The sequence below is a fragment of the Streptomyces sp. NPDC043952 genome, assembly GCF_056435325.1.
Genome location: NZ_JBWKES010000007.1, coordinates 111,669 through 169,179 on the forward strand (window position 1 = coordinate 111,669; position 57,511 = coordinate 169,179).

The window sequence follows — 57,511 nt, forward strand, 5'->3', positions numbered from 1 at the left end:
GAGGTGCTGCACCGGGCGGTCGCGGTCAAGGAGTTGACCGCCGCGCTCTACGTCTCCGACAGCGACCAGGCCGTACTGCTCGCCCGCACCCGTGCGGAGGCGCGGGCCGCGGCGCGCATCAACCACTCCGCGGTCGTCACCGTGCACGACGTCCTCGACCACGACGGCCGCCCGTGGATCGTGATGGAGCTGGTCGAGGGCAACTCGCTGGCCGACGCGGTCAAGGAGCAGGGGCGCATCGAGCCGCGGGAGGCCGCGCGGATCGGGCTGTGGGTGCTGCGCGCGCTGCGCGCCGCGCACTCCGCCGGTGTGCTGCACCGCGATGTGAAGCCTGGCAACGTTCTCCTCGGCCGCGACGGGCGGGTGCTGCTCACCGACTTCGGCATCGCCCAGATCGAGGGCGACTCCACCATCACCCGCACCGGAGAGGTCGTCGGCTCGGTCGACTACCTCGCGCCCGAGCGGGTGCGCGGCCACGACCCCGGCCCCGCCTCCGACCTGTGGGCGCTCGGGGCGACGCTGTACACGGCGGTGGAGGGGCGCTCGCCGTTCCGCCGCACCTCGCCGCTGAGCACCATGCAGGCGGTCGTCGAGGAGGAGGCCGAACAGCCGCGCAACGCCGGGCCGCTCGGCCCGGTCATCTCCGCGCTGCTGCGCAAGGAGCCGGAGCGGCGGCCGGGCGCGGAGGAGGCCGAGCAGATGCTCGCCGAGGCCGCGGAGGGCCGCCGGCCGAGCGCCGCGCAGGCGTACGTGCCGACCCAGACCTCCGGCCTGCACGGTCCGGGGGACGGCGGCGGCTACGGCACGCAGGGTCAGGCGACGAACGGCCAGGCGACGAACGGCCAGGCCCTGAACGGCCACGCCCCGAACGTCTCGTCCACGGCGGGCCCGGCGGTGTCCGGCACGCAGCCGGGCGGCCCGCATCCGGCCGGTCCGTCGGCCGTCGGGCCCACGGCCGTGGGCCCCGTGCCGGACGGGCACGGCGGCGGGCGGCCGGTCCGCCCCCGGCGCAAGCTGCGCACCCTCGCGCTCGTCGTCGCCGTCGCGGCCGTGCTCGGCGGCGGTGCCGCGGTGGGCTTCCAGGAGTGGAACAGCTCGCGGCACGACACCGCGACGCACGGTACGACCCCCGGCCCGGCCTCTTCGGCGAGCCCCGGTGACCAGGACACCGGCACGGTGCCCGCCAGCTGGGAGACCCACCACGACCCGCTGGGCTTCAGCATCTCCCTGCCCAAGGGCTGGAAGCGCCAGGTCTACGGCATCAACGGCCCGCTGAAGCAGATCGACTACACCCCCGACGGCGGCAAGCACTTCGTCCGCATCTCCATCGACCGCTCGCCGGACTTCGTCGACGCCTACGAACACCAGAAGGACCTGGAACAGCAGCTCCAACGGCTGGTCGGCTACCAGCGGGTGGCCCTCAGGCAGAACATCTACCGCGACCGCAGCGGCTCGCTGTGGGAGTACACCTGGGACGCGCTGAAGAAGGACCCGCCGCACGTGGCGGGCCCGCGGCACGCGATCGAGGAGACGTACTTCTCGCGCGAGGGCACCGAGTACGCCATCTACATGTCCGGACCCGCCGCCGACTGGCCGAAGACCGGCAAGCAGTTCAAGTGGGTGCTCCAGAGCTGGCAGCAGCCGGGGCAGACGGGATGAACCGCGCTGCGCCGAACGGGTGCTCTTTGCGAGTGAAACGGCCGAAAACGAGTCACTGAACGGCGCGGCTTGGCCGATCGGAGCCCCGGAGCGGATGGGTCCGTTGCGGCATGATGGGCCCCATGGGGACCGAGGGCGCCGACTTCCGGGTGATCGCCGGCCGGTACCGCCTCCAGGCGCGTATCGGGCGCGGCGGCATGGGCGTCGTATGGCGGGCGAGCGACGAGCTGCTGGGCCGGCTCGTCGCGGTCAAGGAGATCCTCGCGGACGACGCGCTCCCGGAGGACGACGCACGGCGCCGCCGCGACCGTACGTTCCGGGAGGCGCGCGCGGTCGCGCAGCTGCGGCACCCGCACATCATCGTGGTGCACGACGTGGTGGAGCAGGACGAACGGCCGTACCTGGTCATGGAGCTGATCGACGGCTGCTCGCTCGCCGACCGGATCGCCCGGCACGGCCCGGTGACCCCGGCCGAGGCCGCGCGGATCGGGATCGCCCTGCTCAGCGCGCTGGACACCGCGCACGAGGCCGGGGTGCTGCACCGGGACATCAAGCCCGCGAACGTCCTGATCGAGTCGGGCACCGAGCGGGTCGTGCTCACCGACTTCGGCATCGCGCAGGTCGCGGGCGCCACCACGCTCACCGAGACCGGCTCCTTCGTCGGCTCGCCCGAGTACACCGCGCCCGAGCGGATGTCCGGGGTGCGCACCGGACCGGAGTCCGACCTGTGGTCGCTGGGCGCGCTGCTGTGCACGGTGCTCAGCGGCGAATCGCCGTTCCGGCGCGACTCGCTCGGCGGCATCCTGCACGCCGTGGTCGCGGCCGAGATCCGGCCGCCCGTCGAGGCCGAGCCGCTGGGGCCGGTCGTACGGGGGCTGCTGGAGCGCGATCCGGACCGGCGGCTCGGCGCGGCACAGGCCGAGCGGATGCTGCGCGTCTACCTGGAGACCGGGCGGACCCCCGAGACGCCACCGGAGCCGGCGGGCACCTCGCGCGGGCACCGGCTCGCGGTGGGACGCCCACCGCGGACCCTGCCCCCGCCGCCCGTCCTGCCGGGCGAGCCCGAGCCGCTGTCCGGCCCGGCGGCGGGCGCGGGCGCGGTCACGGCGGAGGCGCCGCCCGGCCGCTCCTCGACGCGCTCGGTGCTGCTGGCGGCGCTGCTGATCGCGGCGCTCGCGGCGGCGGGCGGCTCGGCCGCGACCCTGCTGATCAACCGGAACGAGGGCGGGGGCGGCGGGAGTCCGGGGGGCACCGCGACGACACCGGCGACCGGGGGCGCGAGCGGTACGAGCACCGGGCCCTCGCCCTCGCCCTCGGCCACGACCCCGGCCCCGACGCCGTCCCGGTCCGGCTCCCCGCCCCCGCCCCCGCCCCCGGTCCCGGTCCCTGGCACCGCGCCCTCCGGCTACCGCACCGCCCGCGACCCCGCCGGGTTCTCGCTCGCCGTGCCCGACGACTTCACCCGCAGCCCGCAGGGGGAGCGGGTGTTCTACCTGTCGCCGGAGGGCACGTACCGCCTCGGCGTCAGGATCTCCGCCCCCCAACCCGGCGGCCCGCAGGCCGTGATGAAGGGTCAGGCGGCCAACGGATCGGTGTCGAACCCCGGTTACCACGACGGCCGGGTCACCCGCACCACGCACGCCGGACACCCGGCCGCGCTCTGGGAGTTCACCTGGAACGGCTACAGCGCGGCGGAGGGACCACGGCACACGTACGACCTGTGCTGGGAGGAGTCCGGACGGCTGTACGACGTGTGGGTGTCGGCGCCGGTGGGGAAGGTGCGGGAGGCGCGGGAGTACTTCGACGTCGCGCTGGACACGTTCTCGGCGTCCTGAGCCGCACTCCGCCGGCTGCCGTCCGGCCGCCGCGGATACCGGGCCACCTTCCCGTACGGAAACGCGCACTGTGGGGGGTTCGGGGGTCGGGTGTCAGGGGGTCGTCGTGCGGTCCCGGTAGCGGCCCGGTGTGATCCCGAACTCCCGGCTGAAGGCGTGCGAGAGGGCGTACGGGCTGCCGTACCCCGTCTCGCGCGCCACCGTCGCGAGCGGCGCGTCGGACTCGCGCAGCCGGGCCGCCGCCAGCGTCAGCCGCCACCAGGTGAGGTACGCCATCGGCGAGCGGCCGACCAGGGCGGTGAAGCGGCGGGCGAGGGTGGCGCGGGAGACCCCCGCCTCGGCGGCCAGCCGCTCCGCCGTCCAGGGCGCCGCCGGTTCGGCGTGCAGCGCCCGCAACGCGGCCGTCGTCACGGGGTCGTTCAGCACCGCGGGCCACGCCCCGGTGCGCGCCCGGCTCATCCAGGCGCGCACCATGTAGACCAGCAGCAGGTCCAGCAGGCTCGGCAGCGCGAGACAGCCGCCCGGCCGCTGCTCCTCCAGCTCACGGGCCAACAGGTCCACGGCGGACCGCAGTTCGGCCTGCTCCCCGACCCGGTGCGGCAGCCGCACCACCTGCGGCAGCTCCGCCATCAGCGGATGGGTACGACTGCGGTCGAGCCGGTACTTGCCGCACAGCAGCTCGACCTCGCCGCCGTCCCCGGTGCTCGTCAGCGCGTGCCCCGCGCCGTGCGGCAGCAGCGCCACGTCCCCCGGCCCCAGCGTCACCGGATCCCCGTCCCCGCCCCCGTCCCCGCTCCCGTCGCCGTCCCGCAGCAGCCGGCAGATGCCGCCGAGGACGACATGGAAGCCCGCCCCCTCGTACGGCGGCAGCCGCACCGCCCACGCGCCGCTCACCCGGAGCCGCTCCGAGGAGGGGCTGCCCACCCGCACCGCGGAGATCGCGTCACTCACCACGTCCATGCCTCCATGAGACGACGGCGTATCCGGATGAGCAAGGAAAGCATTGGGATGCTCACCGGAGGTTCCTAGAGTCGGCGGCATGGTGGACGAACAGGACGTACGGGCATTCACGGTCGGCGATGTCGAGGTGCTGCGGATCGTGGAGCGGCAGGAGTCCCTCGTGCCGGCGCGACGGCTGGTTCCGGACGCGGGGGAGGAGGTGTGGCGGGAGCACGCGGGAGAGCTGGCGCCCCGGTACTGGGAGCCGGAGCGGGACATGGCGGTGCTGGCGGTGCAGACCTGGGTGGTGCGCAGCGGCGGGCGGACGGTGCTCGTGGACACCGGGGTGGGCCGGGACCGGGAGCGGCCGGGCAATCCGCTGTTCCACCGGCAGCCGGGCGATCTGCCGGGGCGGCTGCGACGGGCCGGGGTGGATCCGGCGGAGGTCGACGTCGTCGTGAACACGCACATCCACGGCGATCACGTCGGCTGGAACACCCGGGACCTGAACGGGGAGTGGGTGCCCACCTTCCCGCACGCCCGCTATCTGCTCCCGGCCGCCGACGACCGCTACTTCGGGCCCGAGGGCGGCTACGGCGGCGGCGCGCGGGTGGACGACCGGCTGCTGTACGAGGACAGCATCGCACCCGTGCACCGGGCCGGGCAGGCCGTCGTATGGGAGGACGGGTACGACATCGACGGGCACCTGCGGCTGGAGCCCGCGCCCGGACACACACCGGGATCGTCCGTGCTGCGGGTCTCCTCGCGGGGCGAACACGCGGTGTTCGTCGGGGACTTGCTGCACAGCCCGGTACAGATCCTGCGACCCGAGTGCAACAGCTGCTTCTGCCTCGACCCGTCGGCCGCGGCGTCGAGCAGGCGACGGGTGCTCCAACAGGCGGCTCACGAGAGCGCGTTGGTAATCCCGGCGCACTTCGCGGGCACCGGGGTGGTCGAAGTGCGGGAGGAGAACGGCGGGTTCGGGCTGCGCCGGTGGACCGTCTAGACCGTCCGCTTCGACAGCGGCGCGGTGTGCGCGGTACTGATGGGGCATGGCTGACGACGGCGAACACCCGCTCGGCGAACCTCCGACCGGTACGGGTCCGGCCGGCGCGCGTCTGATCGGCGGGCGCTACCGGCTGACCGACCGTCTCGGCACCGGTCCCACCGGAACCGTCTGGCGCGCCGAGGACGAGCGGGGCGAGGGGCGGGTCCGGGTCGCCGTCAAGGAGCCGTCGCTGCCCGGCGACCCGGCCGTCGACGAGGAGAGCCGGCGGCTCGCCCACCGGCTGTACCGGGAGGCCCGCGCCGCCACGCGGGTGCGGCATCCGTCCGCCGTCACGGTGTACGACGTCGTCACCGAGGCGGGCATCCCGTGGATCGTGAGGGAACTGGTGGAGGGCGAGTCCCTGGGCGAGGCGCTGCGCCGGGGCCCCTGCCGCCCGCCGAGGCCGCGCGCATCGGTCTCGCCGTCCTCGGCGCCCTGCGCGCCGCGCACGCCGTCGGCATCGTCCACCGCGACCTCAAACCGGCCAACGTACTGCTGGAATCGGGCACCGGCCGAGTGATCCTGACGGACTTCGGGATCGGGGATGGGAGGGGTGGGGGAGGGGGTGGTGTCGGCGCCGGTTCCGGTGCTGGTGCTGGTGTGGGTCGTGCGGGTCGTGCGGGTGGTGCCGGTGGGGCTGGGGCCGGGACTGGTGTTGGGGCCGGTGGCGTCGGGGCTGGTGTTGGCGGCGCCGGGGTCGGCGAGGCCGGTGAAGAACGGCCGGGCGGAGAGGGGCCTGCCGGGGCCGGTGGTGGCGGGTTCGGTGGTGCCGGGGCTGGTGGTGCCGGGGTCGGCGGTGGCGGGTCGGGCGAAGGTGGGCCTGGCGGGAGTAGTGGGGCCGGGGGTGGCGGAGGCGGGTCGGGCGAAGGTGGGCCTGGCGGGAGTGGGGCCGGGGTCGGCGGAGACGGGTCGGCTGAAGATGGGCCCGGTGGCGGAGGCGGTGCCGTAGGCGGCGGGAGTCGGCTCGGCGAGGGCGTCTCCTTCGTCGCTCCCGAGCGCGCGGCCGGTCCGGGTGCGGGGCCCGCTTCCGACCTGTGGTCCCTGGGCGTCCTGCTGCGCACCGCCCTCGGCGACACCGACCCCGGCCCGCTCGCCTCCCTCCTGGACCGGCTGCACGCCGAGCGGCCCGAGGCCCGGCCGGGCGCGGAGCAGGTGGCGGCGGAGCTGCGGGAGTACCTGGGGGTGACGGACGCAGCGGAGCCGGCCGAGGCAGGAGACGTACGAGACGTACACGCGCGGAACGTACGAGACGGGCGGCACCCCGGCGTCGTACCGGACGCGCACTCACAGCCGTACCCGCACCCGTACCCCGACCCGCAGCCCACCCCCGAGCCGCACCCCGACACCGACCCCGACCCCGCCCCCAGCCCCACCCTCAGCTCCGCCCCCGACCCCCAGCCGGCCCCCGCCCCCGCACCCCGCCGCCGTACCCCCTTCGCCGCCCTCACCCTCCTCCTGGCGAAAAAACCCGCGGGCGACTGATCGGGCGGGTGTTCGAGCGGGCAACCCGCTGATCAGGCCATTCGTGCCAGTGGTCACTGGCGCGGTGTGAGTACTCGGTGAATCCCCGTTACCGACGGGTACACAAAGCGTTCGCCGCGGCATACCCTGCGCCTCATGACGGACACGCAGGCCCCGGACATCGCCGGTACCAACCCCCTCGCGCCCTCCCCCGAGGGTGCCCGCACCGCCGCCGACGTGGTCACCCCGGAACTGGTGGCCCGGCTGACCAAGGGCGTCACCGGTTCCGGCCGGACCGCCAACCACACGCCGTTCACCGGCGAGAAGCTGGCCGACCTGCCCGAGTCCACCCCCGCGGACGTACTCGACGCCTTCGGGGCGGCCCGTGCCGCGCAGGCCGTCTGGGAGCGCACCCCGGTACGGCAGCGGGCCGCCGTCCTGCTCCGCTTCCACGACCTGATCCTCGAACGCCAGGCCGAGATCCTCGACCTGATCCAGCTGGAGACCGGCAAGGCCCGGCTGCACGCGCACGAGGAGGTGCTGGCCGTCGCCATCGCGGCCCGCCACTACGGCCGCAAGGCCCCCGCGTACCTGCGCCCGAAGCGGCACACCGGCGCCGTGCCGACCCTGACGAAGGTCACCGAACTGCGCCACCCGCGCGGCGTCGTGGGACAGATCGCGCCCTGGAACTACCCCCTGGAACTGTCCGTCGGCGACGCGCTGCCCGCCTTCGTCGCGGGCAACGCGGTCGTGATGAAGCCGGACACCGAGACCTGCCTCACCGCGCTGTGGGCCCGCGATCTGCTGATCGAGGCCGGGCTGCCCGAGGGCGTCTTCCAGGTCGTCATCGGCGAAGGCCCGGTCGTCGGGCCCGAGTTGGTCAAGCACGCCGACTATGTCTCCTTCACCGGCTCCACCCGCACCGGCCGCGAGGTCGCCCAGGGCGCCGCCGCCCGGCTGATCGGCGTCTCCCTCGAACTCGGCGGCAAGAACGCCATGCTGGTGCTGGACGACGCCGACATCGAGAAGGCCGCCGCCGGTGCCGTCCGCGCCTGCTTCTCCTCTGCCGGCCAACTCTGCATCTCCATCGAGCGGTTGTACGTCCACGAGTCGATCGCCGATGCCTTCCTGGAGCGTTTCGCCGCCCGCACCAGGGCCATGCGGCTCGGCAACTGCCTCGCCTACGGCGCCGAGATGGGCTCCCTGGTCGGCGAGCGCCAGCTGGAGACCGTCGAGAGGCATGTGCGCGAGGCCGTCGACAAGGGTGCCAAGGTGCTCGCGGGCGGCGTGGCCCGGCCCGACATCGGCCCCTACTTCTACGAGCCCACCATCCTCGACGGCGTCGAGCACTCCATGGCGGTCTGCGAGGAGGAGACCTTCGGCCCGGTCGTCTCCGTCTACCGCTTCTCGGACCTGGACGACGCGATCGAGCGCGCCAACGCCACGCCGTACGGCCTCAACGCCTCCGTCTGGACGACCAGTTCGAGCCGCGGCCGCGAGGTCGCCGCCCGGCTGCGCACCGGCACGGTCAACATCAACGAGGGCTACGCCCCCGCCTACGGCAGCGTCCAGTCCCCGATGGGCGGCATGAAGGACTCCGGGCTCGGCCGCCGCCACGGCTCCGAGGGCATCCTCAAGTACACCGAGGCCCAGACGGTCGCCCAGCAGCGGCTGCTGCCGATGGCGCCCTCGCTGGGCATGACGGAGGAGGGCTACGCCCGCCTGATGACCACGAGCCTGCGCCTGCTGAAGGCGTTCCGGTTCAGGTAGGCCGCCCGGCGGCGCGGGGAACCGCGCGAGAAGCCACGGACGGCCCGCACCCGAGACACAACGAGGAGAGACCCGTGCCCCAGGACTCCTACGACTACGACGTCATCGTGGTCGGCTCCGGCTTCGGCGGCTCCGTGTCGGCGCTGCGCCTGACCGAGAAGGGCTACCGGGTCGGCGTCCTCGAAGCCGGGCGCCGCTTCACCCGCGAGTCCCTGCCGAAGAACTCCTGGGACCTGAGGAACTACCTCTGGGCCCCGAAGCTCGGCCTGTACGGCATCCAGCGCATCCATCTGCTGGGCAATGTGATGGTGCTGGCCGGCGCGGGCGTCGGCGGCGGCTCGCTCAACTACGCCAACACCCTCTACGTCCCGCCGAAGGCGTTCTTCGAGGACCCCCAGTGGAAGGACATCACCGACTGGCAGGAGGAGTTGCAGCCGTACTACGACCAGGCCAAGCGCATGCTCGGCGTGCGGCTCAACCCGACGATGACCCCCTCGGACGTCCATCTCAAGGCCGCCGCCGAGCGGATGGGCGTCGGCGACACCTTCCACTTCGCGCCGGTGGGCGTCTTCTTCGGCGACGGCAAGGACGCGGACGGCACGGTCAAGGCGGCGCCGGGACAGCGCGTACCCGACCCGTACTTCGGCGGAGCGGGCCCGGAGCGCACCGCCTGCACCGAGTGCGGCGAGTGCATGACCGGCTGCCGGCACGGCGCCAAGAACACGCTCAACGAGAACTACCTCCACCTCGCCGAGAAGGCGGGCGCGGTGGTCCACCCCATGACCACGGTGGTGTCGGTCACCGACGACTCGCGCGGCGGGTACGCGGTGGCCACCCTGCCGACGGACCGCGGGAAGAAGGGCGCGGGACGGCTGTTCACCGCGCGCCGGGTCGTGCTCGCCGCCGGCACGTACGGCACCCAGACCCTGCTGCACCGGATGAAGGCGAACGGCCACCTGCCGTACCTCTCACCCAAGTTGGGCGTTCTGACCCGCACCAACTCCGAGGCGCTGGTGGGCGCGCAGACCGACAACCGCCGTTACCGCAAGGCGCACGGCGCCCCGCGGGCCGACTTCACCCGAGGCGTCGCGATCACCTCCTCGATCCACCCGGACGAGAACACCCACATCGAGCCGGTCCGCTACGGCAAGGGCTCCAACGCGATGGGCGGCCTGTCCATCCTCCAGGTGCCGTACACCGAGGGCTCCTCGCGGGCGCTGGCCTGGCTGGCGAACGCGGCCCGGCACCCCGCCCTGGTGCTGCGCTCGCTGTCCAACCGCCGCTGGTCGGAGCGGAGCATCATCGGCCTGGTGATGCAGTCCCTGGACAACTCGCTGACGACGTACCTGAAGCCGGACGGCGTCGGCAAGGGCCTGCTCACCGCGCGGCAGGGGCACGGCGCGCCCAACCCCAAGCAGATCAGGGCCGCCACCGAGGCCGCCACCGCGCTCGCCGCCGAGATCAACGGCTTCCCCGGCAGCAATGTCGGCGAACTGATGGGCACCCCGCTCACCGCGCACTTCCTCGGCGGCTGCCCCATCGGCGACTCGCCCGACACCGGTGTGATCGACCCGTACCACCGGCTGTACGGCCACCCCGGCATCTCGGTCGTGGACGGCGCCGCGGTCTCGGCGAACCTGGGCGTCAACCCCTCGCTGACGATCACCGCGCAGGCCGAGCGGGCCATGTCGTTCTGGCCGAACAAGGGCGAGGAGGACCCGCGGCCGGCGCCGGGAGCGGCGTACGAGCGGCTGAAGCCGGTGGAGCCGCGCTCGCCCGCGGTCCCGGCGGAGGCGTTCGGCGCACTGCGGTTGCCGTTCCTGGGGATGCCGACGGTGCCGCCGAAGGCGGAGTAGGCGGATGTGACGCAGGTCACTCGTCAATTGTCGGGGTCGGCGCAACCCTTCCGCGCCGTCGCCGATCAAACCTGCTACCGGATCGAGAAGACGGTGATGAGGGACCTGCCTTCGGAGGGGGATGCAGGTCCCTCTTCTCATGGGCCCGAGGGGTCCTGAGTTCTCATGGGCCCGAGGGTTCTGAGGGCTGTCGTGGTCTGTGCGGGGACGGGGACCGGTGTTCCGCCGGTCGGCTCCGGGCGTCCCCGGAGCCGACCGTTCTCTTGGTGACCGGGCTGCTGTCCCCTGCCGTCCGGTCACTTCCCTGGAGCGAGGTCCCACGGTGTACGGCACGACCCGTACGCCTCATCGCTCCAGCGAGCCACGCGTGGTTCTGTCGGGCCCGCCCCTGGCTGGCACGGACACCCCGCTAACGAAGCCGCCCGCGAGGCGGTCACGGCGCCGTACGGGTGAGACGGTGGCCGAACTCACGTCGGATAATCGGGTGACTCAGACCCGGCCCCGGCACAGCTCCAGCAGGGTCATGGCGAGCGCGGTGCCGGGCTTGCCCAGCGCCTCGCGGTAGCGGGAGAGGATCTCCATCTCGCGGTTGAGGCTGAGCCGCCGGCCGCCGGAGGAGATGCGGGTCTGCTGCACGACGGCGGAGACGGCCGTCCGCTCCTGGATGAGGCCGATGATCCGGTCGTCGATCGCGTCGATGCGCTCACGGGCGGCGGCGATGGCCGCCTCCGGCGTCGCGGCGGTCCTCTCGGGGGTCGCTCCGGAGGTGGTGGTCTCTTCGGGGATGGTGGTGGTCATGCCGGGGGCTCCTGATCGTTTCGTACGGATGCGGATGCCCTGGAACCGTGTGACCCGGAGAAACGACAGGCGCCCCTGGGCCTTGTCGGCCCGGGGCGCCTGGGATGTCGCTTAAGCGTTCGGCTAAGCAGCACGACCATGGCAACCGGCGGGCCGGATGCCATAGGTAAAGACGAAGGTCGCGTGCTGAAGCATGGCGCCAGTATGCCACGGCCGGTGCGCCGCCCCCGCCGTCACGGCGCCCCCGGCCGGACGGAGCGCGCTCCCAGTCCGGCGGAGTGCGCTCCCGGTCCGGCGGAGTCTGGCCCCCGGCTCGACGGAGTGCTTCGCGCCCGCACCGTTAGACTCGTAGTACAGACCCCCGCCCGGACCACCAGAAGGCACCCCGTGTCATCAGCGACTCCCACTGCCCCCGACACCGTCCTGGTCGTCGACTTCGGTGCGCAGTACGCCCAGCTCATCGCCCGACGCGTCCGCGAGGCGCGGGTCTACAGCGAGATCGTGCCGAGCACCATGCCGGTCAAGGAGATGCTCGCCAAGAAGCCCGCGGCCATCATCCTCTCCGGCGGCCCCTCGTCGGTGTACGAGGAGGGCGCGCCCACCCTCGACCGCGAGATCTTCGAGGCCGGCGTCCCCGTCTTCGGCATGTGCTACGGCTTCCAGTTGATGGCGCTCACCCTCGGCGGCTCCGTCGACAACAACGGCGCCCGTGAGTACGGCCGTACCGACCTGCACGTCTCCAAGTCCTCCTCCACCCTGTTCGAGGGCACTCCCGCCGAGCAGCAGGTCTGGATGTCGCACGGCGACGCCTGCTCCGCCGCGCCCGAGGGCTTCTCCGTCACCGCGTCCACCGACCTGGTCCCGGTCGCCGCGTTCGAGAACGACGAGAAGAAGCTCTACGGCGTCCAGCACCACCCCGAGGTCATGCACTCCACCTACGGTCAGCAGGTGCTGGAGCACTTCCTGTACCGCGGCGCGGGCCTGGAGCCGACCTGGACCACGGGCAATGTGATCGAGGAGCAGGTCGAGGCCATCCGCGAACTGGTCGGCGACAAGCGCGCGATCTGCGGCCTGTCCGGCGGCGTGGACTCCGCGGTGGCCGCCGCCCTGGTGCAGAAGGCCATCGGCTCCCAGCTGACCTGCGTCTACGTCGACCACGGCCTGATGCGCAAGGGCGAGACCGAGCAGGTCGAGAAGGACTTCGTCGCGGCCACCGGCGTGCAGCTGAAGGTCGTCGACGCCGAGGAGCGCTTCCTGAAGGCCCTCGCCGGGGTCAGCGACCCGGAGGAGAAGCGCAAGATCATCGGGCGTGAGTTCATCCGCGTCTTCGAGCAGGCGCAGGCCGAGATCATCGCGGACGAGGGCCCGGCCGTGGAGTTCCTGGTCCAGGGCACCCTCTACCCGGACGTGGTCGAGTCCGGCGGCGGCACCGGCACCGCCAACATCAAGTCGCACCACAACGTCGGCGGCCTGCCCGAGGACCTCGAGTTCAAGCTGATCGAGCCGCTGCGCAAGCTGTTCAAGGACGAGGTCCGGATGGTCGGCCAGGAGCTGGGCCTGCCGGACGAGATCGTCCAGCGGCAGCCGTTCCCCGGTCCGGGCCTCGGCATCCGGATCGTCGGCGAGGTGACCAAGGAGCGCCTGGACCTGCTGCGCGACGCCGACGCCATCGCCCGCGAGGAGCTGACCGCGGCGGGCCTGGACCGCGACATCTGGCAGTGCCCGGTGGTCCTGCTCGCCGACGTGCGCAGCGTGGGCGTCCAGGGCGACGGTCGCACCTACGGTCACCCGATCGTGCTGCGCCCCGTCTCCTCCGAGGACGCCATGACCGCCGACTGGTCCCGGCTGCCCTACGACGTCCTCGCCCGTATCTCGACCCGCATCACCAACGAGGTCCGGGACGTCAACCGCGTCGTCCTCGACGTCACCTCGAAGCCGCCGGGCACCATCGAGTGGGAGTAGGGCCGAGCGGAGCCCGGCTCCGCTGAGGCTCAGGTCCGCCGGAGGGTCCGCACCGGCTCTCCCGGCTTCCAGACCTGGACGACCAGATACCGGTCGTCCTCGACGCAGGTCCTCACGACCTCCGTCAGCTCGGTGCGGAAGAGGTGGAACGGCTCCGGCGGTTCCGCCTCTTTCACATACCCGGCCTTCGTCTCCCCGTCCCCGACCTCGTAGGCCCGTCCGCTGATCCGCACGTCCCCGCCGGCCATGTCGGTCCCCCCGCCCGGATTGGCCTGGAGCGCGAACCGCGGATCGCGCAGCAGATCGCGGGCCTTCAGCGAATCCGGCATCATGCCGAGCCACAGCTCGCCGCCGCGGAAGTCCACCTCCAGACCGCAGGTGCGCGGGGAGCCGTCCCGGCGCAGGGTGACGAGGACGTGGTGGCGGAAGGCGCCGAAGCGCTCCTCGGCGGCCCTGGCGAGGTCCGGTTCGGCCGCGGTGAAGTCTGCCCAGTTCATACCGGCCGAGTGTGCTCCCCAACCCTGACATCTTCTGTCACCTTTCTCATCTGCGCGTCATCTTTACGGAACAGCCCTGCCTTTCGGCGCTGACCGGCGGTAACTTCCGGCCCGTACCGCACCCCCAGCGCTGGAGGACCTATGGCCGGGCCCACCCCGCCGCTGCCGCTGCCCACCCACCAGTTGCAGTTCGCCATGCCGCCGACGCACGACTCGGTCGAGGACGAGCGCCGGCACCGCAAGGAACGGCTCGCCGGAGCCCTGCGGATCTTCGGGCGGAACGGCTTCGAGGACGGCGTCTCCGGCCATATCACCGCCCGCGACCCGGAGTTCAGCGACTGCTTCTGGGTCAACCCCTTCGGCGTGCCCTTCAAGCACGTCACCGTCAGCGACCTCGTCCTCGCCAACCAGGACGGACAGGTCATCGAGGGCCGCTACCACGTCAACCAGGCCGCCTTCACCGTGCACGCCCGGGTCCACGCCGCCCGCCCGGATGTCGTCGCCGTCGCCCACTGCCACTCCGTGCACGGCCGCGCCCTCGCCGCTCTCGGCGACCTCATCGACCCCCTCACCCAGGAGAGCTGCGCCTTCTACGAGGACGCCGCCCTCTACGACACCTACACCGGAGTCACCGTCGACGCCGCGGAAGGCCGCCGCATCGCCGCCGCGCTCGGCTCCCGCAAGGCGCTGGTGCTGCGCAACCACGGGCTGCTCACCGTCGGCGGCTCCGTGGACGCCGCCGCCTGGTGGTTCCTGTCCATGGACCGCTGCTGCCGGGTGCAGCTGCTGGCCCGCGCGGCCGGCCGCCCGGTCCTCATCGACCACAAACTCGCCGTCGCCACCCGCGAACAACTCGGCGGCGACCTCGTGGCCTGGATCAACTACCAGCCCCTGTGGCAGGAAGTCACCCGCAGCGAACCCGACCTGCTCGACTGAGGCCCTGGGACGGCCGGGATCGCTCGCGTCAACACCTTGCCGGGCAGTTCACTCTCCAGAATCATGTCGGCGGCCCCCGGCCGGTCCCGGTAAGGCACAATTCGCTGTTGATGTACGGGAGTTGCACGGTAATGGGACGGCTCACCGAGGGGCCGGCGGCCGTGCCGCGAGGTCGCGGGGAAGGCGGGCGTCGGACGTGGCGGTGCAGGAGGCGAGAGAGGACGCGGACGCCGAGGGCGTCCACGAGGGCGGCTGCGGCTGCGGGGACTGTCCGCACGGCGCCCGCGAGGGACACCGGCGGGCCGTCGCCGCGTTCCTGCGGCGCCGCGACGAGTTCGCCGCCGGCCAGGGCCTGCCCGCCGCCGTGGCCTACTCGCCCTCGGCCTCCCGCCAGTGGGTCTCCGAGGAACTGACCCAGCGCGCGGAGGCCGTCGCCGAACGCGGCCGCGCCGAGGGCGAGATGTGGCTCACCCGGCTGTGGCTGCGGACCCTGTGCGCGGTGTGGGGCGCGGTCGTCGCCCTGCTGCTCGGCGAGGCGCTGACCGCGATCGGCGCCGGCTGGACCACCGCCCGCACCGCGGCCCTGCTCGCCGCCCTCCTCGTGGCCGGCGCGCTGAGCGCCGCCTGCTGGTTCCACCGGGCGCGCGGCGGCGCCCTCGCCCCGGTGATCGGCGAGGACCATCGCATGTCCACCTCCCGTTCCGTCGCCGTCTGCTGGGTCCTGTTCATCGGCTACGCCGTCCTGCTGCTCGCCGCCCGCCTGGCCGCCGCCTCCGGCCACGCCGAACGCGACGCGCTCATCTCGGGCCTCGACCTCGGCCGCGGCGCCGGCGTGGTGACCGTCCTCGCCGTGGTGTGCGGCATCGCCGTCCTGGTCCGCCGGGTGGTGGGCCTGCGCATCCTCGCCCAGCGGCTGCAGAAGGTCCCGGCCCACCGCCCGCGCGCCGCCGACCTGCTCACCGACGACTCCGGCCGGGGCGCCTTCACCGACATCCAGTACGTCGCCATCAGCGCCGTCGCCCTGGTCTTCGCCGCCGTACGGCTCGCCCGCCGCCCCGACCAACTGCCCGACCTGCCCTGGGGACTCGCGGTCGTCGTCCTGATCTCCGCCGCCACCTACCTGGCGGGCAAGTACGCGGAGGGCGGTCGCGCGGTCATCCTCTCCGTGGTCCGCGCCCGCGAACCCGGCGACCTGGACGGCCCGATCCGCACCGGCGACGACATCGAGATCCGCGGCACCGGCTTCGTCCCGCCCGGCGCCCAGAGCGCCGAACGGCTCTCCCGCATGGTCGTCCGCATCGGCGCCGTCGACGTCCATGTCCCGCTGGTCCCGGTCACCGGCGGCTTCCGCAACCCCACGGACACCGTCCTGACCGTCCCCGTCCCGGCCGACGTCGAGCCCGGCTCGGTGGAGGTCCAGGTGGTGACCGCGGCCGGAGTGCCGACCAACCGCTACACGGTCCAGATCACCGAGTGAGCGTCCTCCGCTCGCGATCCTCCTCTCATACGAACGCCTGAAATCCGGAAAAATCCCCAGGAGATGATTGAGCGTCTCCTCCTTGTCATACGTATGGTCGGGAGAACGGGCAGGCACAGCAGGGACAGCGGGCGAGAGGCGGCGGGCAGGATGACCGGTATCCGGATGGACACGCGCACCACGCGGCTGAACAGCCGCAACGGCTGGCGGGACACCGCCGCCCACTACGCCCTGCTGCCCCTGCGTGTCTTCCTCGGCGTCACCTTCCTCTACGCGGGCCTGGACAAGCTCACCGACAGCACCTTCATGAAGGCCGCCGGCGCAGGCTCGATCGGCGACACCATGCACGCGGCCCGCGGCACCGCCGCCTTCCCCGCCCTGATCGACCTCGCCCTGAGGAGCCCGGTCGGCTTCGGCTACGCCATCGCCCTCGGCGAACTCGCCGTCGGCGTCGCCACCCTCCTCGGACTGTTCGGCCGCCTCGCCGCACTGGGCGGCGCGCTGATCTCCCTCAGCCTGTGGCTGACCATGAGCTGGGCGACGGCCCCCTACTACTACGGCAACGACCTCGCCTACCTGATGGCCTGGCTCCCCCTGATCCTCGCCGGCGCCCCCTACCTCTCCCTGGACGCCGCCTGGCGCGCGCGGAGCCGACGGCGGACTTTCGGTTATCTGTAGGCGGATGGGGGCGGGGGATGGGGGCTGGGGCGGTTGGGGGGCTGGAGGAGCGGGCGGAGCGGGGCTTCGGGGCTGGGTGGCGGAGTCGGGGCGGCTGGGGGTGCGGCGCCGGGTTGTGGTGTCGGGCCGAGCGGGGTTGCGAATTCGGCTGGCCGGTGGTTGGGACGCCGGGTTGTGGAGTTGGGCCGGCCGGGAGTTGCGGAGTCGGCCGTGGGTCGGCGGTCCGTGGGCTGCCGTGGGTCGGCTGTCCGTGGGGTGCTGGGTACCGGGCCGCCAGTGCACCGGCCGTGTCGCCGTCCTGCCGTGCGGCCGGGTCGGGTCGTCCGCAGACAGAGTGGCTTGCCGCCGTGGCGTCGGTGGGACTGTCCGCAGGCAGAGCGGCTCGCCGCAGTGTCGCCGGGGCGGTCCGTCCGCCCGTAGTGGCTCGCCATCGCCCCGTCGGCCAGTCGGCGAACCCTGGAGCCCACCGACCTCTCAGCGCCGCCCACCCCCCAGCGTCGCCCAACCCCCCAGCGCGCCCGACCTCTCAGCGCGCCCGACCTCTCAGTGCCGCCCGACCTCCCGGCGTCGCCCGACCTCCCGGTGCCGCCCGACCTCTCAGCGCTGCCCAACCCCCCCAGCGCGCCCAGCCCCTCAGCGTTGCCCAGCTCCCGTCGCCCAGCCCCGCTAGCCCCGCTCGGTCCCGGTCCGTCCGCGTATCGCCCGGTTGAGTGCCGTCGTGACGCCGGCCAGGCACAGGCCGCCCGCCACCAGTGGGACGATCGCGAACCACGGGGTCTGCCACAGGCCGCCCGCGTCCCCGGCATACACCACCCCGGTCGCGACCAGGAACAACCCGGCGACCAGCTTCCCGGGCCGGAACTCATGGCGCAGCACGGTCCACCTCCACTTCTCCGGCCCCGACCTGGAGGGTGAGGTCCAGGGTGCCGCTGTCCTTTCCGCCCTTGGCCGGTGTCAGGGTCACCTCCCGGTGCCGTTGCGCCAGCACGTCCACGTCCTCTCCGTGTTCTCCCGGCAACTTGATGTCGCCCACGCCCACCTTGATGTTCATCCGCACCCTCGCGTCGGCCGGCACGATCACCTTCAGCCGGCCCGCCCCGATGTGCGCGTCCGTGGCGACGGTCCGCCCCCTGCCCAGGTGTATCCGGGTGAGGTCGAGGGTGCCCCGACCCGTCCCCAGCTCGTACGCCGGCCGGAGCTGCGCCGCGGCGCCGGGTATCCAGGACGTCTCCCGCCAGTGCGTGGTGATGTCGCGGGGCATCGCCGCCGCCCCGCCGAGCAGGGCTGCCGTGACGATCGCCAGGAACACCGTGCCCGCGCCGGTGCGGCCCAGGAACGAGCTGACCGCGATGCCCAGGCCGAAGACGGCCAGCGCACAGGCGAGTCCGGTCTGGAGGCTGGTGCCCAGCGCCTCGGTGTGCCAGGTCAGCCCGGAGCCCAGGCCGCCCGCCAGCAGTGCCAGCAGGAACACCGGGCCGCCTATCCAGCGCGGTCCGCGCGGCTTCGGGGGCGCGGGGTGTGCCGGCCGCGATGCGGCTCCAGGGTGGGTCCAGGGGAAGGCCAGGCGGACGTCGACGACCGAGAGCAGGTCTCCGTCCCGGACCCGCGCGTCGCCGGGGCCCCACAGATAGCCGGTGCCGCCGACATGCGTGCCGTCCTTGACGATCGGGTCCCGCCACCAGGAGGGATAGCTGATGGCGACCGGCGGCGCCTGTGCCTCCGGCGGTGCGTCGGCGGCGGCCTGCGCGGCCAGCGGGTCGGGGTCGGGGGCGCCGCGGCGCCGCGACCAGTAGCCGGCGCCGGCGAGCATCAGCGAGAGCACCGCGGCGAAGGCCAGCGCCCCGCCGTTTCTCAGCATGGTCAGGAAGGTCCCGCAGCCGACCAGGGCGAACAGCACCGCGGCCAGTGCCTGGCCGTCGACCCGGCCGGTCAGCAGCTTGCGCAGCTCGTTCTCCTCCTCGTCCTCGTACGGCACCAGAAGCCATACGAAGCCGTAGAAGATGAGACCGAAGCCGCCGGTCGCGGACAGGACGGCCAGGGTGATCCGGAATATCACCGGGTCCATGTCGGCCTGCCGGCCGAGCCCCGCGCACACGCCCGCGATCATCTTGTACCGGCGCCCGCGCCGGAACCGGTCGGGGGCGGTCTCGGCGGGGCCGGGCTGCCGCGCGGATTCCCGCGGCTGTCCCTCCTTCTGCCCCGGCCCCTTTCCACGCCCCAGGCCCTGCCTCCCTTCCTCTCCCCGCTCCCGCTCCTGCGCGTCGGCGGGGGTGCGGGAGTCCGCGTCCGCGCTGCCGGCCCTCTCCGCGCCGACTGTCCTCTCCGTCTTCTCTGTGCTGTGCGCGTCTGTGCTGTGCGCGCGAGGGACGGCGCCGCCGGTGGCCGCGCCCGTCCCTTCCGTCGCGGCGGGCGCGGCATCCGTCGGCCCGGTGCCCGGGGCCGGGCGCGGGCCGCCGGGTCCCGGACCCGTCGCGGCATGCTCGTGATCCGTCATGAGTCCATGGTGACGGCCGGTGCGGCGCGGCGGCAGTCGGGACAACCCTGGGCGAACCCTGAAATCGGCCCTGACGCGGGCCGGGGAACCGTTCGAGCGGCGCGGACCGGCCGGAGCCGGTACGGGAACGAGGCCCCCGATCCGGCCTCGGGGAAGATCAGGGGCGTCTCGGGGACCGACCCTGATGCCCCACCCCGGCCGGGCGTGTGACCATCGATGCCATGCCGGAAGCCGCAAGCCTGCCACTCGACGACCCGCGGCCGCCGCGCAAGCTCTACCGCAGCGGCGACGGACGCTGGCTCGGCGGAGTGGCGCGGGGTCTCGCCGGGCATCTCGGGCTGCCCGTCATCTGGGTCCGGCTCGCGTTCGTCGGCCTGTTCATGGCCAACGGCCTGGGCGCGCTGCTGTACGCGGCGTTCTGGTTCTTCGTCCCGCTCGGTGTCGGTGGCGTCGGGGAACAGAAGACGTCCCCGATCACCTCCGAGACCACGCCCGGCGGGCGCAGAAGACTCGTGGCCCGCAAGCCGGACCGGGGCCAGATGGTCGCACTGCTCCTCATGGTCATCGTGTCCATGGTCTTCGTGAGCAGCGTCAATCCGACCGGCGCGGCCAAGGCGTATCTCGTGCCCGCCGTGCTCGTCGCGGCCGGTGTCGCCCTCGTCTGGCGCCAGGCGGACAACGCCCGCCGGGCCCGCTGGGTCGAGGTCGGCAGGCACCGCCGCACCCTGACGCTGGTGCGCGCGGCCGCCGGTGTCCTGCTGGTCACGGCCGGCGTCTCGGCGATCTTCGTCCTCCAGGGGTCGGCCGCCCACCTCGGGGCCGTCCTCCAGGCCGCGCTCGCCGTCCTCGTCGGGATCACCCTGCTCGCCGGCCCGTATCTGGTCCGGATGACCCAGGACCTCTCCGAGGAGCGGCTGATGCGCATCCGTGCCCAGGAGCGGGCCGAGGTCGCCGCGCACGTCCATGACTCCGTGCTGCACACCCTCACCCTGATCCAGCGCAACGCGGACAACGCGGGCGAGGTCCGCCGCCTCGCCCGCGCCCAGGAGCGCGATCTGCGCACCTGGCTGTACAAGCCGGAGGGCACCGGCAAGGACGAGGCGGACGAACCGGATACGGTCGCCGAGGCGGTGCGGCGCAACGCGGCCGAGGTCGAGGACAAGCACGGGGTGCCGATAGAGGTGGTCGTCGTCGGCGACTGCCCGTTGGACGACCGGATCGCCGCGCAGATGCAAGCCGCGCGCGAGGCGATGGTGAACGCGGCCAAGTACGGTGGCGACGGCGGCGCCGTGCAGGTCTACGCCGAGGTCGAGGGCAGGACGGTGTTCGTCTCCGTGCGCGACCGTGGTCCGGGCTTCGACCTCGACTCGATACCCGCCGACCGCATGGGCGTCAGAGAATCGATCATCGGACGCATGGAGCGCAACGGCGGTACGGCCCGGCTGCGGGCGGTGCCGGGGGGCGGCACGGAGGTCGAGCTGGAGATGGAGAGGGCGGAGAAGACGGCATGAGCGACGCGACCGAGGCGAACGGCACGGCGGAGACGGCGGAGGCGACCGCGACCGGCGGGCTCGCCGACGGCGGTGCGGGCGGGCGGCACGTACGGGTGGTGCTGGTGGACGACCACCGGATGTTCCGCACCGGTGTCCAGGCGGAGATCGGCCGGACCGCCACGACCGGTGTCGAGGTGGTGGGCGAGGCCGCGGACGTCGACCAGGCGGTCACCGTCATCACCGCGACCCGGCCCGAGGTGGTCCTCCTCGACGTCCATCTGCCGGGCGGCGGCGGGGTCGAGGTGCTGCGCCGGTGCGCGGCGCTGATGGCGGGCGCCGAGCAGCCGGTGCGCTTCCTCGCGCTGTCCGTGTCGGACGCTGCGGAGGATGTGATCGGGGTGATCCGCGGCGGCGCCCGCGGCTATGTCACCAAGACCATCACCGGCACCGACCTGGTGGACTCGATCTTCCGGGTCCAGGAAGGGGACGCGGTCTTCTCCCCGCGGCTGGCCGGTTTCGTGCTGGACGCCTTCGCCTCCACCGACGCCCCGCCCGTGGACGAGGACCTGGACCGCCTCACCCAGCGCGAGCGCGAGGTGCTCCGGCTGATCGCCCGTGGCTACGCCTACAAGGAGATCGCCAAGCAGCTGTTCATCTCGGTGAAGACGGTCGAGTCCCATGTCTCGGCGGTGCTGCGCAAGCTTCAGCTCTCCAACCGGCACGAGCTGACCCGCTGGGCGACGGCGCGGCGCCTGGTCTGACCCCGGCGGAGCGGACCCCCGTGGAGCCGGGGCCGGAGGCGGCCCCCGGCACAGACCCGCACCTCCGCCTCAACACGGCCCGCACACCTCCGCCTCGCCCGGACCCGCACCCCCGCCCCTCCCACGGTCCGCACTCTCCCGCCCCACCCGGTCCCTCACACCACCCGCGTCGCCCCCGCGAAGGGCATCTCGTCGATCGGGGCCACGCGGACCGGGGCCGAGGGGTTGGGGGCGTGGATCATGCGGCCGTTGCCGATGTAGAGGCCGACGTGGCTGATGCCGGAGTAGAAGAACACCAGGTCGCCGGGGCGCAGTTCGGAGCGGGAGACGCGGCGGCCCGCGTCGATCTGGGCGTAGGTGGTGCGGGGGAGGGACACCCCGGCGGAGCGGTAGGCGGCCTGGACGAGTCCCGAGCAGTCGAAGGCGTGGGGGCCGGTCGCACCCCACACATAGGGGCTGCCGAGCTTGGCGAAGGCGTAGGCGACGGCCGCCGCGGCGCGGGAGTCGGGGGCCGTGACGCCCCCGGCCTGGGCCGACGCCTGCCGGGCGTCCCCGGCCGTCCCGGAGGCGTTGCCCGCAGCGGTGCCGTCGGTGTCATCGGTGCCGTCTGCGCCGGTCGCCTGGGCGCGTTGCGTCGGGGTCAGCTCGGCCAGCAGCCGCCGGGCCTCGGCCAGTTTGCCGGTGACGGTCTTCTTCTGCCGCTGCAGCTCCGCCTGATGGGACTTCAGGGACTTCAGCTCGACGCGGGCGGCGCCGCGCAGCCGCTCGATCTCCTGGAGTTGCCGGCGTACCCGGGACACGGCGGCGGTCTGCCGGTCACCGGCGCGTTCGGCGAGGGCGGCGTCGTCCAGGTAGCGGTCCGGGTCGCTGGAGAGGGCGAGTTGCCAGGCGGGGGCGATGTCCCCGGAGCGGTACTGCGCGGCGGCGAAGGTGCCGAGCGCGTCGCGGGCGGAGTCGAGCTGCTGCGTCTTGCGGGCGGCCTCGTCGCGCAGCGCGTTCAGCCGGCGTTCGCCCGCGTCGGCCTGCTCCTTGGCGCCGTCGTACTTCTGCGTGGCGGTCTCGGCCTCCCGGTACAGGGTGTCCACCTCGGTCCTCACCTGCGTGGGCGTCAGCCGGGGCTCGGCCTGTCCGGTGCCGTCGAAGCCCGTCGCGGTGGCCGCCCCCGCCATGGCGAGGATGGCCGCCGTCCGGGCCGTATGACCCCTGAACGGGTGCTGCCGTGGCCTGCGGTGCGCTGCCACCTGTGCCGTCACGTCCTTTCATACGACTGATGCGGCCGACATGGCCGTCGCGTGGGATGCGCACCCGGCGGTGGGATCGGGGTGCCTGGGGGAGGACGCTAGGCCGGACGGTGACGGGTTGGTAACGCACTGTGTGGAACTGACCCCGATGGGGCGGTATGTGTCCGGATGCGACCGAGACGCGAGGTGCGAAGCATCATCTTCGTGCAGTGTGGTGATCAAAGGGCGATAAGTGGTGAAAGGGGGAGTGGTGAGGTGCTATGGGAGCGCGTTCATGCCGGGTGCGCGTGACCGGGGGCGGTGACGGGAGGCCGCGGGGCGCTGGTTAGGCTCCCGCTCCATGGACGTACTCATCCATCTCTTCGTCGGCCTGCACATCATCGGCATCGCCGCGCTGCTCGGCGGTTTCCTCACCCAGATGAAGGCGATGGGCCAGGGCACGGCGCGGTTCGTGCCCGGAATGCTGCACGGCGCGCTGACCATGCTGGTCACCGGTGTGGCCCTGGTCGGGCTGAACCAGGCGCAGGGCGCCCACATCAACACCATCAAGATCGGTATCAAGCTGGCGCTGCTGATCGTGATCCTCGGGCTGGTCTACGTCAAGCGCGACGAGGAGCGGATCGACAAGGCGCAGTTCGGGCTGGTCGGCGCGCTGACCGCGACGAACATCTTCATCGCGGTGCTCTGGACCTGACCTCGCCGGACCCGGCGCGGGCCGTGCGCACCGCGTCGGCGACCGTGCCGGCGGCCACCCAGAGCCACCCCGCCACCGCCACCCAGACCAGCACGCGCCCTGGCCCCCTGAGCCAGGGGACCCCCACGGCGGTCGCGACGGACAGCATCGCCGCGGTCGTCATGCCGAGCGGGAAGACCGTCGCCCACCGGCGCTGGTCGTAGCGGAGCCGGGGCCGGGCCGCCTCGGCGACCAGCAGCACCACATAGGCCGCCAGGGACAGGGCGAGCAGCAGGACCGTCGTCGTGCGCAGGGTGTCGCGGTCGTCGTCGTTCCACAGATACAGCCCGCTCGTGTCCCCGGCGGTGAGCAGCCCCGCCCCGGCCAGCGCCGAGATGGCGAGCGCCCCGCCCGCGATCCAGTGGTCTCCGGGCCCCTCCAGCACCTGCCGCCCGTCGAAGCGGGGCAGGGCGAGGGCGTAGAGCACCAGGCCCAGCCAGAACAGCACCAGCGCGGTGTGCGCGAGCCACGCCGTGCGCTCGGCCGCCGCAAGCCCGGCGGCCGTCACGACGAGCCCCTGGGTGGCCACGCAGCACAGGAACACCGCGCCCGGCATGCGCGAGTCCCAGTGCCGTACGACGATCGGCAGCAGCACCGCCCAGAGTACCGCCGCGAGGGCCAGCAGCGCCTCGGCCAGGAGGTGCCCGCCCAGGATCGCGAGCCGGGAGGCCAGGACGGCGGTCGCGGCGGCGGCCGTGAGCGCCGCCGGGCTTCGCGCCTCGGCCGCCCAGCGCCCCCGGTCCAGGACCAGCCGGCGCCCGAAACCGATGCCCAGGAGCACCCAGACGGCGCCCGCCAGTGCCAGCGCCGCCAGGGAGAGCGCCTCGGCGCCGACCAGGTGCAGCCCCGTCGACACGATGGCGGTCGCCATCACGGCGGCCCCGGTGGCCGGCGACTGGCCCGCCGACCACCTACGCAGACCGGACATGCGCCCGATGCTAGGCAGGCTCGCGAGCCGGGCGCCGGGGGCACGCGCGCGGGGGCGCAAAAGCACCCGTACGGGACGGAGCCAGGGGCGGCATCCGTGATTCCCCCGGCTTTACCCTCGGGTTCCGGGGAGCGGGACCGGTTGTCGGTGGGGCGCCCTAGACTCGGAAGGCGATGAGCAGCCTCTTTGACGACAGCTTCCTGGCGGATCTCCAGGCCCCGCGTGGGCCCGAGGAGGAACACCCGCCACCGCCCGAGGACGATCATGCTCCGGAACCGGTTCCGGAGGATCTGTTCGGCGGGAAGTTCGACGTGCCGCCGGACCGGGACACCCACTACCGCGACGGCGCCCCGCGCCCCCCGATCGACGCGGCGGCCCTCCTGGAGGGGCTGAACGACAACCAGCGCGCCGCGGTCGTGCACGCCGGCTCCCCACTGCTCATCGTGGCCGGCGCCGGCTCCGGCAAGACGCGTGTGCTCACCCACCGCATCGCCCACCTGCTCGCCGCGCGGAATGTGCATCCGGGTCAGATCCTCGCGATCACCTTCACCAACAAGGCCGCGGGCGAGATGAAGGAGCGCGTCGAACAGCTCGTCGGCCCGCGCGCGAACGCCATGTGGGTGATGACCTTCCACAGCGCGTGCGTGCGCATCCTGCGCCGGGAGAGCAAGAAGCTCGGCTTCACGTCGTCGTTCTCGATCTATGACGCCGCCGACAGCAAGCGCCTGATGGCCCTGGTCTGCCGCGACCTGGACCTCGACCCCAAGCGCTTCCCGCCCAAGTCCTTCAGTGCCAAGATCAGCAATCTGAAGAACGAGCTGATCGACGAGGAGGACTTCGCGGCCCAGGCGGCCGACGGTTTCGAGAAGACCCTCGCCCAGGCGTACGCGCTCTACCAGTCGCGGCTGCGCGAGGCCAACGCGCTCGACTTCGACGACCTGATCATGACGACGGTCAACCTGCTGCGCGCCTTCCCGGACGTCGCCGAGCACTACCGCCGCCGCTTCCGGCACGTCCTGGTGGACGAGTACCAGGACACCAACCACGCCCAGTACGCGCTGGTCCGCGAGCTGGTCGGCACCGGCGAGCACGATCCGGACGTACCGCCCGGCGAGCACGACCTGCCGCCCGCCGAGCTGTGCGTCGTCGGTGACGCGGACCAGTCGATCTACGCCTTCCGCGGCGCGACCATCCGCAACATCCTCCAGTTCGAGGAGGACTACCCGAACGCGACGACGATTCTGCTGGAGCAGAACTACCGCTCCACGCAGACCATCCTGTCCGCCGCCAACGCGGTCATCGAGCGCAACGAGTCCCGCCGCCCGAAGAACCTGTGGACCAACGCCGGCCAGGGCGCGCGGATCACCGGCTATGTCGCCGACACCGAGCACGACGAGGCCCAGTTCGTCGCCGACGAGATAGACCGCCTCACGGACGCGGGCGAGGCGCGCGCCGGTGACGTCGCCGTCTTCTACCGCACCAACGCCCAGTCCCGTGTCTTCGAAGAGGTCTTCATCCGCGTCGGCCTGCCGTACAAGGTCGTCGGCGGGGTCCGCTTCTACGAGCGCAAGGAAGTCCGGGACGTCCTCGCCTACCTGCGCGTCCTCGCCAACCCCGAGGACACGGTGCCGCTGCGCCGCATCCTCAACGTGCCCAAGCGGGGCATCGGCGAGCGCGCCGAGGCGATGATCGACGCCCTCGCCCAGCGCGAGAAGATCAGCTTCCCGCAGGCGCTCAAGCGGGTGGACGAGGCGTACGGCATGGCCGCGCGCTCCACCAACGCGGTCAAGCGCTTCAACACGCTGATGGAGGACCTGCGCACCATCGTGGAGTCCGGCGCCGGACCGGCCACGGTCCTGGAGGCCATACTCGAACGCACCGGCTACCTGGCCGAGTTGCAGAACTCCACCGACCCGCAGGACGAGACCCGTATCGAGAACCTTCAGGAACTCGCCGCCGTCGCCCTGGAGTTCGAACAGGAGCGCGGCGAGGGCGAAGCGGCCCCGGACGCCCCCGCCGCGGGGGCCACGCTGGCCGACTTCCTGGAGCAGGTCGCCCTGGTCGCCGACTCCGACCAGATCCCCGACGAGGAGGACGGCGACGGCGTCATCACCCTGATGACCCTGCACACCGCCAAGGGACTGGAGTTCCCGGTCGTCTTCCTGACCGGCATGGAAGATGGCGTCTTCCCGCACATGCGCGCCCTCGGGCAGGTCAAGGAGCTGGAGGAGGAACGGCGCCTGGCGTACGTGGGCATCACCCGCGCGCGGGAGCGGCTGTACCTCACGCGGGCCGCGATGCGCAGCGCCTGGGGGCAGCCGTCGTACAACCCGCCCTCCCGCTTCCTGGAGGAGATCCCGGCCACGCATGTGGACTGGAAGCGCACGGGGGCGACGGCGCCGGTGTCCTCCGGGCCCGCGTCCGGTATCGCGGCCTCGCTGTCCTCGTCCCGTTCACGCTCCTCGGCCTCCGGCGCGTCCGGCTTCGCCACGCGGCGCACCGCGGAGAAGCCGGTGGTCGGGCTGTCCGTCGGGGACCGGGTCACCCACGACCAGTTCGGGCTCGGCACGGTCGTCGGGGTCAAGGGCACGGGCGCGAACGCGGAGGCGACGATCGACTTCGGCGACACCAAGCCGAAGCGGCTGCTGCTGCGGTACGCGCCGGTGGAGAAGCTGTAAGCGGGCAGGAGAAACAAGCGGGCAGGCGAAAGGGGCCCGCGCCGACCGGCGGGGCCCCTTTCGTCCGTGCCTCTGTCTACGTGGGGTCGAGCCCGTGGCTGCGCAGCCAGGGCAGCGGGTCGACCGCCGCCCCGCCGCCGGGCCGCACCTCGAAGTGCAGGTGCGGGCCGGTGGAGTTGCCGGAGTTGCCGGAGTCGGCGATCGGCTGGCCGGCCTTGACGGTCGTACCGGGGGCGACGACGTAGCGGGAGAGGTGGCAGTACCAGGTCTGCGTGCCGTCCTTCGCGGTCAGGATCAGCATGTTGCCGTAGGCGCTGTTCCACTTGGTGGCGACGGTGCCGTCGGTCGCGGCCATCACCGTGGTGCCGTAGGCGACGGGGAAGTCGATGCCGGTGTGCACGGACATCCAGTTGACGCCCGCCTGGCCGAAGTAGGCGCTGAGCCCCTTCTGGAGGACCGGCAGCACGAACTTGGGCCGCAGCCGTTCCTTCAGCGCGGCCGCCGCGGCCGCCTTCTTCTTCTCCTGCTCCTGCTGCTGCTTGAGGTCGATCCGCTCCTGGGTGCGGCTCGCCCGGTCGGCGAAGTCGTCGGCGCCGGCCGACAGCCCCCTGAGCTGGGTGTCCAGCTTGCTGTTGGCGATCGAGGGCTGGACCGCGTGCGCGTCCGAGGCGGAGGCGGTGGTGTCGGTGGAGCCGCCGTCGTGCAGGGCGCCGACCGAGGCCGCGGCGATCCCGGCGACCCCCATCACACAGGCCGAGGGAACGGCCACGGTCAGCAGCGCGGAGCGCTTCGCGGGCGTACGACGCCGGGAACGCGCCCCGGCCCGCGCTCCCGCGCGCCCACCCGAGGAGGCCGGAGCCGGCGCGGGCTCCTGCTGTTCCTCCAACAGCTGCGGTACGGAGGCGAGTTCGCCGGTCCCGTCCAGGTCCCCGAACCCCTCGAAGGTCGCGGTCTCCTGCTGGTCGAAGGGCACGGTCTCCTGCTCGGGGTCCGTCGCCGCGGCCGGGTCGCCGGAGTTCCACTGCGTGGCGTCGTACGCGCCCGTGTCGAAGGTCTGGGTGCCCCACTCCCACTGCTGAGTGGCGTCGGCGGCGCCGGACTGGTCGGGGTGCAGCCAGGCGCCCGTGTCCCACTGGCCGCTCACCTCGTCGCCGGTGGCCTGCGCGGGGAAGGTCCAGGCGGTGCTGTCGTAGGCGCCCGTGTCGTAACCGGCCTGCTGCTGGTGGGCGTAGACGCCGTAGGCGGGGGTCTGGCCGGTGTCGGCGTGCCATGGGCCGCCGGCATATTCACCCGTGGCGTGAGTTTCGCCGGGGAGGTGGCCGTAAAGCGGGTCCCGGTCGAAACCCCCGGCGGGGCCGCTGCTGAAACCGGTGGCGTCGTGGCCGCCGTACGTGGTGAAGTCGTCGTAGGGGACTTCCGGAGTGCCGTACGACGCCGGGGGCGCCGCGGAGGCGTCGGAAGCCGGGGCCGGGGTGGTCAGGGTCCCCGACGGGTGACGGTCGTTCACCAACTTCTCTTTCGCCTCGACAACAGGGGCTGCCAGAGCAGTGCGGCGACTGTACCCGGCGGTCTGCGGGCGCGACAATCTTCGACCGGTTCCGCGTGGGCCGGAAACGGGCATTCGGCCTTGTTTCGGGGGTACCCGACCTGAGTTTGGCTTTCTGTTCGATGTGTGTTCGATGTCAGTCGGCTGTGCGACGCCCCTGTACGACCCTCATGCCACGGTCAGGCCGTTCGCGGGCCGCTCCCCGGCGTCGGCGAAGTCCAGCGCCTCGCGTATCCCGGCCGCCACGGCGGGGTGCACCGGCAGCGCGAGATGGCCGATGCCGGTCACCCGGATGTTGCGCGCGTCGAGGTCGGGGTGGTCGAGGCAGGCCGTCTCCAGCGGGTCCATCAGCGGGTCCAGGTCGCTCCAGAAGCTGACGAACCGGGTGCGGCAGCCGGGTGCGGGACGGCCCAGCTCCTCGATCACCCCCGAACCCGGACGCATCTGGCGCACGATGGGATGAGCGTCGGCCAAGGGTGCGACGCGGGTGCCCGAGTGCGGGGTGCCGAGCGTGACCAGCGTGCGGACCCGCAGGTCACCGCCCATGCACTGGACGTAGTACCGGGCGATCAGACCGCCGAGGCTGTGCCCCACGACGTCCACCCGGTCGCTGCCGGTGCGCTCGCAGATCTCCTCCACATGCCGCCCGAACAGCTCGGCGGCGGTGCGGATGTCGCAGGTCAGCGGGGAATAGTTGAGCGATTCCACACGCTGTCCGCCGTGCTGGGCCAGGCTGCGGCGCAGCAGCACGAAGACCGAGCGGTTGTCGATGAAGCCGTGCAGCAGCACGACCGGGGGGCTGGGGCGGACGGGCAGCCGGGCGGTGCCGCCGGCCACGGGCGCGGGAGCGCAGCGCTCCTGGAACAGGCCGGTCGGGTACAGCAGGACGTGTCCGGCCAGGATCGCGGCGTCCAGGGCGGTCGCCTTCAGCAGCGTCACCGACAGCCCGGCCAGTCTGCCGGGCCACAGGCGCCGGCAGTACGAGTACGGGGAGAAGAGTGGCACTACTCCGGTGACCTTCATGGCCGACCTCCCGTCGGCACACCGGAGGACGGCTCCATCCCCCGTGTGCCTGTATGTCCCACTCAATGAATTCCCCGTCGTCGCGCACCGTAAAACCGCCGGGCGCGGGATGCTGGAGACAAGGTCCGTTCACCCCGCGACGGGTGGCGGGGCGCCCCGTAGGTGCGGTACTTGTCGGAGGGCGGCGGCGAGCGTCTCCGCCGGCCGCGTGAGGTGGCGCGGGACATGGTCGTGCGAGGGAGGCAGTGATGGGTGTGGCAGCCGGTCCGATCCGGGTGGTGGTCGCCAAGCCGGGCCTCGACGGCCACGACCGGGGGGCCAAGGTCATCGCGCGCGCCCTGCGGGACGCCGGGATGGAGGTCATCTACACCGGGCTGCACCAGACGCCCGAGCAGATCGTCGACACCGCGATCCAGGAGGACGCCGACGCGATCGGCCTGTCCATCCTCTCCGGCGCGCACAACACTTTGTTCGCCGCGGTCATCGACCTGCTCAGGGAGCGCGACGCCGAGGACATCCTCGTCTTCGGCGGCGGCATCATCCCGGAGGAGGACATCCCGCCGCTGAAGGAGAAGGGCGTCGCGGAGATCTTCACTCCGGGGGCGACGACCGCGTCGATCGTGGAGTGGGTCAGGCAGAACGCGCGCCAGCCGGCGGCGTCGGGGGGATGAGGCGAGGTGGGGTGATGTGAGCGGGGGGACTGCGGGCTGGGGGCAGCGTGACCGTGGGATGAGGTGGGCGGCCCCACCCCCACTCCAGGTCGGCCCCGCCTGCCCCGTCCTGCCTCACCCCCCTTCCCCTTGTCCCGCCTCACCCCGCCTCGGCCGCCTCCGCCGGTCTCAGTTCGTCGGCCATCGCCGTCCGCAGCCGTAGCGTGGTGACCAGTCGCTGGAACGCCTCGGACCAGTAGCCGCCGGCGCCCGGCGCGGCGTCCTCGGGTTCGTCGGGTATCGCCAGCAGGGACTGCAGGCGGGCGGCCTCGGCCGGGTCCAGGCAGCGTTCCGCGAGGCCCATCACGCCGCTGAAGCTCCAGGGGTAACTCCCGGCGTCCCGCGCGATGTTGAGGGCGTCCACGACGGCCCGGCCCAGCGGCGCGGACCACGGCACCGCGCACACCCCGAGCAGCTGGAACGCCTCCGACAGGCCGTGCGTCGCGATGAACCCGGCGACCCACTCGGCGCGTTCCGCCGGCTCCAGCGTGGCCAGCAGCTTGGCCCGCTCCGCCAGGGACACCGCGCCCGGCCCGCCCGCCTCCGGTGCCGACGGGGCGCCGAGCAGCGCCCGAGACCACCGCGCGTCCCGCTGCCGCACCGCCGCCCGGCACCAGGCCGCGTGCAGCTCGCCCTGCCAGCCGTCCCCCACCGGCAGCGCCACGATCTCCCGCGCGTCGCGCCCGCCGAGCCGGCCCGTCCATATGCCGAGCGGCGCGGCCTCCACCAACTGCCCCAGCCACCAGGACCGTTCGCCACGCCCGGCGGGCGGGGCGGGCACCACGCCGTCGCGCTCCATGCCGGAGTCGCACTCGTGCGGCGCCTCCACCACGATCACCGGGCCGTCTCCCGAACGGTCCAGGGCCACACACGCCATGGCCCGTACGGCCATCCGTCCGGCCAGGGCCGAACCCGGCAGCGCCGACAGCAGCTCCGCCGCCGTGGCCCGGACGTTGCGGCTGCGGTCGCCCAGCGCCTTCTCCAGGAACGGCTCGTCCGCCGCGGACAGGCCCGAGCGCAGCGAGTCCAGGAACATCAGCCGGTCCTCCGCCCGCTCCGTCGCCCAGGTCCCGGCCAGCAACTCGCGGGCCCGCTCGGGCATACGGGCCCGCAGCGCGCCCAGCAGGGCCACCCGCTCGGCGAACAGGCCCTCCTCCCACAGCCGTCGTACCGCCTCCGCGTCGCCGGGATCCGGGAGCGCCGCGCCGCCGCCGGGGGCCGAGCGCAGGGCGAACCGCCAGTCCGGGTTGAACCGGGCCAGCCACAGCGCCCGCGGCCCCGCGAAGGCCAGCGCCGCCGGACGCAGGTCCGTACGGCCCCGAGCCGCGTCCAGCAGCGCGGGGAGCGCCTGCGCGGGGGCCGCGTACCCGTGCGCGTTGGCCGCCGCGAGCCACTGCGGGAGCAGCTCCATCAGGTCCGGGGAACTGCCCCGCCGCCCGCCGCCGGAGCCGCCGGAACGGTCGGCCAGCAGCGACGCCAGCCGGCCGGCCGCGGCCGGGGGCAGCGCCGGGCGGGGATCCCCGGGCGCCCGCTCCGGCCGCCGCCCGGCCGGTGCGGTCCGCAGCCCGGCCCGCCGGCGTACGGTCGCCTCGGCGGCCGCGTCCAGCAGGGCGACGGGGGCGGGCCGGCCGGGTGCGAGCCGCGCGGGCGGGCGCCGGTCGGTGCCGAGCAGGGCGGTGGTGACCAGGTCCTCCCAGTCGTCCACGGCGTCCGGGTGGGCTGCGGTGCCGTTCATCGCGTTGTCATCCCTTCGGGTGGAGTGGGGCGGGGCGGTCAGCACAGCGGCACCGCCTCCCCGCCGCCCTCCGGCCAGGCCGTGAGCGGGGTGAAGCCCCGGTGGCCGCACTCGCCGAAGACCGTCACCGGGGCGCCGCCGGACAGGGCGAGCAGGCGCCACAGGCCCGGACGGGAGCGGGCGGAGCGGGACAGGGGCAGGGCCGAGTCCGCGTCGGCGTCGGCCAGTTGCCACTGTTCGCCGTCCGGGACCGGGACGACCCGCTCCAGGACCGCCGGGACCGACTCCAGCCAGGGGTCCTCGCACAGGGCGGTGCCGTACCGGGCCACCGCCTCGGCGGTGCCGGCGCCCCGCAGGCGCAGGCCGGCCGGAGCGGGCGCGGCGAACCGCTCGCCCAGCGCGGCCCGCGGCTGACCGGCACCCGGATACGCGGACAGCTCGGCGTCCAGGGCGAGACCCACCGGCAGGGACAGCTCCGGGGCCCGGCCGCCCGCGCCGTAGGACAGCAGCAGCCGGATGCGGTGCGACGCGGTGCCGTACAGCCATATCCGCCGGGTCGTCAGTTTCGCGTCCGCCGTGTCGTACTGGGCGAGGACCAGCCAGCGGTCGCGCTCGGGCGGGCCGTCCGCCGGGGCGGGCAGGCCGAGCCGGGAGCGGACCGTGGCCGCGAGGGGCTCCGGCAGCCGGTCGCGGCGCAGCCAGCCCTGGTCGAGCAGGTGCACCAGCGCGCACTCCTCCAGCAGCCGGGCCGGCCAGCCCGCGCCGGACCCCGGTATCGCCCCCAACTCCCGCACCCGCGCGGCCAGTCCGGGCGCCTGGGCGTCGACCATGCGGGCCGCGGTCTCCTCCCACAGTCCGTACCCCGCCTGCTCGGCCGTGGCGAGGCCGCCGCGCAGCAGGTCGGCCAGGCGCTGCTCCAGCTCGGACGCGCCCGCGGTGACCCGCTCGGCCCGGCGCTCGGCGCGGCGCCGGGCCGCCTCCGGATCGGCGGCCGCACCACCACCGCCCTCCGGCCGCTTGTCCCGCGCGCGCTCGCGCCGGCCCGCGAGCCACTGCCCGGCCCAGTCCGGCGGCTCGGCGCACACCGGCACCGAGCCGTCGCCGCCCGCCCACAGCAGAAGCAGCCCGAGCGCGTGCTTGCACGGGAACTTACGGCTCGGACAACTGCATTTGTACGCGGGCCCGTCGAGGTCGACCACCGTCTGGTACGGCCTGCTGCCACTGCCCTTGCACAGCCCCCACACCGCCCCCTTCCCGCTCCCCGCCCCGGACCACGGACCGGCCGTGCCGAGCCTGCTTCCCGCTTTGCGTGACGCGGCGTCAGGCGCCAGTGCCAGCACCTGGTCCGCGGTCCAGCGCACCCCCTGCTCAGTCATGTCTCCGACGGTAGATCCCACCACTGACAATCCGCCCTGCGCGGGCGTTTGCGCTGGTCAGAGCGATTGTCAGTGGTGTGGTTCATCGTTGGTGGCAGATCCGAACCGGCCGAGCTGGAGGGGGCCTCAGCCATGTCAGCCAACCTTGCGTCCACGCCTTCGACGTCCGCCGCACCGCACGCGGGCGAGAACACGGCGGCTCTGCGGCCGCACGCCGAGCAGGCGTTCGCGGACGAACTCGCCGCGCTGGCCGCGCAGGACGACCGGCCGCGCCCGGCCCGCTGGAAGCTGTCGCCGTGGGCGGTGGCCACGTACCTGCTCGGCGGCACCCTGCCGGACGGCACGGTGATCTCGCCGAAGTACGTGGGGCCGCGCCGGATCGTCGAGGTCGCCGTCACCACGCTCGCCACCGACCGCGCCCTGCTGCTGCTCGGCGTGCCCGGCACCGCCAAGACCTGGGTGTCGGAGCATCTGGCCGCCGCCGTCAGCGGCGACTCGACCCTGCTGGTCCAGGGCACCGCCGGCACCCCCGAGGAGGCCATCCGCTACGGCTGGAACTACGCGCGCCTGCTCGCCCACGGCCCCAGCCGCGACGCCCTCGTGCCCAGCCCGGTCATGCGCGCCATGGCCGAGGGCATGACCGCCCGCGTCGAGGAGCTGACCCGCATCCCGGCCGATGTGCAGGACACCCTCATCACCATCCTGTCCGAGAAGACCCTGCCCATCCCGGAGCTGGGCGAGGAGGTCCAGGCGGTGCGCGGCTTCAACCTCATCGCCACCGCCAACGACCGCGACCGGGGGGTCAACGACCTCTCCAGCGCGCTGCGCCGCCGCTTCAACACCGTCGTGCTGCCGCTGCCGGAGAGCGCCGAGGCCGAGGTGGACATCGTCACGCGCCGCGTCGAACAGATCGGCCGCTCCCTCGACCTGCCGGCCGCGCCCGACGGGACGGCGGAGATCCGCCGCGTCGTGACCGTCTTCCGCGAACTGCGCGACGGCCTGACCGACGACGGCCGTACGAAGGTGAAGACGCCCAGCGGCACCCTCTCCACGGCCGAGGCGATCTCCGTGGTGACCAACGGCCTGGCGCTCGCCGCCCACTTCGGCGACGGCGTGCTGCGCCCGGCGGACGTGGCCGCCGGCATCCTCGGCGCGGTCGTCCGCGATCCGGCGGCCGACCGGGTGGTCTGGCAGGAGTACCTGGAGACGGTCGTGCGCGAGCGCGAGGGCTGGACGGACTTCTACCGCGCGTGCCGGGAGGTGAGCGCATGACCGGCGCCGGTCCGCTGCTGCTGGGGGTGCGGCACCACGGGCCCGGTTCCGCCCGCGCGGTGCGGGCCGCCCTGGACGCCGCCCGGCCCGCCACCGTCCTGATCGAGGGGCCGCCCGAGGCCGACGCGCTGATCCCGCTGGCCGCCGACCCGGATCTGCGGCCGCCGGTCGCCCTGCTCGCCCATGCCGTGGACGAGCCCGGCCGCTCGGCGTTCTGGCCGTTCGCCGCGTTCAGCCCGGAGTGGGTGGCCGTGCGCTGGGCCCTGGAGCACGGTGTCCCGGCCCGCTTCATCGACCTGCCGGCCGCCCACACCCTCGCCTGGGACACCGGAATCCCGGCCGGAGAAGGGGAGTTGAGCGAGGCTGCCGAGGACGAGCAGATCCGGGTCGACCCGCTCGCCGCGCTCGCCGGGGCCGCCGGGTACGACGATCCCGAGCGCTGGTGGGAGGACGTCGTGGAGCACCGGGGAGCGGGGGAGCGGGATCCCTTCGCCCCGTTCGAGGCGCTGGCCGAGGCCATGGGCGCGCTGCGCGAGCGGTATGGCGCGGGCGGGCATCACCGCGACCTGGTCCGCGAGGCGCAGATGCGGCTCGGACTGCGCGCCGCGCGCAAGGAGTTCGGGGACGCGGTGGCCGTGGTGTGCGGGGCCTGGCATGTGCCCGCGCTGCGCGAGAAGACGACCGTCACTGCCGACCGGGCGCTGCTGAAGGGGCTGCCCAAGGTCAAGGCCGACCTGACCTGGGTGCCCTGGACGCACCGCAGGCTGGCCCGGTCGAGCGGCTACGGCGCGGGCATCGACTCGCCCGGCTGGTACGGCCATCTCTTCCACGCCCCCGACCGGCCGGTGGAACGGTGGCTGACCAAGGTGGCGGGGCTGCTGCGGGCGGAGGACCGGATCGTGTCCTCCGCGCATGTCATCGAGGCCGTACGGCTCGCCGGCACCCTCGCGGCCCTGCGCGGGCGCCCGCTGCCCGGCCTGGGCGAGACCACCGACGCGGTGCGCGCGGTGATGTGCGACGGCTCGGACGTGCCGCTGGCGCTGGTGCACGACCGGCTGGTGGTCGGGGACGCCCTGGGGGAGGTGCCGGAGTCGGCGCCCGCCGTGCCGTTGCAGCGGGACCTGGTGCGGCGGCAGCGCGCGCTGCGGCTCAAACCGGAGGCGCTGGAGCGCGAGCTGGAGCTGGATCTGCGGGGGGACACGGACGCGGGCCGCAGCAGACTGCTGCACCGGCTGCGGCTGCTCGGCATCGACTGGGGGCAGCCGGGCCCCTCGCGGGGGAGCACGGGCACCTTCCGGGAGACCTGGCGGCTGCGCTGGGAGCCGGAGCTGTCGGTGCGGGTCGCGGAGGCGGGGGTGTGGGGGACGACCGTGGCCGCGGCGGCGCGGGCCAGGGCGGAGGCGGACGCGGCCACCGCGGACACCCTCGCGGATGTCACGGCACTCGCCGAACGGTGCCTGCTCGCCGGTCTGTCCGACGCCCTGCCCGCGGTCATGCGGGCGCTCGCCGACCGCGCGGCCCTGGACACGGACGTCGGCCACCTCGCCCAGGCGCTGCCCGCCCTGGTCCGCTCCCTGCGCTACGGCGACGTGCGCGGCACCGACACCCGCGCACTGGCCGGCGTCGCGGCCGGCCTCGCCGAACGGATCTTCGTCGGCCTGCCCCCGGCCTGCACCTCCCTCGACGCCGACGCGGCGGAGCGGATGCGGGGCCATGTGGACGCGGTGCATACGGCGGTGGGGCTGCTGGGGGAGGCTCTGGGCGGTGCGGGGGTCGCGGCCGATGCGAGTGCCGGGGCGGTGAGCGATGCCGGCGGGGATGGGGCGGGCGGACGGGGCGGTGGCGGAACCCGCGCCGGTGGTGGCGCGGCGGGGTCCTCGGCGCCCGGCGCCGGTGCCGGTGTCCGGGGGCTCGATGGGCTGCGGGACCGGTGGCGGGGGGTGCTGCGTGGTCTCGCCGGGCGGGACACCGTTGCCGGGGTGGTCCGGGGGCGGGCGGCGCGGCTGCTGCTGGACGAGGGGGAGCTGGGGGCCGGCGAGGCGGCGCGGCTGATGGGGCTCGCGCTGTCGCCGGGAACGCCGCCCGGTGACGCGGCCGCGTGGATCGAGGGCTTCGCCGGCGGCGGGGGCGGCATGCTGCTGGTGCACGACGAGCGGCTGCTCGGCCTGGTCGACAACTGGCTGACCGGGGTGCCGGCGGAGGCGTTCACCGACGTACTGCCGCTGCTGCGGCGCACCTTCGCGGCGTACGAGCCGGGGGTGCGCAGAACCCTCGGTGAACTGGTGCGGCGCGGACCCGGAAAGCGGACCGGTACGGCGGCCCACGGGCCCGGCGCTCCCGGTTTCGCCGCCGAGCCGGACACCGGGCGCGCCGACGCCGTGCTGCCCGTGCTGCGGCTGCTGCTCGGGACGACGACCGACGACAAGAACCTCACGGGGGTGGGCGCATGACGACCGGGACGGCACCGACGCCATTCCAGGATCCGGCGCGCGAGCGGCTGCGGCGCTGGCGGCTCGTGCTCGGCGGCGAGCAGGCCGACGGCACCGGATGCACGCTGTCCGGGCGGGACACGGGGATGGACGGGGCCCTGGCCGCGCTCTACGGCAAGGGGGACAAGCCGCGGTCGGGCCGGGAGCGCGCCGCCGGGCTCGGGGCCTCGGCGCCGTCCGTGGCGCGCTGGCTCGGGGACATCCGCACCTACTTCCCCTCCTCCGTCGTCCAGGTCATGCAGCGCGACGCCATCGACCGGCTCGGACTCTCCGCCCTGCTCCTGGAACCGGAGATGCTGGAGGCGGTGGAGGCCGACGTGCACCTGGTCGGCACGCTGCTCTCGCTCAACAAGGCGATGCCGGAGACGACGAAGGAGACGGCGCGGGCGGTGGTGCGCAAGGTGGTGGACGACCTGGAGAAGCGGCTCGCCACCCGCACCCGCGCCACCCTGGCCGGCGCCCTGGACCGCAGCGCGCGCGTCAGCCGGCCGCGCCACCACGACATCGACTGGAACCGCACCATCGCGGCCAACCTCAAGCACTACCTGCCCGAGTACCGCACGGTCGTCCCGGAGCGGCTCATCGGCTACGGGCGGGCCGCGCAGACCGTGAAGAAGGAGGTGATCCTCTGCATCGACCAGTCCGGCTCGATGGCGGCGTCCGTCGTCTACGCGTCCGTCTTCGGCGCGGTCCTCGCCTCCATGCGGTCGATCAGCACCCGCCTGGTCGTCTTCGACACGGCGGTGGCCGACCTCACCGACCAGCTGGACGACCCGGTGGACGTCCTCTTCGGCACCCAGCTCGGCGGCGGCACGGACATCAACCGGGCGCTCGCCTACTGCCAGGGCCACATCACCCGGCCCGCCGAGACCGTCGTCGTGCTGATCAGCGACCTGTACGAGGGCGGCATACGGGACGAGATGCTCAAGCGGGTGGCGGCCATGAAGGCGTCCGGGGTGCAGTTCGTGACCCTGCTCGCGCTGTCGGACGAGGGTGCGCCGGCCTACGACCGGGAGCACGCGGCCGCGCTCGCCGCGCTCGGCGCCCCGGCCTTCGCCTGCACCCCCGACCTGTTCCCCGAGGTGATGGCGGCGGCACTGGAGAAGCGGCCGCTGCCGATACCGGAGGCGTAAGGGAGGGGCGGAACCGGGAACCCGTGTGGCGTAGGCGGCGTCGGAGGGGGCAGCGGGTAGCCGGCACCTCCGCCCGCCGCCCGGACACCTCGCTCCGCGGGGCGGCCGCACCCGGTCGGCCGAACGCCATCGGTCCGGCGGGGGCGAGCCCCGCGGGTGGGGCGGGTGGTCCCCATTGGGGTGGGGATCAACCGTTGCGGCCCCGGCGCCATCGGGGCCGTCCGGAGGCCTCACCGGGTCAACCCCAGCCCGGTGAGGCCTCGTACCCGCCGGTAGGACGAGGAGGGCGCGGCACGGCGTGCCAGAGAACCCGGCATCATGTGACAGGTATCACCGCTCGCGTGTGACCCTCGATTTAGGGAGCCCCCGCAAGCGGCGATAACCTGCGAGACGGACATGCCGCGCGCTCGGACACCGTGTGCGCCCCCCTAGTGACAAGCGGACGTCACGTTGCCCTTCGCGGCACGCCCACGCATCCAACGAACCGCGAGATCACTGATAGGGACGGAAGCGCGTGGACCTGTTCGAGTACCAGGCGAGGGACCTCTTCGCCAAGCACGATGTACCGGTGCTGGCCGGTGAAGTCATCGACACGCCTGAGGCGGCGCGCGAGATCACCGAGCGTCTGGGCGGCAAGTCCGTCGTCAAGGCGCAGGTGAAGGTCGGTGGTCGTGGCAAGGCCGGCGGCGTCAAGCTGGCCGCCACCCCGGACGAGGCCGTCGCCCGCGCGACGGACATCCTCGGCATGGACATCAAGGGCCACACGGTCCACAAGGTGATGATCGCCGAGACCGCTCCGGAGATCGTGGAGGAGTACTACGTCTCCTTCCTCCTCGACCGTGCGAACCGCACCTTCCTCTCCATCGCGTCCGTCGAGGGCGGCATGGAGATCGAGGAGGTGGCGGCCACCCGCCCCGAGGCCGTCGCCAAGACGCCGATCGACGCGATCGACGGTGTGACCCCCGAGAAGGCCCGCGAGATCGTCGCGGCCGCCAAGTTCCCGGCCGAGGTCGCCGACAAGGTCGCCGACGTCCTGGTCAAGCTGTGGGACACCTTCATCAAGGAGGACGCCCTCCTGGTCGAGGTCAACCCGCTGGCCAAGGTCGCCTCCGGCGACGTCATCGCCCTGGACGGCAAGGTCTCCCTGGACGACAACGCCGAGTTCCGTCACCCGGACTTCGAGGCGCTGCACGACAAGGCCGCGGCCAACCCGCTGGAGGCCGCCGCCAAGGAGAAGAACCTCAACTACGTCAAGCTCGACGGTGAGGTCGGCATCATCGGCAACGGCGCGGGTCTCGTCATGAGCACCCTGGACGTCGTCGCGTACGCCGGTGAGAACCACGGCGGCGTGAAGCCCGCCAACTTCCTGGACATCGGTGGCGGCGCCTCTGCCCAGGTGATGGCGAACGGCCTGGAGATCATCCTGGGCGACCCGGACGTCAAGTCCGTCTTCGTGAACGTCTTCGGTGGCATCACCGCCTGCGACGAGGTCGCCAACGGCATCGTGCAGGCCCTGAAGCTCCTGGAGGACCGCGGCGAGAAGGTCGAGAAGCCGCTCGTCGTCCGCCTCGACGGCAACAACGCCGAGCTGGGCCGGAAGATCCTCACGGACGCCAACCACCCGCTGGTGCAGCGCGTCGACACCATGGACGGCGCGGCCGCGAAGGCCGCCGAGCTGGCCGCCGCCAAGTAAGCACGAGGACGAGGACACCGACACACCATGGCTATCTGGCTCAACAAGGACAGCAAGGTCATCGTCCAGGGCATGACCGGCGCCACCGGCATGAAGCACACCAAGCTCATGCTCGGTGACGGCACGAACGTCGTGGGCGGCGTGAACCCGCGCAAGGCGGGTCAGACCGTGGACTTCGACGGCACCGAGGTACCCGTCTTCGGCACCGTCAAGGAGGCCATCGAGAAGACCGGCGCCAACGTCTCCGTCATCTTCGTGCCGGAGAAGTTCACGAAGGACGCGGTCGTCGAGGCCATCGACGCCGAGATCGAGCTGGCCGTCGTGATCACCGAGGGCATCGCCGTGCACGACTCGGCGTCGTTCTGGGCGTACGCCGGCAAGAAGGGCAACAAGACCCGGATCATCGGCCCGAACTGCCCCGGCATCATCACGCCGGGCCAGTCGAACGTCGGCATCATTCCGGGCGACATCACCAAGCCGGGCCGCATCGGTCTGGTCTCGAAGTCCGGCACGCTGACGTACCAGATGATGTACGAGCTGCGGGACATCGGCTTCTCGACCGCCGTCGGCATCGGTGGCGACCCGATCATCGGCACCACGCACATCGACGCGCTCGCGGCGTTCCAGGAGGACCCCGAGACCGAGCTCATCGTGATGATCGGTGAGATCGGTGGTGACGCGGAGGAGCGTGCCGCCGCGTTCATCAAGGAGAACGTGACGAAGCCGGTCGTCGGTTACGTCGCGGGCTTCACCGCGCCGGAGGGCAAGACCATGGGTCACGCCGGTGCGATCGTCTCCGGTTCCTCCGGTACCGCGCAGGCGAAGAAGGAGGCCCTGGAGGCGGCGGGCGTCAAGGTCGGCAAGACCCCGACCGAGACGGCGAAGCTCGCCCGCGAGATCCTGGGCGCATGAGACCTCCGGCAGAGCCGCGCTTTTCGATGAGCGTGAGCTTCTGACCTGAACGCCGGTAGGCCCGTCCCTTTCCTGGGGCGGGCCTACCGGCGTTTGCACTCCACGCTGGTGGGCGCCCCGTAAGGGGCGCGGGGAACTGCGCGAACGACCACCGACGACCCGGACGGGCCCGCAGTCGGCGGACGGGCCGCACGGGCGTTACGGCGGACGACCGGAGGTCACCGTGGCGTCGGTTCGATGCGTTCGCTGCCCGACGACGCCTCCCGGCGGAGCTTCGACCGCAGGGCCAGTTCCTCGGGGGACAGCGGGCCCATCGGGACCGCGCGGGGGACGCCCTCGACGGCTCGGGCGGGGGCGATCGGGGGCTCGTAGTGGGTCGGCGCCGTCCGCAGCGTGAGCGCCGTCGCGCCGATGATCGTCACCGTGAAGGCGATGGCCGCGCGGGTCCAGAAGACGTTGCGGCGTTCGCCGAGGGTGCGCACCGTCGGCGGGCGGGACGCGCGCAGGCGTTCGCGGGAGGACAGCTCCGTCAGCCGGCGGTGCAGCAGCGCCGTGTCCGCCAGCTCCGGGACCCGTGCCGCCATCGCCTCCCGCGCGTGCGTCAGCCGGTTCGCCGCCGCCGGTGTGCTGGCCTCCGTCTCCGCCGCCGTCTCCGGGAGGTCGAGCCCGACGCCGTCGTACAGCACGAGCGTGCGCCGGTACGACGGCGGCAGCGTGAGGAGCGCGTTCAGTAGATCCCGGTCGGCCGGATCCGCGGGCGGCGGCTCCGGCTGCCGGTAGCAGGGGCGGAACCGGTGCCAGGGCGAGAGCGCGCAGTCGTACGCCACCGCCCGCACCCACCCGGCCGGGTCCCGGTCCCTGGCCACCTCGGGCCAGCGCTGCCAGGCCAGCTGGAAGGCGCGCTCCACCGCCTCGCGGGCCAGTTCGCGGCGCCCGCACAGCAGATAGGTCTGGCGGACGAGGGCAGGGGCGCAGAAGGCGTAGAGCGCGTCGAAGGCCTGAGCGGGCGTCAGCGGCTCGGGTCCGCCGGGGTCCGGCTTCCCGGACGGTTCGTCAGGGGCCGCCGACCGGGTGATCGCGCCGAGGAACTCGGTGTACGCCCGCCCCTCGGCACCGGCCGGCGCCCGGCGCCCGGACTCCCACGCGCGCACCGTGGCGCGGGCCACGCCGAGGCGTCTGGCCAGCTGAGCCTGGGTCAGGGAGCGGGTCTGGCGCAGGCGTCGGCGTTCCCGCGGCGGTGGCAACGGCCCGGCGGGGATCTGCGTGCTCGTGCTCACCATGCACCCTTTCGTACGATAAGTGACATAAACATATATTGAGCGACACTACGGTGCTTCACCTGTTACGCCGGGAAAGCGCGTGTCGTTGGGACCATGGCCGGGTGACCCAGATGACCGCGCGCCGACCGTCGCTCACCCCCCTGTCCACCCGGCTGCGCGACCGTTCGCCCGGACTGTCCGCGAGCCTGCTGAACGGCGTGGTCGCGGCCGGACTCGGCCTCGGCGCGCTCACCGTGCTGGTCCTGGGCCTGTGGATCAGCTCGCCGTACCCCGACAGCGGGCCGGGCGGTGCGCTGCACATCGCCGCCGCGCTGTGGCTGCTCGCCCACGGCGTCGAACTGGTCCGCACCGACACCCTCTCGGGCGCGCCCCTCCCGGTGGGCGTCACCCCGTTGCTGCTGCTCGCGCTGCCCGCGTGGCTGCTGTACCGGGCGGGCCGGTACGCCACGGACGCCTCCGCCGAGCCCGACGGACCGCCACCCGTGCCCGTGCGCACGGCCTGGCTCGGCGTGGTCCTCGGCTACCTCGCCGTCGGCATCGCGGTCGCCCTGTACTGCTCCGGCGGTGAACTCCGGCCCTCCTGGGGCTGGTTGACGGTCTCCTTCCCGCTCGTCGCGGCGGCCGGGGCGGGCGCCGGGGTGTGGTCGGCACACGGCTGCCCGCCCGCGCCGCTGCTGGTCGTGCTGAAGGCGGTGCCGGGTCCGGTACGGCGGGTGGTGTTCGGCACCGACGCGCGGGTGCGGGTGGCCACGGCGGTACGGGCCGCCGGTGCCTCGACCGCGGTGCTGGCCGGGGGCGGGGCGCTGCTCGTCGCCGCCTCGACGGTGTGGCACGGGGACGCGGCGCGGGCGTCGTTCGTCCAGCTGACGGACGGGTGGACGGGCCGGTTCGCGGTGCTGCTGCTCGGTATGGCGCTGGTCCCCAACGCAGCGGTGTGGGCGGCCTCCTACGCCCTCGGCACCGGCTTCGTGCTCGGCGCCGGGCACCCGGTGCATCCGCTCGCCTCCGACCCGGCGCCGCTGCTGCCGCCGTTCCCGCTGCTCGCGGCGGTCCCGGACGCGGGCCCCGGCACCCGGCTGAACTGGGCGGCCGCGCTGGTGCCGGTGGCGGCGGGGGTGGTGGCCGGGTGGTTCGTGGCCCGCGGCGCGGTACGACGCCCAGGGCGGGGGGAGCCGCCCCGGATGCGCTGGTCGGCAGCCCGTACCGCCGGTGTCACCCTGCTGACGGCAGCGGTCTGCGCCCTTCTGCTGGCCCTCCTCGCCGGTCTCTCCGGTGGCGCCCTGGGCGTCGACGCGCTCTCCCGCTTCGGGCCCCTGTGGTGGCAGACGGGCCCGGCTGCGGGCGCCTGGACCGCGCTGCTCGGCATGCCGACGGCTCTCGTCGTACGGGCATGGCGGCTGCGGGGCGCCGGGATCCCGAAGGCGGCGCCGGGCGCACAGAAGCCGACGGGTTCGCGGAAGCCAACGGGCTCGCAGGACCCCAAGTCCCCGGAGAAAGCGAAGGATTCAGGGAAGGCGAAGGACTCCGGAAAGGTGAAGGACTCCGGGAAGGCCGGCGGCAGAGCCAAGCGCGAGGACGACCGCCGGGACGAGGACGCCTACGACATCCTCCCCGCCGAGCCTCCGGCGGAACTCCGCGTCGAACTGCCCGCCGGCTTCCGCCCCGAGCGGCCCGCAGCCGCGCCGCCCACCACGGAGATCCCGGAAACCCCGGCAACCCCGAAGACCGCCGGAACCACAGAACCCGCCGGAACCACAGAACCCCCCGAAACCCAGCCCACCGCCGAGCCCCAGCCCACCCCCGAGCCCCAACCCACCGCCGAGACCGAGGAACCCCCCGGAACCCCCGAGACTCCCGGAACCCCCGGAACCCACGAGACAACCCCCGAGACGCCCCCCGAAACCCCCTGACCCCGCCCCCGCGCTACTCGTTGCCCGCCCCCAGCACGCTCCGCAGCTGCTCCGGCAGCAGCGTCTGGCACGACTGCTTCGCCTCGTGCGTGAGCGCGTCGTTCACACAGGTGAAGTAGTCGCGGTAGACGAACTGGACCGTGAACGTGGAGGCGACCAGCACCAGGGCCAGGGACGCCGTGACCAGGCCGCCGACGGCCGCCGTCGTCTGGGGCCGGCCGGGGGCCGGGGCCGCCGGCTTGGCCGGATCGGGGGTACGGGGCTTGGCGCGCAGGGAGCTGATGCCCCAGTACAGCGCCAGCGCGCCCAGCAGCAGCGAGACGTACGGCCAGCTGAACAGGGCGAAGAAGATGGCCCACATCCCGGACAGCAGCGCGTACCGCGCCCGGCGCTGGACCGGGTCCGTGGGGTCCCAGCGCATGCCCGCGCCGGGTCCGCCCTGACCGCTGCGACCCCCCTGCCCGCTGGGGCCGCCGGGGCCGCCCTGGGGGCCCGCGCCGGGACGCTCGCCGAAGCCGCCGGGGGACCGTCCGGGCTGCCGGTCGCTCCACTGGCTGCCCCAGGGACCGCCGCCGTGACCGCCCTGGCCGCCACCCGCACCCGGCTGACCGGAGACACCGCCCGGATGCCGCGGCTGCCACGGCCGGTCCGGCGCGCCCTCCGGCGGCGGCGCGAACGGATTGTCCTGCTCGCCCTCACCGCCGCGGCCACCGCTCCCGGACTCGCCGCCCTGCCCCGCACCGGAGCCCTGCGTCCCGCCCCGCGGAGCGTCGGGCGGCGTCGAGGGCCGCTCGCGCAGCAGCACTCCGGCGCGCTCCCCTCCCCGGGCCGGAGCTGGCGGGAACGCGCGGAGTCGCAGGCTGCGGACGGGCATCAAAAGAGCGTCTTCCCCTAGATCAACACGGCTGGTCGTCGTGAGCTTCCACCTTGTCAACGCGTCGCACGACGACCGCGTTCCCGTGGCTGCTCCTGTCGATTCCCCCCGAACGCTACCTCCCGGCCACGCACCCGTCCCGTGGGGGCCGTCCGGGGTGCCGGTATCGTTGCTGGCGGTCGGCCGCTTCGTAGACTTCCCCGTATCGCGGGGCGCGAAGCATTCGTATGACCATACAAACCGCCGACGGCACAGACCGCTTCGTGAGAAAGGGCCCCACCGTGGCCGCCAACCCCGTGGCCAAGCGCCTCGTCGTGCTGGTCTCCGGATCCGGCACCAACCTCCAGGCGCTCCTGGACGAGATCGAGCGCACCGGAGCCGAGGCGTACGGCGCGCGGATCGTCGCCGTCGGGGCCGACCGCGACGGCATCGAGGGGCTCGCCCGCGCCGAGCGGGCCGGGCTGCCGACGTTCGTGTGCAAGGTGAAGGACCACGCGAGCCGCGCGGAGTGGGACGCCGCCCTGGCCGCGGTGGTCGCGGCGTACGAGCCCGATCTCGTGGTCTCCGCCGGGTTCATGAAGGTCGTGGGCAAGGAGTTCCTCGCGCGCTTCGGCGGGCGGTTCGTCAACACCCACCCGGCCCTGCTGCCCAGTTTTCCCGGCGCCCACGGCGTCCGCGACGCGCTCGCGTACGGCGTCCGGGTCACCGGCTGCACCGTCCACTTCGTCGACGACGGCGTCGACACCGGTCCGATCATCGCGCAGGGCGTGGTGGAGGTCCGGGACGAGGACGACGAGAGCGCGCTGCACGAGCGCATCAAGGAAGTCGAGCGAAGGCTGCTCGTCGAGGTCGTGGGCCGGCTCGCCCGGCACGGCTATCGCATCGAGGGACGAAAGGTAGTTATCCAGTGACCGCCGAGAGCAACAAGCGGCCCCTTCGCAGGGCGCTCGTCAGCGTCTACGACAAGACCGGCCTGGAAGAGCTGGCGCGCGGGCTGCACGAGGCCGGTGTCGAGCTGGTGTCGACCGGTTCCACGGCCTCCCGCATCGCCGCCGCCGGCGTCCCGGTCACCAAGGTCGAGGAGCTGACCGGCTTCCCCGAGTGCCTGGACGGCCGGGTCAAGACCCTGCACCCGAAGGTGCACGCCGGCATCCTCGCCGACCTGCGCCTGGAGAGCCACCGCGCGCAGCTCGCCGAGCTGGGTGTGGCCCCGTTCGACCTGGTCGTGGTGAACCTCTACCCGTTCCGCGAGACCGTCGCCTCCGGCGCCTCGGCCGACGAGTGCGTGGAGCAGATCGACATCGGCGGCCCCTCGATGGTCCGCGCCGCCGCCAAGAACCACCCCTCGGTCGCCGTCGTGACCAGCCCCGACCGGTACGCCGACGTCCTCGCGGCCGTCCGGGACGGCGGGTTCGACCTGGCTGCCCGCAAGCGGCTGGCCGCCGAGGCGTTCAAGCACACCGCCGCCTACGACGTGGCCGTCGCCTCCTGGTTCGCCGCCGACTACGCCCCCGCGGACGACTCGTCCTTCCCGGACTTCGCCGGTGCCACCTGGGAGCGCAAGAACACCCTGCGCTACGGCGAGAACCCGCACCAGGGCGCGGCGCTGTACGTGGACGGCACGGGCGGTCTGGCCGAGGCGGAGCAGCTGCACGGCAAGGAGATGTCGTACAACAACTACACGGACACGGACGCCGCGCGCCGTGCCGCGTACGACCACGACGAGCCCTGCGTCGCGATCATCAAGCACGCCAACCCCTGCGGCATCGCGGTCGGCGCGGACGTCGCCGAGGCGCACCGCAAGGCGCACGCCTGCGACCCGCTGTCCGCGTTCGGCGGCGTCATCGCCGTGAACCGGCCGGTCAGCAGGGAGATGGCCGAGCAGGTCGCGGAGATCTTCACCGAGGTCATCGTCGCCCCGGACTACGAGGAGGGGGCGCTCGAAGCCCTCACCAAGAAGAAGAACATCCGGGTGCTGAAGGCGGCGGGCGCGCCGGGCAACCAGGTCGAGGCCAAGCCGGTGGACGGCGGTCTGCTGCTCCAGGTCACCGACCGGCTCCAGGCCGAGGGCGACGACCCCGCCAACTGGACGCTGGCCAGCGGCGAGGCGCTGTCCGCCGAGGAGCTGAAGGACCTCGCCTTCGCCTGGAAGGCGTGCCGCGCGGTCAAGTCCAACGCGATCCTGCTCGCCAAGGACGGCGCCTCGGTCGGCGTCGGCATGGGCCAGGTCAACCGCGTCGACTCCTGCAAGCTCGCGGTCGAGCGGGCCGGCGAGGAGCGGGCCCGCGGTTCCTACGCGGCCTCCGACGCCTTCTTCCCCTTCCCCGACGGCCCGCAGATCCTGATCGACGCCGGTGTCCGCGCGATCGTCCAGCCCGGCGGCTCCGTCCGCGACGAACTGGCCGTCGAGGCGGCCCGGAAGGCGGGCGTGACCATGTACTTCACGGGCACGCGGCACTTCTTCCACTGAGCACGTCAAGCGGGCGTACGGCGGCCTCCGGCCCTCCCCCGAGGGGGCCGGAGGCCGCCGCGTCTCTCTCCGGTCAGCAGGGACGCAGGGAGTAGACCGGGTCCCAGGTGGCGGTGCCGGCCTGGTAGGCGGTCGAGGTCCAGCGGACGCTGCCGTCCTGGTTGAAGAACCGGGCGACCGTGCCGGGCGTCTGGTTGTTGGTGAACGGGCCGTCACCGGTCCAGTTGCTCACCGTCCACGTCTGGCACTTGTAGAAGTCGAACGTGGTGCCCCTGACGACCATGCAGAGGTGGCCGTACGCGCAGGCCAGGTCCTTGGCGGCGAGCCTGCCCGCGGGGGCCTTCGTGAGGGTGAGGCCGTCGTAGCGGACCCGGTCCTTCGTCACCTCCAGCGCGGCCGGGTGGCCCGGCAGCAGCTGGTCGGCGGTGCGCTCGACGGCGGTGACGCGGGTGCCGTCCGGGGCGGCGGAGGCGGTGGCCGCGGCCGTGGAGCCGGCGAGCAGGGCGGTGGCCGCGACGAGCAGCGCGGCGGGCTTGGCGATCTTCACTGTTCCCCCATGTGAACGATTCACTGTTCCCTCGTGTGAACGAGGGGGGTGGTCGCTCCGCCGTGGCGGAGTGGTTCCACCGTCCCAGCCGGGCCGCCGGGCCGGTACCTCGGAGGTCTCAGGGTGTGTACCGCGGTCTCAGGGTGTGTACTGCGCGAGGTAGCGGGCGACCTCGGCGCAGTAGGCGCGGTAACGCGCCGGGATACCGCCCGTGGCGTTGACCGTCTTGTACGACGTCCGGTACCCGGCCGCGTCCAGCACCCGCCGGTCACCGGGCAGCTCCGCCTTCAGATGGGCGTCGATGTAGCAGAGATAGCGCCCCATGGCCGGGATGGACACGGCCGGGGTCAGCGGGGGCGTGGGGGTCGCGGCGGCGGGGATGCCGTCGTCCCGCATCCACCAGCGCAGCACGGACGGGGTCCAGCGGGCGATGCCGTACTCCTGGGTGCCCGGATCGGCGAGGTCCGCGTCGAAGCCGCTCTCGGCCTTCAGCATGGCCGCGATCAGCGCGGGGCTGACGTCCGGGCGGGGGCAGCCCTGGGCGGCGTCCACGATCAGCCGCCGGTAGCGCACCGGAACGCCCCGGTCGGTGCGGAGTTCGGCGGCGCCGTAGCGGCCCAGGGCCTTGTCGTCACCGGCGTGCCGCTGGTCGAGGCCGTACCCGAGGAGGGCGGCGAGGACGGTGGCCGCGAGGGTCAGGGCGGCCGTACGGCGACGGCGGCCCGCGCGCGAGAGGCGGGGCAGCCGGGGTGCGCTTCCGGTGCCCGCGGCGGCCGTGACCCGGCGCAGCAGCACCTCGGTGCCGATCCGCCCCGCGTGCGTACGGGCCAGGCAGTTCCGCACGATCTCCCGCCAGGCGTCCGGGAGTTCGGTCGCGAGGCGCAGTTCCTCGGTGCCGCGCGCATAGGCGACGGCGGCGTCCCGGCGGGCCGACGGGGTGCCGCCGGGCAGCGGGAAGGAGCCGGTGAGCAGGAGGTGCGCGAGGACGCCGAAGGCCCAGATGTCGGCCGACGGGCGGATCGGCCGGCCGCGTTCGCCGATCTCCGCCCACAGCAGCTCGGGCGGGGTGTAGTCGGGGGTGGAGAAGGCGGGCGTGTAGCCGTGGGTGCCCTCCAGTTCGGCGGCCATGTTGAAGTCGGCGAGCCGCGCCGAACCGTCCGCCATCAGCAGCACGTTGGCCGGTTTGAGGTCTCCGTGCACCCAGCCCGCCCGGTGCAACTGGGCGAGTCCTTCGGCGATCTGGGCCAGCAGTGCGGGCCCGGCGGGCGGCCGGGGCGTGGCGGCGAGCAGCGCGGACAGGGAGCCCTCCGCGCGTTCCAGGACGAGGACGGTGGCGCCGTCGAGGGCGGGGCGTCCGGGGTCGTCGACGACGAGGGTCTCGTACATCCGGATCAGGCGCGGTCGCCGCAGCCGGCGTAACAACTCCACCTCCCTTTCCACGAGTTCGCGCAGATGGGCGAGGTGGCGGGGGGTGCCGGTGCCGGTGGGCAGGAACTTCAGGGCGGCGGTGCCGGGGAGCCGTTCGTCCGGCCCGCCGAGCCGGCGGGCCGCGTACACGCTGCCGAAGGCGCCCGTCGCGAGCGGTTCGCGGACCTCCCAGGTGCCGACCCGGTAGCCCCTGGGGACCGGCACGGCGTACGGCTCGGTCACCGCGCGGACCCGGTGGCGGTTCCGGATCCGGTGCCGGAGAGCACCACCAGGTCGTCCTCGCGCACCAGGTCGAAGCGGAGCGCCAGCGAGACCAGGGACTCCTTCTTGCCGTTCAGACGCGGGCCCGGATCCACCGTGTCCGGGCCGGGTTTGAGCCGCAGCTTCACCGCGAGGTAGTCGATGTTCCACTGCACCGAGGCGCGCGAGGCGGCCGGCCAGGCGGGGGCGAGCCGGGCCACGACCTGGTCGACGGTGGGCAGCGGGGCGTGCGGATCACCGCGCAGCCGGGGCTCGCACAGGGCGGCCAGCACCGCGAAGTAGCGCTTGGTGCGGTCCACGGAGAAGGCCGGGGCGGTGGTGTCGCCGTCCGCCCCGCAGCCGTCGCGCAGATAGTCGTGGCGCGGCGCCCACACCTCGACGGCGAGCAGGTCGCCGCCCGCGGGCAGCACGATCCGGGAGAACTCGAAGGGCACCGGCGCCTCCAGCCGGCCCGGCCCCACCTTGATGTGCTCGCCCGCGCCCTCCGGGTTCTCCACGACGTACGTCTGGTGCGCGGACAGGTTGCTCAGCGTCCAGAACGCGCCCTGGGCGGCGAGTTCCCCGGCACGGCGCGAGACGCCTTCGTGCGGGATCGGCAGATCGTTGCCGGGCGCCCGCCCGAAGCGGAGGCGCTCGCCGGGGGCGAGGCGGATCTGGCCGCGTCGCTGCCGGTCCTCCGTGGTCGGCGGAGGTACGACGATGATGCTGTACAAGGTGCGTCTCCCCGTGCCCGACGGCTTCTCCCAGACCCGACGGCTTCTCTCAGAGTAGGGCGACGCACCGGGGCCGTGTCTCCCCCCGGAAGGGTGAGACACGGCCCCGGATGATGAATGGCGCGAATCGCTCCGCGGCGCCCGCGGTGTCCGGGCGCCCGCGGACTCAGTAGCGCGGCCGGCCGAACCAGGCCTTGCCGTCGGCGCTGCCGACGAAGCAGGCGATCAGGATGCCGAGCACGATGTGGAAGATGCCCACGATAACGAGGAACGGGTAGACGCCGAGCACCGCGGTCAGGATGCCGAAGACCAGCGTGGTGACCCGCAGGTTGTTGCCGCCGGAGCCGAACTTCGCGGCCAGGACGGCCGCCCACACCAGCCAGGCGAGCGCGAGCACCGTGAACGCCCACAGCGCGCCCACCGGGTAGTCGGACAGCCCCGGTATCGAGTTGTCGTGCTTGGCCTTGTTGACGGCCACGGCGAAGAAGGCGAAGAGGGCCACGCCGATGACCTGGAGGCCGACGATCACCCACAGCATCACGCGGGCCGCGTTGACCTTGCCGGGCATGGTGGTCATCGGGGCGGCGGCGTACGACTGCTGGACCGGCGGCGCGGCCGGGTAGCCGTAGCCGGGCTGCTGCGGCTGCCCCTGCGGGGTGCCGTAGGGGTTGTTCGGGTCGCCGTAGCTCATGGCTGGTGTTTCCTCCGTCGTGTCGAGCGAGTGCGGGGACGAGGCGCGGCACTGCACGGAGGAGAGTTTCTACAGATGCGGTCCGTCCCCCCGATGAGCTGCCCGCTGCACTGTGCTGTTCATCGTTCTTGACCGGATAGTGACTTGTCCAGCCGGAATCCCCGACGTTGTGCAAGTGCAACATCGGTGATCACCCGGACCCGCCCGCGGACCCTGGCGGGAACCCCGGTGCGGCCCCGGTGCGGCCCCGGATTGGAACCTCGGGGCGGTCATCCTGGAGGATGGGGGTATGACCGCCCAGATTCTCGATGGCAAGGCCACCGCAGCCGCGATCAAGTCCGATCTGACCGCCCGCGTGGCGGCGCTGAAGGAGAAGGGCGTCACGCCCGGCCTCGGCACGATCCTGGTCGGGGAGGACCCCGGCAGCCGCAAGTACGTCGCGGGCAAGCACCGCGACTGCGCCGAGGTGGGCCTCGCCTCCATCCAGCGGGAGTTGCCGGCCACGGCCACCCAGGAGGAGATCGAGGCGGTCGTCCGCGAGCTGAACGAGGACCCGGCCTGCACCGGCTACATCGTCCAGCTGCCGCTGCCCAAGGGCATCGACGAGAACCGCATCCTGGAGCTGATGGACCCGGCCAAGGACGCGGACGGCCTGCACCCGATGAACCTGGGCCGCCTGGTCCTCAACGAGCCGGCTCCGCTGCCCTGCACCCCCAACGGCATCCTCACCCTGCTGCGCCGCTACGGCGTGGAGATCAAGGGCGCCGAGGTCGTGGTCGTCGGCCGGGGCGTCACCATCGGGCGCCCGATGCCGCTGCTGCTCACCCGCCGCAGCGAGAACGCCACCGTCACCCAGTGCCACACCGGCACCCGCGATCTGTCCGCCCACCTCAAGCGGGCCGACATCGTGATCGCGGCGGCCGGCTCCCCGCACCTGATCCGCGCCGAGGACATCAAGCCGGGCGCGGCCGTCCTCGACGTGGGCGTCTCGCGCAACGCCGAGGGCCGGATCGTCGGCGATGTCCACCCGGACGTGGCAGGCGTGGCCGGTTTCATCTCCCCCAACCCCGGCGGTGTCGGCCCGATGACGCGGGCCCAGCTGCTGGTCAACGTGGTCGAGGCGGCGGAGCGCAGTGCCGGCTGAGGACACGCGGGACGGCGAGGAGACCGTCCGCGACGCGATCAGCGCCCCCGACGCCGAGGGGCGCCCGCGGCGGGTCACCCGCCGCTTCCCGCTGTTCACCAGGGACACCGCGCGGCCCGAGGGCGGCGGCCGGGCCGCGTCCGGCGACGCCCCCGCGCCCGCTAGGCAGTGGCCCCTGCTGGTGGTGCTGGGCACGGTCGCGCTCGGCCTGCTGCTGACCGCGTTCGACGCGTTCCGCGTGGGCACCGTGCTGATCGGCGCCGCGCTGCTGGCCGGCGCGGTGCTGCGCTGGATGCTGCCCGGCGTCGGCATGCTCGCGGTCCGCTCCCGCTTCACCGACATCAGCACCTACGGCATCCTCGGCCTGGCGATCGTCCTGCTGGCCCTGATGGCCCAGCCGCATCCCCTGCTGGAGATCCCGTTCCTGAGCAACACACTGCACTTCACGATGACCAAATAGGGCCGGTGGTACGGCGGTTCGCCCCCACCCCCGTTGCGGGGCGAACCGCCGCCGGACACACCCTGGCTCCTGGTGAACGGCCTGATCAACGGCTGTCTTCGCGCTGTGGCACGGAAGTGACCGTTCCGCCGAACGGTGACCGTCCGGTACGAAAGTGGGGATGAGGGGGGAGACGATGCCTCGTTGGAAGACCTTGCCGAACGAACTCGACCCGGAGATCAAGGAGTTCGTCAGCCAACTGCGGTGGCTCGTGGACCTCGGCGGGCTCGGCACCGCGGCCCTGGCCGACCGCACGGGCTACGGCAGGGCGTCCTGGGAGGACTACCTCGCCGGCCGGCTCCTCGCCCCCAAGGGCGCGGCGGTCGCGCTCGCCGAGGCGGCGGGCACCAGCCCGGTGCCGATCATCACGATGTGGGAGCTGGCCGAACGGGCGTGGAGCCGGGCGGAGTTGGGGCACGAGCACGCGCTGGCCGGGCGCCGGTCCGCGAACGGGACCGAGGGCGGCACGCTCACCGTCCCGAAGATCCCCGCCCAGCCGAAAGCCGCGGAGGCGGTGGAGGCGGCGGAGCGCGGCAACGCCGGGAGTGCGGCGAAGGGCGCGTCCGGTGGCGGCTCGTGGGGGCTGGCCGGGTACCGGGGGCCGTCACGGGCGAGCGGACGGCCGGGGGCGTGGCCGGAGCCGGCACGGGTCCCCGGCGCGCCGGAACCGCAGTCCCCCCGGAGCCTGCGGGGCGCGCAGGGCACCCAGGGCACCCAGGACATCCAGGGCCCAGGTATTCAGGGCATCCAGCGCGCCCAGGAGATCCGGAGCGGCCAGGGCCCTCAGACCTCCGCCGGCCCTCAGACTTCCGCCGGCCCCCAGACCTCCGTTGGCTCCCAGACCTCTGTCGCCTCTCGGCCCCCTGTAGGCCCTCAGATTCCTCAGATCCCCCGTGACTCTCCTGGCCCGCAGGCCACTCAGGGTCTCGACGCGGCACGGCCCTCCGGACCCGACGGCGCGTCCGGGTACCGGCAGCCGGTGCTGATGTTCCTCGGCGGGTTCGTCACCGTGCTGGTGCTCATCCTCGGCGTCTTCTTCCTCACCGGGGGTCCCGGTGGCGGCAGGCACGAGGCCGCGTCCGAGCGGGCCGCCCGGAGCGCCGGTCCCAGGGCGAGCCTTCCGCCGGGAATCCGATGCTCAGGGGCGGACTGCGTGGGCAAGGACGCCGAGTCGATGGGGTGCAGCGGCGACCAGGTGGCCACCGCCCAGACCGTTTCCCTCGGCACCACCACCCTGGAAGTGCGCTACAGCAAGGTCTGCGGCACGGCGTGGGGCCGGATCACCGGTGCGGTGCCCGGCGACAAGGTCCAGGTCACCGGGGCGCGGGGCAGGGTCCGGGAGACCGGGGAGGCCACCGAGGCGGGCGACACCATCGCCTACACCCCGATGATCGCCGTAACGGATCCGGCCCGTGCGACGGCGTGCGCCACGCTCGCGTCGGGCCGCACGGGGTGCACGCGGTGAAGCCGAACGGATGAATTCCGGATCGGCAGGCATGCCCGGCCGGATTCCGGGCACGCGAGCTGATACCCCCCACGGGAGACCGGTCCGCCGGTACCCCCACCGGCGGCCGATCCGTCCACCCTCTCCGGACGGACGGCCGCCTTTCTCCGTCCCGCGCGATCTGCTGTGGGCTGAGCCACAGGGCCCCGCACGTCTCGCATGCCGGATGCGCGATAGCCTGACCGGTGGATCTCTCTTGATGCCAAGAGATCGATCATCCACCGGGGCAGGGACGCCCCACCGCCAGCTGTCATACGGAGAACGCCATGACCCGCACTCCCGTGAACGTCACCGTCACCGGCGCGGCCGGCCAGATCGGTTACGCCCTGCTCTTCCGCATCGCCTCCGGCCAGCTGCTCGGCGCGGACGTGCCGGTCCGCCTGCGCCTCCTGGAGATCACCCCGGCGCTCAAGGCCGCCGAGGGCACGGCCATGGAGCTGGACGACTGCGCCTTCCCGCTGCTCCAGGGCATCGACATCACCGACGACCCGAACGTCGCCTTCGACGGCGCCAACGTGGCCCTGCTGGTGGGCGCCCGCCCGCGCACCAAGGGCATGGAGCGCGGTGACCTGCTGGAGGCCAACGGCGGCATCTTCAAGCCGCAGGGCAAGGCCATCAACGACCACGCCGCGGACGACATCAAGGTCCTGGTCGTCGGCAACCCGGCCAACACGAACGCGCTGATCGCGCAGGCGGCGGCGCCGGACGTACCGGCCGAGCGGTTCACCGCGATGACCCGGCTGGACCACAACCGCGCGCTGACGCAGCTGGCGAAGAAGACGGGCTCCACCGTCGCCGACATCAAGCGGCTGACGATCTGGGGCAACCACTCCGCCACGCAGTACCCGGACATCTTCCACGCCACCGTCGGCGGCAAGAACGCGGCCGAGGTCGTCAGCGACGAGAAGTGGCTGGCCGAGGACTTCATCCCGACCGTCGCCAAGCGCGGTGCGGCGATCATCGATGCCCGTGGCGCGTCGTCGGCTGCGTCCGCCGCGAACGCCGCGATCGACCACGTGTACACGTGGGTGAACGGCACGGCCGAGGGTGACTGGACGTCCATGGGCATCCCGTCCGACGGTTCGTACGGGGTGCCGGAGGGCCTGATCTCCTCCTTCCCCGTCACCACGAAGGACGGCACGTACGAGATCGTGCAGGGCCTGGAGATCAACGAGTTCTCCCGCGCCCGCATCGACGCGTCGGTCAAGGAGCTGTCCGAGGAGCGCGAGGCGGTCCGCGCACTCGGCCTCATCTGACGGTAGCCCCGCACGCGGGCCCCGCTCCGGTTCCCCTCCGGAGCGGGGCCCGCGTGTCTGTGCCGTAGCGGCACCCACCCGGCGTGGCGGCGTCCCTCCCCGCTCCGTCAACGGGCCGCGCCCGTCGGTACCTTCTTCTGAGCCGGGGTCACCGTGCCGCGCTCGCCATACCCCTTCACCACCACCGCCGTGGCCACCAGCACCACCGCTCCCACCACCCGCAGTGCCGGGCCCATTCCCTGGGTCAGGTCGGTGTGGCCGGACAGCACCGTGCCGGTCACCGCGACGCCCAGGGCCGCGCCGGTCTCGCGGGCCGTGGTGCCCAGGCCCGAGCCCAGGCCCGCCTGGTGGGCGGGGAGGGAGGTGACGACGCCCATCGTCAGCGGCGGCATGGACAGGCCCGCGCCGGTGGAGATGACCAGGAGCCAGCAGACGAAGAGGGCGTACGGCGTGGCCGCGGTCGCCGTGGACGCGCCGAGCAGACCGGCGCCGATGAGCGCGAGCCCCGTACCGACGAGGGCGCGCGGCCGGTCGGACCAGCGCGCGGCCAGCTTCTGCGCGCCGGCCATCCCGATCACCAGCGGCATGATCGCCACCCCGGTGACGGCGGGACCGTACCCCTTGACGTCCTGCAAGTACTGCGAGTTGACGAAGAAGAGGGAGAAGAGGCCGAAGAACCCCGTCGCCGTGCCGAGGGACGCCGCCCGCAGCCGGGGCGAGGCGAACACCCGCGGATCGAACAGCGGGCCCCGCGCCCGCAGCGCGTGCACCGTGAACGCCGCCACCAGCACCGCCCCCGCGCCGAACGCGCCGGTGATCCGCGCCGACAGCCAGCCGTACGACGGCCCCTCGATGATCCCGAACAGCACGGCCACCAGCCCAGCGATCAGCAGGACCGCGCCGAGCGGGTCGGGGTGGCCGGAAGCCGGGCGTTCCGTGCGGGGAACGACGTGCGCCACCACCGCGATCAGCAGCGCCGCGAGCGGCACCATGGCCCAGAACAGCGCCCGCCAGCCGAGGAATTGACCCGCGAGCCCGCCGCCGAGATTGCCCGCCGCCCCGCCGAGGCCGATCGACAGGGTCCACGCGGCCATCGCGCCGAGCCGCCGCGCGGGTGCCGCGAGCTGCATCAGCAGGGACAGAGTGGCCGGGGTGATCAGCGCGGCGCCCGCGCCGGACAGCCCCCGGCCCGCGATCAGCACCAGCGGCGCCCCCGCCAGCGCACTGGTCGCGGCGCCCGCCGCGAACAGCGCGAGCCCGGCGAGCAGCGCGCCCTTGCGCCCGTACCGGTCGCCGAGCGCCCCGGCGGGGATCAGCAGACCGGCGAAGACGATGACATAGGCGTCGACCGTCCACAGGACCTCGGCGCCCGAGGGCCGCAGCGCGGACGAACTCAGCTGCGGTATCAGCAGGTTGATCGCCGCCACCATGCTCTGCGCGACCAGGACACAGGCGCACAGGGCCAGCAGGGCGGGGCGTTTCAGGGCGTGCGAGGGCACGGCTCCTCCCAAGGAGCTCGAACGGGTGAAAGGGTTGCCCGCTCACCGTAGGCTCACCCTTGACCGGCACTCCAGTGCAACTTATGCAAGGAATGAATGCGTATGGCGCAATCCACGGGCCTCGACCTGAATCTGCTGGTCGCGCTGGACGTGCTGCTCGACGAGCAGAGCGTGCGGGGCGCCGCGCGCCGGCTGCACCTGTCCGAGCCGGCCATGAGCCGCACCCTCGGCCGCATCCGCAAGGCGCTCGGCGACCCCGTCCTGGTGCGGGCCGGCCGGCAGCTGGTGCCGACCCCACACGC

47 protein-coding genes and 2 pseudogenes (2 of these 49 only partly in view) are annotated in these 57,511 nt (G+C 73.3%); 31 read left to right on the forward strand and 18 right to left on the reverse strand.

The annotated features are described in order from the left end of the window. Together AC069R_RS10705 and AC069R_RS10710 are read left to right on the forward strand one after the other, a co-directional pair. Positions 1-1,659, forward strand: partial view of a serine/threonine-protein kinase gene (locus AC069R_RS10705; RefSeq protein WP_478766269.1) — the 3' portion only. It extends 87 nt beyond the left edge of the window; the window shows 1,659 of its 1,746 coding nt (coding positions 88-1,746); the start codon falls outside the window, past its left edge; the stop codon is at positions 1,657-1,659. A gap of 122 nt (positions 1,660-1,781) precedes the next feature. Beyond that, a complete protein-coding gene (locus AC069R_RS10710) occupies positions 1,782-3,494 on the forward strand; it encodes a serine/threonine-protein kinase (RefSeq protein ID WP_478766271.1) in 1,713 nt (570 codons plus the stop codon). A gap of 93 nt (positions 3,495-3,587) precedes the next feature. Here the strand turns inward: AC069R_RS10710 and AC069R_RS10715 are convergent, their stop codons facing one another. Further along, the gene (locus tag AC069R_RS10715; RefSeq protein WP_478766273.1) at positions 3,588-4,454 is read right to left on the reverse strand and encodes an AraC family transcriptional regulator; all 867 of its coding nucleotides are present in this window, start codon (positions 4,452-4,454) and stop codon (positions 3,588-3,590) included. A 79-nt stretch (positions 4,455-4,533) separates the two neighbouring features. Between AC069R_RS10715 and AC069R_RS10720 the strand changes: the two genes are divergently transcribed. The 7 genes and pseudogenes from AC069R_RS10720 (at position 4,534) to AC069R_RS10750 (ending at position 10,568) form a co-directional block, all read left to right on the forward strand. Next, on the forward strand, positions 4,534-5,439 hold the full coding sequence (locus AC069R_RS10720) for an MBL fold metallo-hydrolase (RefSeq protein WP_478766275.1): 906 nt from the start codon (positions 4,534-4,536) through the stop codon (positions 5,437-5,439). Positions 5,440-5,485: 46 nt separating this feature from the next. Next, positions 5,486-5,806, forward strand: a pseudogene (locus tag AC069R_RS10725) (serine/threonine protein kinase); the annotation flags it as partial. A gap of 2 nt (positions 5,807-5,808) precedes the next feature. Next, positions 5,809-5,961 (forward strand): annotated as a pseudogene (locus tag AC069R_RS10730) (hypothetical protein); the annotation flags it as partial. Between the two features lie 88 nt (positions 5,962-6,049). Next, complete coding sequence (locus AC069R_RS10735) at positions 6,050-6,430, forward strand: hypothetical protein (protein WP_478766567.1); 381 nt, start codon at positions 6,050-6,052, stop codon at positions 6,428-6,430. 233 nt (positions 6,431-6,663) lie between these two features. After that, positions 6,664-6,963 (forward strand): hypothetical protein, encoded by a 300-nt coding sequence (locus AC069R_RS10740; RefSeq protein ID WP_478766569.1) that lies wholly within the window; start codon positions 6,664-6,666, stop codon positions 6,961-6,963. Between the two features lie 135 nt (positions 6,964-7,098). Beyond that, positions 7,099-8,712 carry a succinic semialdehyde dehydrogenase gene (locus tag AC069R_RS10745; protein WP_478766277.1) on the forward strand — a complete coding sequence of 538 codons (1,614 nt, stop codon included), beginning with the start codon at positions 7,099-7,101 and terminating at the stop codon, positions 8,710-8,712. Between the two features lie 74 nt (positions 8,713-8,786). Next, entirely contained in the window at positions 8,787-10,568 is a 1,782-nt protein-coding gene (locus AC069R_RS10750; protein ID WP_478766278.1) for a GMC family oxidoreductase N-terminal domain-containing protein, read from the forward strand. Positions 10,569-11,057: 489 nt separating this feature from the next. On the opposite strand, the gene AC069R_RS10755 is transcribed toward AC069R_RS10750, so the two are convergent. Then, entirely contained in the window at positions 11,058-11,366 is a 309-nt protein-coding gene (locus AC069R_RS10755) for a chorismate mutase (RefSeq protein WP_478766280.1), read from the reverse strand. Positions 11,367-11,753: 387 nt separating this feature from the next. Between AC069R_RS10755 and guaA the strand changes: the two genes are divergently transcribed. Continuing rightward, positions 11,754-13,328 (forward strand): glutamine-hydrolyzing GMP synthase, encoded by a 1,575-nt coding sequence (gene guaA / locus AC069R_RS10760; RefSeq protein WP_478766282.1) that lies wholly within the window; start codon positions 11,754-11,756, stop codon positions 13,326-13,328. A 29-nt stretch (positions 13,329-13,357) separates the two neighbouring features. On the opposite strand, the gene AC069R_RS10765 is transcribed toward guaA, so the two are convergent. Beyond that, positions 13,358-13,825 (reverse strand): pyridoxamine 5'-phosphate oxidase family protein, encoded by a 468-nt coding sequence (locus tag AC069R_RS10765; RefSeq protein ID WP_478766283.1) that lies wholly within the window; start codon positions 13,823-13,825, stop codon positions 13,358-13,360. Positions 13,826-13,966: 141 nt separating this feature from the next. Here AC069R_RS10765 and AC069R_RS10770 point away from each other — a divergent pair, with 141 nt between their 5' ends. The 3 genes from AC069R_RS10770 (at position 13,967) to AC069R_RS10780 (ending at position 16,916) form a co-directional block, all read left to right on the forward strand. After that, the gene (locus AC069R_RS10770; RefSeq protein WP_478766284.1) at positions 13,967-14,761 is read left to right on the forward strand and encodes a class II aldolase/adducin family protein; all 795 of its coding nucleotides are present in this window, start codon (positions 13,967-13,969) and stop codon (positions 14,759-14,761) included. Positions 14,762-14,957: 196 nt separating this feature from the next. Further along, entirely contained in the window at positions 14,958-16,238 is a 1,281-nt protein-coding gene (locus tag AC069R_RS10775) for a hypothetical protein (protein WP_478766285.1), read from the forward strand. Between the two features lie 150 nt (positions 16,239-16,388). Continuing rightward, on the forward strand, positions 16,389-16,916 hold the full coding sequence (locus AC069R_RS10780) for a DoxX family protein (RefSeq protein WP_478766287.1): 528 nt from the start codon (positions 16,389-16,391) through the stop codon (positions 16,914-16,916). A gap of 666 nt (positions 16,917-17,582) precedes the next feature. Here AC069R_RS10780 and AC069R_RS10785 read toward each other — a convergent pair. Further along, complete coding sequence (locus tag AC069R_RS10785; RefSeq protein WP_478766288.1) at positions 17,583-17,792, reverse strand: hypothetical protein; 210 nt, start codon at positions 17,790-17,792, stop codon at positions 17,583-17,585. Then, positions 17,779-19,410: a PspC domain-containing protein gene (locus AC069R_RS10790; protein ID WP_478766290.1), complete on the reverse strand. Its 1,632-nt coding sequence runs from the start codon at positions 19,408-19,410 to the stop codon at positions 17,779-17,781. The genes AC069R_RS10785 and AC069R_RS10790 overlap by 14 nt, the downstream gene beginning before the upstream one ends. Positions 19,411-19,631: 221 nt before the next feature. On the opposite strand from AC069R_RS10790, the gene AC069R_RS10795 reads away from it, so the two are divergent. Beyond that, entirely contained in the window at positions 19,632-20,921 is a 1,290-nt protein-coding gene (locus tag AC069R_RS10795) for an ATP-binding protein (protein WP_478766291.1), read from the forward strand. Continuing rightward, positions 20,918-21,664 (forward strand): LuxR C-terminal-related transcriptional regulator, encoded by a 747-nt coding sequence (locus tag AC069R_RS10800; RefSeq protein WP_478766293.1) that lies wholly within the window; start codon positions 20,918-20,920, stop codon positions 21,662-21,664. Before AC069R_RS10795 ends, AC069R_RS10800 begins: the two co-directional genes overlap by 4 nt. 155 nt (positions 21,665-21,819) lie before the next feature. Here the strand turns inward: AC069R_RS10800 and AC069R_RS10805 are convergent, their stop codons facing one another. Then, complete coding sequence (locus AC069R_RS10805) at positions 21,820-22,905, reverse strand: C40 family peptidase (protein WP_478766541.1); 1,086 nt, start codon at positions 22,903-22,905, stop codon at positions 21,820-21,822. Between the two features lie 340 nt (positions 22,906-23,245). Between AC069R_RS10805 and AC069R_RS10810 the strand changes: the two genes are divergently transcribed. Further along, positions 23,246-23,599, forward strand: coding sequence for a hypothetical protein (locus tag AC069R_RS10810; protein ID WP_397984432.1), 354 nt, complete (start codon positions 23,246-23,248; stop codon positions 23,597-23,599). Here the strand turns inward: AC069R_RS10810 and AC069R_RS10815 are convergent. After that, the gene (locus AC069R_RS10815; RefSeq protein ID WP_478766295.1) at positions 23,577-24,566 is read right to left on the reverse strand and encodes a tellurite resistance/C4-dicarboxylate transporter family protein; all 990 of its coding nucleotides are present in this window, start codon (positions 24,564-24,566) and stop codon (positions 23,577-23,579) included. The genes AC069R_RS10810 and AC069R_RS10815 overlap by 23 nt on opposite strands. Positions 24,567-24,739: 173 nt before the next feature. On the opposite strand from AC069R_RS10815, the gene pcrA reads away from it, so the two are divergent. Continuing rightward, the gene (gene pcrA / locus AC069R_RS10820; RefSeq protein ID WP_478766296.1) at positions 24,740-27,244 is read left to right on the forward strand and encodes a DNA helicase PcrA; all 2,505 of its coding nucleotides are present in this window, start codon (positions 24,740-24,742) and stop codon (positions 27,242-27,244) included. A 76-nt stretch (positions 27,245-27,320) separates the two neighbouring features. On the opposite strand, the gene AC069R_RS10825 is transcribed toward pcrA, so the two are convergent. Both AC069R_RS10825 and AC069R_RS10830 read right to left on the reverse strand, forming a co-directional pair. Then, positions 27,321-28,751, reverse strand: coding sequence for a M23 family metallopeptidase (locus tag AC069R_RS10825; protein WP_478766298.1), 1,431 nt, complete (start codon positions 28,749-28,751; stop codon positions 27,321-27,323). A 207-nt stretch (positions 28,752-28,958) separates the two neighbouring features. Beyond that, positions 28,959-29,813, reverse strand: coding sequence for an esterase/lipase family protein (locus AC069R_RS10830; RefSeq protein WP_478766299.1), 855 nt, complete (start codon positions 29,811-29,813; stop codon positions 28,959-28,961). Between the two features lie 248 nt (positions 29,814-30,061). Here AC069R_RS10830 and AC069R_RS10835 point away from each other — a divergent pair, with 248 nt between their 5' ends. Continuing rightward, positions 30,062-30,484 carry a cobalamin B12-binding domain-containing protein gene (locus AC069R_RS10835; RefSeq protein ID WP_478766300.1) on the forward strand — a complete coding sequence of 141 codons (423 nt, stop codon included), beginning with the start codon at positions 30,062-30,064 and terminating at the stop codon, positions 30,482-30,484. A 139-nt stretch (positions 30,485-30,623) separates the two neighbouring features. On the opposite strand, the gene AC069R_RS10840 is transcribed toward AC069R_RS10835, so the two are convergent. Beyond that, the gene (locus tag AC069R_RS10840; RefSeq protein WP_478766302.1) at positions 30,624-32,258 is read right to left on the reverse strand and encodes a DUF5691 domain-containing protein; all 1,635 of its coding nucleotides are present in this window, start codon (positions 32,256-32,258) and stop codon (positions 30,624-30,626) included. Between the two features lie 38 nt (positions 32,259-32,296). Continuing rightward, positions 32,297-33,634: an SWIM zinc finger family protein gene (locus AC069R_RS10845; protein ID WP_478766303.1), complete on the reverse strand. Its 1,338-nt coding sequence runs from the start codon at positions 33,632-33,634 to the stop codon at positions 32,297-32,299. A gap of 132 nt (positions 33,635-33,766) precedes the next feature. On the opposite strand from AC069R_RS10845, the gene AC069R_RS10850 reads away from it, so the two are divergent. The 5 genes from AC069R_RS10850 (at position 33,767) to sucD (ending at position 41,133) form a co-directional block, all read left to right on the forward strand. Next, positions 33,767-34,906, forward strand: a complete 1,140-nt coding sequence (locus AC069R_RS10850; protein ID WP_478766304.1) for an ATP-binding protein — start codon at positions 33,767-33,769, stop codon at positions 34,904-34,906. Further along, positions 34,903-37,356 (forward strand): DUF5682 family protein, encoded by a 2,454-nt coding sequence (locus AC069R_RS10855; protein ID WP_478766305.1) that lies wholly within the window; start codon positions 34,903-34,905, stop codon positions 37,354-37,356. Before AC069R_RS10850 ends, AC069R_RS10855 begins: the two co-directional genes overlap by 4 nt. Then, entirely contained in the window at positions 37,353-38,528 is a 1,176-nt protein-coding gene (locus AC069R_RS10860; RefSeq protein ID WP_478766306.1) for a VWA domain-containing protein, read from the forward strand. Before AC069R_RS10855 ends, AC069R_RS10860 begins: the two co-directional genes overlap by 4 nt. Before the next feature lie 514 nt (positions 38,529-39,042). Beyond that, on the forward strand, positions 39,043-40,221 hold the full coding sequence (gene sucC / locus AC069R_RS10865; RefSeq protein WP_285561749.1) for an ADP-forming succinate--CoA ligase subunit beta: 1,179 nt from the start codon (positions 39,043-39,045) through the stop codon (positions 40,219-40,221). 27 nt (positions 40,222-40,248) lie between these two features. Next, positions 40,249-41,133 carry a succinate--CoA ligase subunit alpha gene (gene sucD / locus AC069R_RS10870; RefSeq protein WP_037655968.1) on the forward strand — a complete coding sequence of 295 codons (885 nt, stop codon included), beginning with the start codon at positions 40,249-40,251 and terminating at the stop codon, positions 41,131-41,133. Between the two features lie 218 nt (positions 41,134-41,351). On the opposite strand, the gene AC069R_RS10875 is transcribed toward sucD, so the two are convergent. Next, positions 41,352-42,413 carry a sigma factor-like helix-turn-helix DNA-binding protein gene (locus AC069R_RS10875; RefSeq protein ID WP_478766307.1) on the reverse strand — a complete coding sequence of 354 codons (1,062 nt, stop codon included), beginning with the start codon at positions 42,411-42,413 and terminating at the stop codon, positions 41,352-41,354. A gap of 110 nt (positions 42,414-42,523) precedes the next feature. On the opposite strand from AC069R_RS10875, the gene AC069R_RS10880 reads away from it, so the two are divergent. Further along, on the forward strand, positions 42,524-44,323 hold the full coding sequence (locus AC069R_RS10880; protein ID WP_478766543.1) for a cell division protein PerM: 1,800 nt from the start codon (positions 42,524-42,526) through the stop codon (positions 44,321-44,323). A 13-nt stretch (positions 44,324-44,336) separates the two neighbouring features. Here the strand turns inward: AC069R_RS10880 and AC069R_RS10885 are convergent, their stop codons facing one another. Beyond that, on the reverse strand, positions 44,337-45,197 hold the full coding sequence (locus tag AC069R_RS10885) for a hypothetical protein (protein WP_478766309.1): 861 nt from the start codon (positions 45,195-45,197) through the stop codon (positions 44,337-44,339). Between the two features lie 281 nt (positions 45,198-45,478). On the opposite strand from AC069R_RS10885, the gene purN reads away from it, so the two are divergent. Both purN and purH read left to right on the forward strand, forming a co-directional pair. Beyond that, the gene (gene purN / locus AC069R_RS10890) at positions 45,479-46,108 is read left to right on the forward strand and encodes a phosphoribosylglycinamide formyltransferase (protein ID WP_478766545.1); all 630 of its coding nucleotides are present in this window, start codon (positions 45,479-45,481) and stop codon (positions 46,106-46,108) included. Further along, positions 46,105-47,667 (forward strand): bifunctional phosphoribosylaminoimidazolecarboxamide formyltransferase/IMP cyclohydrolase, encoded by a 1,563-nt coding sequence (gene purH, locus AC069R_RS10895; protein WP_478766310.1) that lies wholly within the window; start codon positions 46,105-46,107, stop codon positions 47,665-47,667. The genes purN and purH overlap by 4 nt, the downstream gene beginning before the upstream one ends. Positions 47,668-47,740: 73 nt before the next feature. On the opposite strand, the gene AC069R_RS10900 is transcribed toward purH, so the two are convergent. The 4 genes from AC069R_RS10900 to AC069R_RS10915 form a co-directional block, all read right to left on the reverse strand. After that, positions 47,741-48,214: a hypothetical protein gene (locus AC069R_RS10900; protein ID WP_478766312.1), complete on the reverse strand. Its 474-nt coding sequence runs from the start codon at positions 48,212-48,214 to the stop codon at positions 47,741-47,743. A 138-nt stretch (positions 48,215-48,352) separates the two neighbouring features. Continuing rightward, complete coding sequence (locus AC069R_RS10905; protein WP_478766313.1) at positions 48,353-49,864, reverse strand: protein kinase domain-containing protein; 1,512 nt, start codon at positions 49,862-49,864, stop codon at positions 48,353-48,355. Then, positions 49,861-50,616, reverse strand: a complete 756-nt coding sequence (locus AC069R_RS10910; RefSeq protein WP_478766315.1) for an FHA domain-containing protein — start codon at positions 50,614-50,616, stop codon at positions 49,861-49,863. Before AC069R_RS10910 ends, AC069R_RS10905 begins: the two co-directional genes overlap by 4 nt. Before the next feature lie 166 nt (positions 50,617-50,782). Beyond that, positions 50,783-51,307, reverse strand: a complete 525-nt coding sequence (locus AC069R_RS10915) for a hypothetical protein (protein WP_397984415.1) — start codon at positions 51,305-51,307, stop codon at positions 50,783-50,785. A 289-nt stretch (positions 51,308-51,596) separates the two neighbouring features. Here AC069R_RS10915 and AC069R_RS10920 point away from each other — a divergent pair, with 289 nt between their 5' ends. The 4 genes from AC069R_RS10920 to AC069R_RS10935 all read left to right on the forward strand — a co-directional run bounded on the left by AC069R_RS10920 (position 51,597) and on the right by AC069R_RS10935 (position 55,710). Then, complete coding sequence (locus tag AC069R_RS10920) at positions 51,597-52,451, forward strand: bifunctional methylenetetrahydrofolate dehydrogenase/methenyltetrahydrofolate cyclohydrolase (RefSeq protein ID WP_397984414.1); 855 nt, start codon at positions 51,597-51,599, stop codon at positions 52,449-52,451. Next, a complete protein-coding gene (locus AC069R_RS10925) occupies positions 52,441-52,911 on the forward strand; it encodes a DUF3017 domain-containing protein (RefSeq protein ID WP_478766317.1) in 471 nt (156 codons plus the stop codon). Before AC069R_RS10920 ends, AC069R_RS10925 begins: the two co-directional genes overlap by 11 nt. Positions 52,912-53,086: 175 nt before the next feature. Further along, entirely contained in the window at positions 53,087-54,415 is a 1,329-nt protein-coding gene (locus AC069R_RS10930) for a DUF2690 domain-containing protein (protein ID WP_478766318.1), read from the forward strand. Between the two features lie 305 nt (positions 54,416-54,720). Next, complete coding sequence (locus AC069R_RS10935; protein ID WP_478766320.1) at positions 54,721-55,710, forward strand: malate dehydrogenase; 990 nt, start codon at positions 54,721-54,723, stop codon at positions 55,708-55,710. 107 nt (positions 55,711-55,817) lie between these two features. Here the strand turns inward: AC069R_RS10935 and AC069R_RS10940 are convergent, their stop codons facing one another. Next, positions 55,818-57,209: an MFS transporter gene (locus AC069R_RS10940; RefSeq protein WP_478766322.1), complete on the reverse strand. Its 1,392-nt coding sequence runs from the start codon at positions 57,207-57,209 to the stop codon at positions 55,818-55,820. 96 nt (positions 57,210-57,305) lie between these two features. Between AC069R_RS10940 and AC069R_RS10945 the strand changes: the two genes are divergently transcribed. Next, positions 57,306-57,511, forward strand: the 5' end (the start) of a protein-coding gene (locus AC069R_RS10945; RefSeq protein ID WP_478766324.1) for a LysR family transcriptional regulator. 763 nt of this gene lie beyond the right edge of the window; the window shows 206 of its 969 coding nt (coding positions 1-206); its start codon is at positions 57,306-57,308; its stop codon lies beyond the right edge, outside the window.

What these genes read in the sequence shown, in the direction of transcription:
- AC069R_RS10710 (WP_478766271.1), top strand. Translation starts at nt 1,782, where the DNA reads ATGGGGACCGAGGGCGCCGACTTCCGGGTGATCGCCGGCCGGTACCGC.
- AC069R_RS10715 (WP_478766273.1), bottom strand. Translation starts at nt 4,454, where the DNA reads ATGGACGTGGTGAGTGACGCGATCTCCGCGGTGCGGGTGGGCAGCCCC.
- AC069R_RS10720 (WP_478766275.1), top strand. Translation starts at nt 4,534, where the DNA reads ATGGTGGACGAACAGGACGTACGGGCATTCACGGTCGGCGATGTCGAG.
- AC069R_RS10745 (WP_478766277.1), top strand. Translation starts at nt 7,099, where the DNA reads ATGACGGACACGCAGGCCCCGGACATCGCCGGTACCAACCCCCTCGCG.
- AC069R_RS10755 (WP_478766280.1), bottom strand. Translation starts at nt 11,366, where the DNA reads ATGACCACCACCATCCCCGAAGAGACCACCACCTCCGGAGCGACCCCC.
- AC069R_RS10765 (WP_478766283.1), bottom strand. Translation starts at nt 13,825, where the DNA reads ATGAACTGGGCAGACTTCACCGCGGCCGAACCGGACCTCGCCAGGGCC.
- AC069R_RS10770 (WP_478766284.1), top strand. Translation starts at nt 13,967, where the DNA reads ATGGCCGGGCCCACCCCGCCGCTGCCGCTGCCCACCCACCAGTTGCAG.
- AC069R_RS10780 (WP_478766287.1), top strand. Translation starts at nt 16,389, where the DNA reads ATGACCGGTATCCGGATGGACACGCGCACCACGCGGCTGAACAGCCGC.
- AC069R_RS10790 (WP_478766290.1), bottom strand. Translation starts at nt 19,410, where the DNA reads ATGACGGATCACGAGCATGCCGCGACGGGTCCGGGACCCGGCGGCCCG.
- AC069R_RS10795 (WP_478766291.1), top strand. Translation starts at nt 19,632, where the DNA reads ATGCCGGAAGCCGCAAGCCTGCCACTCGACGACCCGCGGCCGCCGCGC.
- AC069R_RS10800 (WP_478766293.1), top strand. Translation starts at nt 20,918, where the DNA reads ATGAGCGACGCGACCGAGGCGAACGGCACGGCGGAGACGGCGGAGGCG.
- AC069R_RS10810 (WP_397984432.1), top strand. Translation starts at nt 23,246, where the DNA reads ATGGACGTACTCATCCATCTCTTCGTCGGCCTGCACATCATCGGCATC.
- AC069R_RS10815 (WP_478766295.1), bottom strand. Translation starts at nt 24,566, where the DNA reads ATGTCCGGTCTGCGTAGGTGGTCGGCGGGCCAGTCGCCGGCCACCGGG.
- pcrA (WP_478766296.1), top strand. Translation starts at nt 24,740, where the DNA reads ATGAGCAGCCTCTTTGACGACAGCTTCCTGGCGGATCTCCAGGCCCCG.
- AC069R_RS10830 (WP_478766299.1), bottom strand. Translation starts at nt 29,813, where the DNA reads ATGAAGGTCACCGGAGTAGTGCCACTCTTCTCCCCGTACTCGTACTGC.
- AC069R_RS10835 (WP_478766300.1), top strand. Translation starts at nt 30,062, where the DNA reads ATGGGTGTGGCAGCCGGTCCGATCCGGGTGGTGGTCGCCAAGCCGGGC.
- AC069R_RS10840 (WP_478766302.1), bottom strand. Translation starts at nt 32,258, where the DNA reads ATGAACGGCACCGCAGCCCACCCGGACGCCGTGGACGACTGGGAGGAC.
- AC069R_RS10845 (WP_478766303.1), bottom strand. Translation starts at nt 33,634, where the DNA reads ATGACTGAGCAGGGGGTGCGCTGGACCGCGGACCAGGTGCTGGCACTG.
- AC069R_RS10850 (WP_478766304.1), top strand. Translation starts at nt 33,767, where the DNA reads ATGTCAGCCAACCTTGCGTCCACGCCTTCGACGTCCGCCGCACCGCAC.
- AC069R_RS10855 (WP_478766305.1), top strand. Translation starts at nt 34,903, where the DNA reads ATGACCGGCGCCGGTCCGCTGCTGCTGGGGGTGCGGCACCACGGGCCC.
- AC069R_RS10860 (WP_478766306.1), top strand. Translation starts at nt 37,353, where the DNA reads ATGACGACCGGGACGGCACCGACGCCATTCCAGGATCCGGCGCGCGAG.
- sucD (WP_037655968.1), top strand. Translation starts at nt 40,249, where the DNA reads ATGGCTATCTGGCTCAACAAGGACAGCAAGGTCATCGTCCAGGGCATG.
- AC069R_RS10875 (WP_478766307.1), bottom strand. Translation starts at nt 42,413, where the DNA reads ATGGTGAGCACGAGCACGCAGATCCCCGCCGGGCCGTTGCCACCGCCG.
- AC069R_RS10880 (WP_478766543.1), top strand. Translation starts at nt 42,524, where the DNA reads ATGACCGCGCGCCGACCGTCGCTCACCCCCCTGTCCACCCGGCTGCGC.
- AC069R_RS10885 (WP_478766309.1), bottom strand. Translation starts at nt 45,197, where the DNA reads ATGCCCGTCCGCAGCCTGCGACTCCGCGCGTTCCCGCCAGCTCCGGCC.
- AC069R_RS10915 (WP_397984415.1), bottom strand. Translation starts at nt 51,307, where the DNA reads ATGAGCTACGGCGACCCGAACAACCCCTACGGCACCCCGCAGGGGCAG.
- AC069R_RS10920 (WP_397984414.1), top strand. Translation starts at nt 51,597, where the DNA reads ATGACCGCCCAGATTCTCGATGGCAAGGCCACCGCAGCCGCGATCAAG.
- AC069R_RS10930 (WP_478766318.1), top strand. Translation starts at nt 53,087, where the DNA reads ATGCCTCGTTGGAAGACCTTGCCGAACGAACTCGACCCGGAGATCAAG.
- AC069R_RS10935 (WP_478766320.1), top strand. Translation starts at nt 54,721, where the DNA reads ATGACCCGCACTCCCGTGAACGTCACCGTCACCGGCGCGGCCGGCCAG.